The following is a 55,840-nucleotide window of genomic DNA, read 5'->3' as shown; positions in this document are numbered from 1 at the left end:
GCGTCCACCGCATCCCGCCGCGCGTTCGTGACGTGCGCACGCCCCTCTTGTCGGGCGGGACGCGACAATTCAAACCGTTGATTTGCCCGACGAGGGAAGCGGAATTTTGCCCGTCGGGTTAATTTGTCGCAGCCACTCTCGCTAAGTCGTCATTGCCTGCGACAAACGCGAAGCGTTTGCGCAAGGGAGCGACAGCGACGAAGCAATCCATGCCTCCGCAAGTGGTGCTATGGATTGCTTCGCGGAGCCTGTCATCCGGCGGCGCTACGCGCCGACCGGGCGGCTCGCAATGACGGAGCTGGATTGTCATTTGCACGTCCGATCCACTGTGTGCGCCAGCTCACATTCAAGCGATGATGCCCGCTGTACTCACGAACGGCCGAAGCAAATCCTTCCCAAGGCTTCGCGCAGGATGCAGTTGTAGCTCAGTTGGTTAGAGCGCCTGTCTGTGGAACAGGAGGTCGGTGGTTCGAACCCACCCAACTGTACCAGCCCTTCAAGGCGGTCAAATCAGCTTTCATCGCAACTCCCATTTTGCCTGGTTCTCCATCGAGCAGAACCAACTATTTGCCGAGCCCGAATTTCACTGCGGCCGACGGCGCAGGTGAGCCGCAAGGAGTTGCACCATGTCGCGGCGCTGGTTGCGATCCTCAATACGTGCTGGCGATCGTCTTTCCCTTCATCGCCGAGCGGACGCCTGAACAACTGTTCAGAAATTTTCCATGAACGATGTGAAATGACGCGCGCGTCAAACAGCCATGCACACGATTCGACACATTGACACGATCGACGACGAAACGATTTCGACGCGCGTCATTGTGGCGCACGCCGAGATGAATGTGCAGTTCGTGTCTGATTTGCCTTGCGGATTCGCTTGCCGGTCCACGCTTCAAGAAGAGGCGAGTGCTCCAGCGTGTTTCAGCTCACGTTCAGCCGACGAGGACGATCATAGGGTTCGAACTACGGAGCAGATCCCCTGCTACCACAACCCAAGGAGCTACCATGTCGTTTCGTAAGGCAATCCTCTCCGCGTTCGCTGCAACCGCCATCCTGGTTGCCGGCGTCTCCGCAAGCAGTGCGGGGCATTGGCGTCACCATCACGGCCATCATCACCACGGCCATCACCATCATGGTCATCACCATCATGGCCACCACCACCATCACGGTCACTGGCATTGGCGCTGGCACCGTCATCATGGCCATCACCATCATCATGGCCATCATCATCACCACGGTCACCACCATCACGGTCACCACCACCACCACTAACGACGAAAAGCCGGCCGACGCCGTCGGCCGGCTTAACGCCTCGGCTTGATCGCCATCGCTGGAGAATGACAATGAAGAAATTTCTACTGGTTGCGGCGCTCTTGTCTTCGTCGGCCAGCGCCTGGGCGCACGATCACCAGGGAACGAATGGCGGCAGGGTCGAGGATGCCGGCTCGTACCATGTCGAGCTGGTTTCGAAATCCGAGAAGGTCGACCTCTACATCAGCGATGCGAACCAGAAGCCGATCGCCGCAACCGGATTCAAGGCCGTTGGCATCTTCGTCGTGAATGGCAAGGCCCAACGCATTGCGATGGAACCTGCCGGAAGCGGGCGGCTTTCCGGAACCGCCAGCGATACGCTGACGGCGCAGCCGAAGGGGGTGGTGCAACTGACCTCACCCGATGGCAAGACCGTGCAAGCCAAATTCAACTGAGGTTGGGGGATGCCGACCGTAATAGTATTCAGTTTGGAGCGTGAATATACACCCGGTCTGGAAACCAGAAGCCCCGTTCATCAAAGCCTCGTGAACCGTTGCTGGCCTGAAGGCGACAGAAAGATGCAAGACGACTACAAATGGCTCGCAGCTCGCGTTAGCCATCTTTAATCTGACCTATGCAGGGCCGAGAGCCCTGTGATATTGTGAGCTTGATGAACGCGAACCCAAAGCTTTGGCAGTTTATTTGTGCGGTGATCGTCCTGATCGCCGTTCAATTCGCGCCTGCCTTGGCCCGCGCCCATGCCGACCAGGCCCACCGCCTGCAGGGACATGCCCACGTTCATCATCACGCGGTGCCTCACGCCGCCCATGTGCCGGTGGCGCATCACCTCACCAAGGCTGCGTTCACCAGGGACGTCTTTGCCGAGGCTGCCTTCACCAAAGTCACCAACGAGGCTGACCTCACCAAAGCCAACGGATCTATCCCGCACCAGCTTTTCCTGACCGCAGGTCGGGTGCCCGATGCAGCGCCGATCGACGCGGACGGATGCGTGGACGGTTGTTGCGGGGCGGGCATGGGGTGCTGCGGCGGCGCCGCTTTGGTTGCAGCCTCGCAATGTTTGCCTCCTGCAGTTCATTCGCACCGACTTGATGTCACCGGTGCCGTGCTTGCTTCGGGCATAGAACCCGCAAGCCTGCGTAAACCCCCCCGAGCGTTCACCTGAGCAAAGATATCGCGGCGGCACGATGTGCCGGCCGCGCGAGCGAGAACACGCTTCTTCTCAGGTGAGTCATTCAGATGTCTTTTTTGTTCCGTGCCGCGCGGTGCGTGGCGGCTATGTCATTCCTGCTCATGGCAGGCCCGGTGCTGGCGCACGAAGGCCACGATCATGGCGCGCCCGCTCCGGCGCCGAGCGCCAGTCTCGCGCCGCGTGCCGAGACCGACTCGGATGCGCACGAACTGGTTGCGATTGCGCGCGAAGGCGTGCTCGTCATCTATCTCGACCGGTTCGCAACCAACGAGCCGGTGGATGGCGCCGAAATCGAAATCGAAACGCCCGCCGGGCCGCAGAAGGCCGCAGCCAGGCCGGGCGAGCCCTATCGCCTCGACGCGCCCTGGTCCAGCAAGCCGGGCGCTTACGACCTGATCTTCACGGTCGCGAAAGACGGCAATGTCGATGTGTTGCCCGCCCGGCTCGTGATTCCGGATCTTCCAGGGGCGAAGGCCGGACCGACATCGTGGCTCTCGACCTCCGCCATTGCGGGAGAGGTCGGCTATCACTTCAATCACGACGGCCCGGCGCTGTTCATCGCCATCCTGGCCGGGCTTGCTGCCGGGATCGGCGTCATGGCGCTGATCCGGCGGCGTCGCAGAGCGGCGGCAATGGTTCTCGTCGTCGCCGGCGCGTTCGTCCTGTCCAACAATTCATCGCGCTCCCATGACGGCCATGATCGCGCCGCTCCGGCAGCCGCGATGCAGTCGGTTCGCGACCTCGCACAGCGCCTGCCAGATGGCGGCGTGTTCGTGCCCAAGAGCACGCAACGCATTCTCGCCCTTCGTACCGTGATGACCGAATCCCGTGCGCACCCGCGCGCCATCGAGCTGCCGGGCCGGATCATTCCCGATCCGAACGCCAGCGGCTTCGTGCAGGCTTCGGTGGGCGGCCGCCTCTCAGCCCCGCCCGGCGGTTTTCCGAGACTGGGGACGCCGGTCAAGAAAGGCGACGTGCTCGCTTATGTCGACCCGCCGCTGCAGGCCATCGACGTGTCGGATATGCGCCAGCGCCAGGGCGAACTCGACCAGCAAATTTCCATCGTGGAGCGCCGGCTCGCCCGCTATGAAACGCTGGTGCCGAGCGGCGCCATTGCCCGCTCCCAGCTCGAAGACACCAGGTCGGAGCTGCAGGGCTTGAAAGACCGCCGCGGATCGCTCGACCGGGCGCGCCGTGAGCCCGAAGCGCTGCTGGCGCCAGTCGACGGCGTCGTCGCCGAAGGCACACCGGTGGCCGGACAGATCGCCCAGTCCAATGCGGTGATTTTCCACATCGTCGATCCGACCCGTCTGTGGGTCGAAGCCCGCAGCTTCGATCCGCTGGCCGGCGTTCGCAGCGCGACTGCGAATCTCGGGACCGATCGTACCTTCACGCTGGTCTATCAGGGCTCAGGCTTTGCGGACCGCAATCAATCGATTCCGGTCCAGTTCGCCATTCAGGGCGACCATTCCGGCCTTCGCGCCGGGCAGTTCGTCACGGTGCTGGCCACCACCAATGAGGAAAAGGTCGGCCTTGCGGTGCCGCGGGCCAGTCTGGTGCGCAACGCCAACGGGCAGGAGGTGGTTTACGAACACGTCACGCCCGAGCGTTTCGAACAGCGGCCGGTACGGGTGGAGCCGCTCGACGGCGACCGCGTGCTCATCGCCACCGGCCTCGCCGGAGGCAAGCGCCTGGTCGTGCAGGGCGCCGAACTGCTCGACCAAGTGCGCTGAGGAGCCGGGCAGATGTTTCGCTTTCTCGTCACACAGTCGCTACGCAACAGCCTCTTGGTCATAGCGGCTTCACTGGTCCTGGTGTTGCTCGGCATCTTCAGCGCTACCCGGCTGCCGGTGGACGTGTTTCCCGACCTGAACAAGCCGACGGTCACGATCATGACCGAGTCGGACGGGCTCGCGCCCCCCGAGGTCGAACAGCTCGTCAGCTTTCCGATCGAAACCCAGATGAACGGTGTTCCCGGCGTGACGCGGGTCCGCTCGGTTTCCGGCATCGGCCTTTCGATCGTCTATGTCGAGTTCGACTGGGGTACCGATATCTATCGTAACCGGCAGCAGATCGGTGAGCGCCTCAATCTGATCCGGACCCAGTTGCCGCCCAATACGGTTCCGCAACTGGGACCGATCAACTCCATCATGGGGCAGGTGCTGCTGGTCGCGGTGACCAGCGACCGCGCTTCGGCGATGGAGGTTCGCGAGACAGCCGACTTCGTGGTGCGGCCGCGGCTGCTCACCATCCCCGGCGTCGCACAGGTGATTCCGATGGGGGGCGAAGTCCGGCAATACCGGATCGCGCCCAATCCGCCGGCGCTGCGCAGCCTCGGCGTCACCTACGAGCAGGTCGAACTCGCCCTCAATCAGTTCGGCGTCAATACCGGCGGCGGATTTACCGATCAGCATGCCCGCGAATATCTGATCCGCAATATCGGGCGGACCACCAATCTGGACGACCTCCGCAACGTGGTGGTGGCGCAGGTCAATGGCGGGCCGGTCTATCTGAAGCAGGTTGCCACCGTCGAGTTCGCCCCCAAGGTCAAGCGCGGCGACGCCGGCTATATGGGCAAGCCCGCCGTCGTCGTCTCGGTCGAGAAGCAGCCCAACGTCGATACCATCAGGCTCACGCGCGAGATCGAACAGGCCCTGAAGGAAATCACGGCGTCGCTGCCAACGGGCATGAAGGCCGACCAGATCATCTTCCGCCAGGCCAATTTCATCGAGACCTCGATCGGCAATGTCGAGCGTGTCCTGCTCGAGGCCGGCGCGGTCGTCGCCATCGTGCTGTTTCTGTTCCTGATGAACTGGCGGACCACGGCGATCTCGCTGGCTGCGATCCCGGTCTCGATCCTGACGACCGCGGTCGTGTTCTATTTTGCCGGCCTGTCGATCAACACGATGACCCTTGGCGGCATTGCCATCGCCATCGGCGAGCTGGTCGATGACGCCGTCGTCGACGTCGAAAACATCTTCCGGCGCTTGCGCGAAAATCGCGCCCTGGAGCATCCGCGCTCCGCGTTCGATGTGGTCGTCTCGGCGTCCCAGGAAGTGCGCTCCGGCATCGTCTATGCGACCGCCATCATCGTTCTGGTGTTCGTGCCGCTGTTTGCACTGTCGGGCATCGAAGGCCGGCTGTTTGCGCCGCTTGGTCAGGCCTACATCATCTCCATTCTCGCCAGCCTTGCGGTCTCCATCACCCTGACCCCGGTGATGGCGTATCACATGCTTCCGCATCTCAAGCGCCTCGATCATGGCGACAGCGCGCTGGTCGCGATGCTCAAGCGCGCCAATGCGGCCTTGCTCGAACGGGTTTTCCACCATCAGCGCGCCCTGATGGCTGCCGCGCTCGCGGCGGTCGTGATGGCGGCGGCTTCCGCATTCTATCTTCCCCGCGCATTCCTGCCGCCCTTCAACGAGGGCACCTTCACGATCAACATGCTGTTCAATCCGGGAATCTCGCTCGCCGAATCCCATCGCGTCGGGTTGATTGCCGAGCGCCTCATCCTTGAAGTGCCCGAGGTCAAGACCGTTGGCCGGCGAACCGGCCGGGCGGAGCTCGACGAGCATGCCGAAGGCGTCCATTCGTCGGACCTCGAGGTCAATCTCAAGCCAACGAAACGGCCAAAGACCGAAATCGTCGCGGATATAAGGGCGCGGCTCGCCGTGCTTCCCGCTGCGATCAACGTCGGCCAGCCGATTTCGCACCGGCTCGACCATCTGCTTTCGGGCGTTCGGGCCGAAATTGCGCTGAAAGTCTTTGGCGACGATCTGAACAGCCTGCGCGCGACCGCTGACATGTTGCGCGGCAAGCTTTCGGAGATTCCGGGTCTCACCGACCTGCAGGTCGAAAAGCAGGTGCTGATTCCGCAGCTGGAAATCCGCGTCGATTATGGTCGTGCCGCGCTCTATGGCGTGCAGCCGGCCGCCGTGATCCAGCAGCTCAGCCGGCTCTCGAACGGCCGCGTCATTTCACGGGTGGTGGACGGCTATCGCCGGTTCGACGTCACGATGCGGCTGCCGGACCGGCTTCGCACCACGCAAACCCTGGGCGACCTCTTGATAGAAACGCCGGCCGGATGGATCCCCGCGCGGCAGATCGCCGACGTCAAGGAGACCGAAGGCCCCAACCAGATCCTGCGCGAGAACGGCCGCCGCCGTGTGGTAGTGCTGGCGAACGCCGACGGGACGGCCGACATGACCGATATCATCGCGGCGATCCGCAAGGTGACCGCGTCGACCAGGCTTCCCGAAGGCTTTTACGTTCGGCTGGAGGGAACGTTCCAGGCCCAGGAGGAAGCAAGCCGGACCATCGGCGTGCTCTCGCTGCTGTCACTGTTGCTGGTGTTTGCCATTCTCTACAGCCGCTACCGCTCGGCCGTGCTTGCCTTCATCATCATGGGCAACGTCCCGCTGGCGCTGATCGGCTCGGTCGCGGCGCTCTGGCTGGCGGGCCAACCGCTCTCGGTTGCGTCGATGGTCGGATTTGTCACGCTGACCGGCATTGCGGTTCGCAACGGCATCCTGAAAATCAGCCACTACATCAACCTGGCGCTGAAGGAGGGAATGCCGTTCGGGCACGACCTCGTGGTTCGCGGCAGCGTCGAGCGGCTGACGCCGGTCTTGATGACGGCGATGTCGGCCGGTGTCGCGCTGGTGCCGCTGCTGATCGATGCGGCAACGCCCGGCAAGGAAATTCTGCATCCGGTGGCCGTGACGATTTTCGGCGGTCTCCTCAGCGCGACCCTGCTCGACACGCTGCTGACGCCCGTTCTGTTCCTTCGCTATGGCGAAGCGCCGCTGGAGCGGCTGCGAAGAGGCGCTGGCGGCAGTGCGGAGACGGCCGCGGCAAATTCAGCCGCCGAAGCTTTTTGACATCAACATCCGGAGAATGACGGTGAATGCGAAATTTTTGATGGTCGTGGCCGTGCTGGCCTGGTCGACTTGCGCCTCGGCGCACGACGAGAAAGGAAGGAATGGCGGGTGGGTCGCGCATGCCGGTTCGTATCACGTCGAACTGGTTTCGAAATCGGACAAGCTTGAACTCTTCGTCACCGACGAGAACCAGAAATCGATCCCGGCCACAGGGTTCAAGGCGGTTGCCATCCTCGTTGTCGACGGCAAATCCCAACGGATCCTGCTCCAGCCTGCCGGCAGCGCGCTGCTTTCCGGCACAGCCAGCGTCGCATTGCCGGTTCAGCCAAAAGGTGTCGTTCAACTGACCGGCCCTGATGGAAAGACGACGCAGGCAAAATTCGACTGAGCGGATTGCGAAGCGAGAGCCAAGTCGATCAACCAAACTCCCGCGGCGAAGCCCGCGGGGATTTTTTCATCGGTGCGGCATTTTGCGCATTGGCTGAGGCAGGACAGGAAACCGGTCTGAACCGGACGGCTCTAGCCAATGACATACTTGTTCAATAGAACGGCGCGATATCGGGGTTGAGGATTTTTCGAGAGAGGTTGCATGATTTCATTCGCGCGCATGGTGAAGCTCGCAGGCGTTGCTTCGGTGCTGCTGGTTTCCGCTCCCAATGCCGGTCATGCCCAGGCCGACAACGGCTTTCCGTTCGGGATGGAAATGACCATGGATGTCCCGCCGCAGCCCGGCTCCAAGCGAATACCGAATCTGGAAATCGGCGACCGCGGCGAAGTGGTGCTCGAACTCTGGTGCAAAGGCGGCAAGGGCCAGTTTTCGGTGGCGGGCAACACCGTGATCTTCGTCGCCGGCGCGATGGAGAACCGTAATTGTCCGCCCAATCGCGCCCAGGCCGACGACGAACTGATTGCCGCATTGACCGATGCCGCGACCTGGAAGCGGCAGGGCGATGCGATCTCGTTCATCGGCACCAGAACGCTGCGGTTCCGGCTCAACACGAACTAGGCGCGCGAGTCGAGCCGGAGGCTGCGGCCGCTACCAGCGGAATGAAAAGAAAACCTTCGGCGGCAGCGGCTGCGGATTGAGCGCGACCCAGTCCAGCCTGGAGGTAAACTGGCGCAGCAATCCGCCGACGACGATGATGCCACCGGCAACGCGGTCGAGTTCATCTGATGTCAATGCTTCGGGTTTGACGGGAGTGAAATCGGTCATGGCTGTTTTCCCTTGGTTAGGCGCCGCACGATGCTGCGACGAACGGGATTTTGCCTTTCTCCGCCCCGGCTGTTTGTGACCCAGATCACCGTCAGCCGGTGGCCCGCCTCGTCAGGCCTCCCGTGCATAGCGTTTGAGGGACGCTTTGAGGATACCAAGCATTTCGTCCCTGATGAGATCGCGCGCGCCGCGGGTCCAGGCGGCTGCGAGCGGCAAGCGGTTCGTGTCTGATCCCGCGAGCGGAACAAACCGAACGCCGCGCGCCGCCATTCGCGATGTCCATCGTGGCACGATGGCAACGCCAATTTCGGCCGCGACGAGATTCACGATGGTCTGCTTTTCATTGGCAATCTGGATGATGCGTGCCTGCAGTCCGGCCTTCGCAAACAGTTTCATGGTCAGATCGTGGCTATGCGGGCGCGAGCGACGCTCGGGGACGATCAGCGGCTGTTCGGCAAGATCGGCGACGGTCACCCGTTTTCTCGACGCGAGCGGATGACGATCCGGCACGGCGACGACCGCGGTCTCGTGCAGGAGAAACAGAAATTCCAGCCGCTTGTCGGGCTTTTCTGGCGGGCGTACCAGGGCGATGTCGAGCCGGCCGGAGATCAGCGCCGGCAACAGCCGGATCGTTTTGTCTTCCGTCAGTTTCACGGTGACGTCAGGTCTCTGTTCGCGAAAGTCGGAAAGCAGCATCGGCAGCAGTCCCGCCGCTGCGCTGTCGATCGCGCCGACGCGGATGATCGCGCCCTGCCTGCGGCCCCGCGCCTGGAATTTGACCGCCAGATTGTCCGCCTGCGCCAGCAAAATGCGGGCCTCCTTGAGCAGGACGACGCCATCATCGGTCAGCGTCACGCTGCGCGTCGTTCGCGTCATCAGCCTTGTGCCGAGATCGTCTTCGAGCAGCCGGATGTAACGGCCGAGCGCGGAGGGCAGCATTTCCAGCCGCTGCGCCGCACGCCCGAAATGCAATTCCTCGGCCGCCGCCACGAAGCAGCGAAGCTGGTGCAGTTCCATATTTCGTCCTCCCCGGCAGATTATATCAAATATTTGTATAATCGTATGCCGATTGAAGGCGCGTGACCTTTGGCCTTACCTTGTCGGCAAGCGCTGAAATCAGCCAATCAACGAATTCTTCAGGGAGCGACCCAATGCGGTTCAATCGTCGCACGATCCTTTCCGGCGCCATCGCGGCCGCGTCGCTATGGGCGTCACACACCGCCTTCGCGCAGACCGCTTTTCCGACAAAACCGATCACCATCATCGTTCCGGCGGCGGCCGGAGGGCCGACCGACACCGTGGCCCGCCTCATCGCGGAATCGATGGGCCGAAGCCTCGGCCAGACCATCCTGGTCGAAAATGTCGGCGGCGCCGGTGGCACGCTCGGCATGGCGCGCGTGTCGAAGTCGGCCGCCGACGGCTACACGCTCGCGATCTGGCACATCGCGCACGCGACCGCGCCCGCGCTCTACGACTCTCTCAAATATGATGTCGTCGACGATTTCGACCACCTCGGCCGCATCACCGACGTGCCGATGACCCTGGTGTCGAAGCCGACGCTTGCTGCCAACAATGTGACCGAGTACGTGGCGTGGATTCGCGCCAGCGGCGAAAAGGCCGTCTACGGGCATGCCGGCATCGGCTCCGCCTCGCATCTGTGCATGCTGATGCTGATGAAGGAGCTCGGCGTGCAGATGAACGGGATTCCCTATCGCGGCACCGGGCCGGCCATGAACGACCTGCTCAGCGGCCAGTTCGACGTGATGTGCGACCAGACCACCAACACCACCAACCAGATCAAGGAAGGCAAGATCAAGGGCTTTGCGGTCACGACCAAAGCCAAAGTCTCGTCATTGCCCGACCTGCCGACGCTCGACGGCGGCGCCGTCAAGGGATTTGAGGTCTCGGCCTGGCATGCGATGTGGGCCCCGAAGGGATTGCCCAAAGAGGCCACCGACAAGCTGGTCACAGCTCTTCAGGCCGCGCTGATGGACCCCAAGGTGATTGAGCGGTTTGCCAATCTCGGCACCGAGCCGGTCCAGGCCGAGCAGGCGACGCCAGCGGCGCTCAAGGCGCATCTGACGGCCGAAGTGCCGCGCTGGGGCGCCGTGATCAAGGCAGCGGGTGCCAAGGGAAACTAAATAATCATTCGCCATCCGGAGACCAATCGATGAAGACGTACGCCATAGCCGCCATCCCGGGCGACGGGATCGGCACCGAAGTCATTGCTGCAGGTGTCGAGGTGCTGCACGCGCTGGCCCAGCGCGACGGCAATTTCAAGTTCAAGGTCGATCATTTTGACTGGGGATCTGAATACTACAAGAAGCACGGCATCATGATGCCGGAGGATGGCCGCGACCAGATCAAGGATCACGACGCGATCCTGTTCGGCTCGGCCGGCGCGCCTGATGTGCCTGATCACATCACGCTGTGGGGGCTGCGGCTCGCCATCTGCCAGCCGTTCGATCAGTACGCCAACGTCCGCCCGACGCGGATCCTGCCCGGCATCACCAGCCCGCTGCGCAACGTGCACGGCAAGGAGCTCGACTGGGTGATCGTCCGCGAAAACTCGGAAGGCGAATATGCCGGCGTCGGTGGCCGCGTCCACAAGGGCTTGCCGCTCGAAGTCGCAACCGACGTCTCGATCCTGACCCGTCCCGGGGTCGAGCGCATCATGCGCTTTGCCTTCAAGCTCGCACAGTCGCGGCCGCGCAAGCTGCTCACCGTCGTGACCAAATCCAACGCGCAGCGCCATGCCATGGTGATGTGGGACGAGATCGCAGTCGAGATCGCGGCCGAGTTCAAGGACGTGACCTGGGACAAGATGCTGGTCGATGCGATGACCATGCGCATGGTCATGAAGCCGGAGACCATCGATACCGTGGTGGCGACCAATTTGCATGCCGACGTGCTGTCGGATCTCGCGGCCGCGCTCGCCGGCTCGCTCGGCATCGCGCCAACAGCGAACCTCAATCCGGAGCGGACCTATCCCTCGATGTTCGAGCCGATACACGGCTCGGCCTTCGACATCATCGGCAAGGGCATCGCCAATCCCGTCGGGACGTTCTGGTCATCGGTGATGATGCTGGAGCACCTCGGCGAGCCGGCGGCCGCGACGCGGCTGATGCAGGCGGTCGAACGTGTCACCGCCGACCCCCGCTTTCACACGCCGGACCTCGGCGGCAAGGCCAGGACGAATGAGGTCACGGCCGCGGTCGTCGCCTCCATCCACGGCGCCAACGACTGACGCGCGCGGCGGCGGAAACAAGTGCGGCGGACCGGCCAATAGGCCCGGTCCGCCGTACTCGTATTGGAACGCGGAGGATCTCCTAATCCGCTTACTTCTTGAGGCTGGCGAACATGAACTTGACTTCGAGGATCTGTTCGTACTGCTCCTTGGTGACCTGAACCCGGTCCTTGCCACCCGACACGGCATTGAGCTGTTCGTCGGAGAGGACATCGATCTGAGCGTTCTGGGTATTCATGGCAGTTCTCCTTTTGGCAGTTGGACCGCGACCACCGCGTCCGTTTCCTGTGATTAGGAGAATGCCAGAGACTGAACCGGCGCGCTGTTCCCGAGGTGACAGGCTGGGGAGGTGGCAATTAGGCGGTCGACGCGCGCCGCGCCCAACCAAGGGCTCCGAAGATGCCGCCTTCGCGTCCGCCTTGCGGAATGTTCCAAAAATCGGGAGTATTCACGCCCATTCGGGAGCCAAATCCCGGGATAAAATTTGAGGGGAGACGCCTATGACGGCTTTCACGCGCCGCGATCTGTTGTCGGCTGCCGCAGGCGCGGCAGCGGCCGCGAGCCTGCCGTTCAATCAGCCCGTCCACGCCGCGACGCCGCCGGCGGGCAAGCAGACCGCCGGCTGGTACCGCTACAAGATCGGCAGCATCGAGGTGACGGTGGCCACCGATGGCGTCAACCGGTTCAAGATGGCGGAGGATCACGTCACCAACATCAAGAAGGATGTGGTGAACGCCGCGCTCGCCGAGGTCTTCATGGAAAAGGACATGATGACCACGCCGTACAACCCGATCGCCATCAATACCGGATCGAAGTTGGCGATCATCGATACCGGCACCGGCGAGAGCAATTACAAGAAGAGCAACGGCACCGCCGGCCAGTTCGTGACCAACCTCGCCGCCGCGGGCATCGACCGCAACGCCGTCGACGTCGTGATCATCTCGCACTATCACGGCGACCACATGAACGGCCTCCTGATGGACGACAACTCACTGACCTATCCGAACGCCGAGATCGCCGTGCCGGCGAAAGAGCACCAGTTCTGGATGGATGACGGCGAGATGAGCCGCGCGCCCAAGGGCCGGATGGAAGGCAACTTCAAGAATGTGCGGCGCGTCTTCACGCCGGAGGTTTGAAGCGCGTAAAAACCTATGAATGGGGCAAGGAGCTGATTCCCAGCGTCACTGCGCAGGGCACGCCCGGGCACACGCCCGGCCACAGCTCGTTCGTGATCGCCTCGGGCTCGGACTCCGTCTACGTGCAGTCCGACGTCACCCACGTGCCGTTCCTGTTCGTTCGCCATCCCGACTGGCACGCCTTTTACGATCAGGATGGCGCCATGGCGGAAGCGACCCGCCGCAAGGTCTACGACATGCTGGTGGCCGACCGGATGCGGGTGCAGGGTTTCCATTACCCGTTCCCGTCGCTGGCGCATGTCGAGAAACACGGCAGCGGCTACCGGGAGATCCCGGTGATGTGGAATCCGAATATTTGATGTGCGGGACGGCGGTCTGGTCACCTCTCCCCGCTTGCGTCCGCTTGCGGGGAGAGGTCGAAATTCGCAATAGCGAATTTCGGGTGAGGGGGTACAGGTCTATCGATAGACTGCAATGGCGGAGAGAGCCCCTCACCCCGACCCTCTAAGAGCGAGCTCCGCTCGTCTCGACCCCGCGAAGGGCGGGGAGAGGGAGAAGAGTCCCGCCGCTATTCCACCTTCAGCCCGAGCTGATGCACGAGCTTGCTCCACTTCTTCTCTTCCTTGTCGATATCGTCTGCGTATTCGGCCGGCGTCGAGGCCAGGGGATCGCCGCCTTCGAGACGGATGCGTTTCTGCACCTCCGGATCGCTGACAAGTTTGCGCAGCTCGGCGCTGAGGAGTTCGACGATGTCAGGCGGCGTGCCTGACGGCGCCAGCAGCCCGTAATGCAGCACGGCTTCGAAGCCGGGCATCCCTGATTCGTCGAATGTCGGCACGTCAGGCAGTAGCGAGAAGCGCTGCTTGCTGGTGACGGCGATGGCGCGCAACTGGCCGGCCGCGATATTGCCGAGCGCCGGCGGCAGCACGCCGAACGCGACAGGCACATGGCCGCCGAGCAGGTCGTTCATGACAGGCGCCGTACCCTTGTAGGGAATAATAGCGGCATCGATACCGGATTCGGCCTTGAACAGTTCCGCGCACATGTACCCGCCGGTGCCGACCGGCGACGTGCCGATATTGAGTTTTCCCGGCTCCTTCCTGGCGAACGCGATCGTCTCAGCGACCGTCTTGGCTGAGAACGACGGGTGCGCGAGCAGGGCCACCGGCATCGACGCGACGAGACCGATCGGCGCAAAATCCTTGCGCGGGTCCATGCCGAGCTTGGTGTAGAGGCTGGGGTTGATGGAGAGGGTGCCGGTGTGGCCCAGCAGCAGCGTGTAGCCATCAGGCGCGGCGCGCGCCACCGCGCGGGTGCCGATGGTTCCTCCGCCGCCGCCGCGGTTGTCGACGGTCACGGTCTGGCGGAACGCGTCCGACAGTTTTTGCGCCACCACACGCGCCATGGCGTCGACGCCGCCGCCGGCCGGGTAGGGGACGACCAGCGTGATGCTGCGCGCTGGAAACTCGGCGGCATGCACGGCCGCGCTTGCCACCAGCGGGCATGCGAAGGCGATGGCTGATGCAAAGGTGATCACGGCATTCATGATGTTGCGACGATGTGAGAGCCTAAGCACCAGATTGCCTCCCTCCAGCGATGTCGATCCACGTTCTTATGGGTGGCCTCATTTCACCGCAAGCCCGGCGCGCGCAAACACTCTCCCCCGTCATTCCCCGATGCGCGATTGCGCATCTGAGGGCGCGCGAAGCGCGAGCCCGGAATCCATTCAACCGCGTGCACCGTTGCCCGATGGATTCCGGGTTCGATGCTGCGCATCGCCCTCAGATGCGCAATCGCGCATCGGGGAATGACAACGACTTGGAATCATGCACTGCAGCAGAGATAACAGCCAATCATAGCCCGAACCTTGAACTGCCTGCCAAGGCCGCATAGGCTCGGTGATTGGAAACGCCTGCCAGGCATCAAACAACAAGAGGGATACCCCCCAGTCGATGAGCTCCGCGTTGCGGCGCCCTTTTGCCCACCGCCGGGGCCTGATCATCGTCGCGACCTTGGCCACGGCCTATGTCGCCAGTCATTTTTTCCGCGCCGCCAACGTCACCATCGGCCTCGACCTGATGCGCGACCTCGCCATCGGACCGGAAGCGTTGGGCGCGCTGACCGGCGCGTTCTTCTTCGGCTTCGCCGCGATGCAGATCCCCTGTGGCCTTCTGTTCGACCATTTCGGACCGCGGCGCACCGTGGCCTGCATGCTGATCCTCGCCACGACAGGCGCTGCGATCTTCACGCTGGCGCCGACGTGGCCGGTTCTGCTCACCGGCCGCGTCCTGATGGGCGCCGGTTTCGGCGTCATGCTGATCGGCAGCATGGTGGTGATCTCGCGCTGGTTTCCGCCGGATCGTTTTTCGACGCTCACCGCCATGGTGCTGTCGATCGGACTGCTCGGCAATCTCTTCGCCACCACGCCGCTGGCATGGGCCTCGGAGGCCGTCGGCTGGCGCGCGGTGTTCGGCGCCGTCGTCGTCTTCATCGCACTTGCCACCATCGCCGTGTGGCTGGTGGTGCGCGACGCGCCGCCCGGCCATCCGTTTCTCGACCGCACCCCGGAGCCGCCACGCCAGATGCTGCAAGGCCTGATCGAGGTGCTGGGCAACCCGCGCCTGAGGCCGATCCTGGCGATGAATTTCTGCAACTATGCCTGCACCTTCACCGTTCAGGGCCTGTGGGGCGGCTCGTTCCTGCGCGAGGTGTATGGCATGAGCCCGATCGAGGCCGGCAACGTGCTGCTATCAGCCGTGATCACCTACCAGCTTGGGATCGTCGCCTTCGGCCCCCTGGACCGCGTGCTCGACACGCGCAAATGGATCGCCATCGGCGGCACCATGGTGACCATATCCATGCTTGCGACGCTGGCGCTCGCGTCCCGCCCGCCCGCCTGGGTGCCCGTCGGCGCCATCGTCGCCATCGGTTTCTTCAGCGCCTCCAGCACCATGGTGATGACGCATGGCCGCGGCATTTTCCCGGACCGGCTGATCGGCCGCGGCATTGCGACCATCAACACCGCCGTGATGCTGGGCGTCGCCTGCATGCAGACCTTGTCGGGCATCATCGTCGGCGGGTTCGAGCCCCTCGCCGATGGCGCCCGCTCCGAGACCGCCTACCGCGCCTTGTTCGGCGTGCTCACCGTGGTGCTGATCCTGGCCGTTGCGATCTACAGCCGCTCGCGGGACGTCAAGCCCAGCGAGGAGATGCGCGCCCGGGCGGCCACCGCGTGACGCCTCGGCGCGGCGTCATGGCTTGCCATGATGCGGGTAAACCTGTGAACATGCCGCCATGACGCTCGACGCCTTGAAAAGCAATATCCGGCAGCTTTACGAAGGCGCCACGTCAGCCGGCGTCCGTTTTCGCTACGCGCTGCTGGCGTTCGACATCGTCACGGTGCTGTTCATCGTCGTGACGTCGTTCCTGCCCCCAACCGAGCTCGTCGAAACGCTCGACGTCCTGTTCGGCGCGGTGATCCTGGCCGATTTCGCCGCGCGGCTGTTCATCAACCGGCGCCGCTTGCGGGCGTTTACCCGCCTTTCGACCTGGACCGACCTGATCGCGATCGCCTCGTTCCTGGCCCCGCTGGCGGGAGAGGCGGGCGGCTTCTTGCGCATCCTGCGCACCCTGCGGCTGCTCCGCGAGGTTCAGATGCTGACCCGGCTGCGCGGCGACAGCACATTTTTCCGGCGCAACGAGGAAGTGATCTTTGCCGTCACCAACCTTGCGGTCTTCATTTTCGTGATGACCGCCATCGTCTACGAGACCCAGAAATTTCGTAACGAGCAGATCACGAATTACGCCGACGCGCTGTATTTCACCGTCACGGCGCTGACGACGACCGGCTTTGGCGACATCACCCTGCGCGGAACGGCCGGCCGCATGATCACGGTCGTGATCATGATCTTTGGCGTGACGCTGTTCTTCAATCTTGCCCGCGCGCTGCTGTCCCCGAGTAAAGTGCGTTTTCCCTGTCCGTCCTGCGGCCTGCAGCGCCATGACAGCGATGCCGTGCACTGCAAGGCGTGTGGTGTGGTGCTGAATATTCCTGACGAAGGGGCGACGTAGCCGAGCCGCGCGGAACCGCGATGGTTTCGCTTTGGTGTAGCCTCTTACGCCTCACTCTTCGGTGGCGTCGGGTAGTTCGGCGAGCCGGGGAATCAGCCGAACCTCGATATTGGCTTCGTTCAGCATCTGGCCGGAGATGGAAAAATCCTCGGCCCAGTTCGAGTTCGGCCGATCGGGCGCGTAGGCGACGAGCGCCGTGATGCCGCATTGGATGATGGCCTTGGTGCACTCGACGCAGGGAAACCAGGGAACGTAGATGGTGCAGCCCTTGAGCGCGACGCCAATGCGGGCCGCATTGAAGATCGCATTCTGTTCGGCGTGGCAGCTCCAGATATATTTGGCGCCGGTGATGCGGGAATGGCGCTCCTCGAGATCATCGCGAACGCCGCGCGGCAGCCCGTTGAAGCCGGTCGAGCGGATTTCATGATCGGGCCCGACGATCACGGCGCCGACGCGCCGCCCTTTCTCGATACTCCAGCTCGCCAGATGATGCGCCAGGAGCATAAATCGCTCATCCCATTTTGGATCCAGCAATACCGTTCCCTCAAAAATCAGTGCGCTCTATGCGCCGATGTTCCACCATCAGCCATGGCGAGACAACAGCGAGAGCATCAACATCCCGTTAATGCCCGTGTGGCCGCGGTCAGCCTGACAGATTTAAGCCCGGCGGTAGCCGCTTGTCGATGACCGCTTGGATCGTAAGCTTAACGGTTAGGATACGCCTATTCCTCGTCCGCGCCCGGCGCCTGCCTCAGCATGAAATGCCCGAACGCCGAGGCGATCGGTTTGGTCCGGTCGTCCTGCCAGGCCTGCGCCTCGAAGGCGACGACGCGCCGGCCCTGCTTGACGATCGAGACGTTGGCGTAGCTGTCCAGTGCGCGGCCGGACCGCAAATAGTTGATCGTCAGCCCGATCGGCTTCGGCAGCGACACCCCGAGTTCGCGCGTCACGCCGACGTTCGCGGTGGTTTCGAGAAAGGCGCCGGTCATGCCGCCATGGATCGCGGGCAGGATCGGGTTGCCGATGATCGTTGGTGAGAACGGCATCACCAGCGTGCCGTCCTCACTGACGCGGATGCCGAGGGCGCGCGCGAACGGGCTTTGGGCGAACGGGCCTGCCGGATCTTCCGGCGCTTCAAGCGTCGGCAGCGCGAGCTCCTCCCTCGAGCGGCCCTTGAGCATGTTGGTGCGGTTGGCGCCGACCATGAAGCAGGCCGTTGCGGTGGCGACCGGATCGTCCTCGGTCTCCTGATAGGCGGTCGCGCGCACGAAGGCGATCGAGCGGGTGACGCGGTAGCAGATCGCGTGCGCCCTTATGTCGAGGCCGGGCGTTGCCGGCTTCAAATAGTCGATGCGCAGGTCGAGGGTTGCGATCGCGCGCGTGCCGTCGAGCGCGAGCTGGACCGCCATGCCGCAGCTCTCGTCGAGCATCGCGGTGACGACGCCGCCGTGAAGCACACCGGTCCCGGTGTCGCCGACGAAGACCGGGCGGTAGGGCAGGCTTGACCAGGCTTCGCCAGGGGCGGCGCGGTCGAGCTGAAGTCCACTGATGTGCCCATAGACGGAGCGGTGGCTCTTGATGGCGTCGGCCAGTTCGTCAAACGGCAGCGGCGTGTCGACTTTTGATGCTTCGGACATACGGACGTTCTAGACCATATTGATGGATGAGCCAAAGACGGCTCAGCCGTTCGTCGCGTGCACGCCGGGCTTCCGTCCCGAGTTCCATTGGCCGCTCAGCGCGCGCTCGATCTGCGCCGCCAGCTGCAGCAGCAGCCCGTCATTGGCCTGCCTGGCCTGAGCCTGAATACCCAGCGGCAGGCCATGCTCATGCTGCGCCATCGGCAGCGAAATTGCGGGAATCCCGCACAGATTGGCGAGCGGCGTGAACGCAAAATTGCGCCACAGATTGCCGAACCAGTCCAGCACCGACGGATTGTCCGAGATGGTCAGATATTCTTTGGTGCCGACCTTCGGCGTCGGCAGCGCGGTGATCGGCGTCAGGATGATGTCCCACTCCTCGAAGAATGCGCCGAAGCCGCGCGACGTCGTGTTGAAGACGGCCTGCATGCGCGCCCGCTCGGCATACGTCGTGTGCCGGCCTGCTTCCCAGATCCGGATGTTGACCGGTTCGATGAGATCCGCCGGCGGCTTTTCGAGCCCGCGGGCGGCGAGCATGTTGCTGATCACGACCGCAAAATTGCTGATGTAGCAGGTGGTCTGGGCGTCAAAGGCGGCGCGATAGTCGACCGCGGGCAACGCGTAATCGACGTGATGGCCGAGGCCTTCGAGGAATTGTCCGGCTCTTTTCAGCTCCGACGCGATCTGCGGTGTCGCCTGGTAGTCGCCCCATTGGTGCGAGAGCGCGATTTTGAGCCGTCCCGGATCGCGCTTGATCATCTCCTGATAAGGCTCCGGCGCGGTCCAGAACGGCATCAATTCGCCGGGCGCGGGACCGCGGCAGGCATCGACGAAGGCGGCGGTATCGCGCACGGTGCGCGACTGGCAGCCCTGGATCGACACCAGCCCCGACAAATCGGAAAGATGCGGCGCCAGCGAGAACACGCCGCGTGATACCTTCAGGCCAATGTTGCCGTTGACGCCGGCCGGAATGCGGATCGAACCGCCGCCGTCGGTGGCATGCGCGATCGGCACCGCGCCCGCCGCGACCATCGCGGCGCTGCCGGCCGACGATCCGCAGGTGGTGTAGTCGGTATTCCACGGGTTGCGCGTGACGTAGACGGCCGGATTGTCCGCCGAACTGCAAACGCCGAACTCCGGCGTCGTCGTCCGTCCGATCAAATTCAGTCCGGCCTGGCGCATCTTCGATGTCAGGAACGTATCTGATGTGGCGCGGTTGCCGCGCATCAGCAGCGAGCCCATTTCCTGCAGGCGCCCCTGCATGGTCGGGCCCAGATCCTTCATCAGGAACGGCAGGCCGGCAAACGGCCCCGCAAGATTGGCGCCGGCCTTGGCGGGATCGTCGATCGCGTCCTCAAACACTTCGACCACGGCCGACAGCGCCGGATCGACCTTGGCGATGGCTGCGGCCGCCTGACTTGCCAATTCCTGTGCCGTCAGTTCGCCTTTCCTGACACGCTCCGCCAGCGCCACGCCGTCGTGCTGCGCCCATTCGTTCCAGTTCATCGGCAAAGTCATGCGGTGCAATTCCTTCGGTGCGAACCAACTTTAGGTTCGCAGCGTGCCAAGTCAATCAATGGGCTTGCAACGGGAATTGCTGCCCCGGTGCATTCACTGCATCGAGGCCGCAATCTTCTCCGCCGACATCAGCACCGGAAAATTGGTGTTGGCGCAGGGCACGACGGGGAAGATCGAGGCGTCGACCACGCGCAGGCCCTGCACGCCCTTGACGCGGCCCTCGGTGTCGACGACCGACATCGGGTCCTCCGGCCGGCCCATCCGGCACGAGCAGGAGGCGTGCCACACGCCGATGGTCCCCTTGCGCACGAAGCTCTCCAGCGCCTCGTCGTCGTTGATCACGTCGTCGAACGAAAAACCTTCGACCACGAAATTGTCGATCATGTAATGGCGCAGCGCCGCCGGGCCGTCCATCAGGGTGGCGGCGATTTTGGTGAGGATCCTGTTCTTGTTGTTGACCACGCCGATCTTGCGCACACGGTCGGTATAGGAGGCCGGAAACGGCTTGTCGGTGACCGCCCTGACGGCGTCACTCATTTGCACCGCCGCCATCTTGCGGAAACCGCTCATCAGCCGATCGAGGTCGCGCCGGTCGGACAACAGGTTGAACTCGACGATCGGCTCGGCCGCCGGGTCGCGCGAGGCGAGTTTGATCTGCCCGGTCTCGGAATAGGTCTTGTTGACGAAGGTCAGCGCCGAGCCGATTTGCTCGCCGACCGCATGCCAGGCCGATTTGCTCAGCACCACGACGAACATATCGCCCTTCGGCACGCCGGGCAGTCCGGACGAATAACGCAAGCCGACCTGCATGTGACGCCTGGTATGCCCGTTCATGCGCGCGCCGCGGCGGACAAAGGAGGATAGCGAAATCGAGGGATGATCCATCAGGCGCTGGCCGACACCTTCAAGCCCCACCAGCACGGGAATGCCCATGTCCTTGAGGTGACCGACCGGGCCGATGCCGGCGCGCAGCAGATGAGCCGGCGAATGGATGGCGCCGCTGCACAGAATGATCTCGCGGCCGCGGAATTCCTGCTCCTTGCCGTCGACGACGGCCTTGACGCCGACGCACTGCGTGCCTTCGAACAGCAATTCCCTGACCTGCGTGTTGGTGGAGATCGTGAGATTGGCGCGCTTGCGCGTTTCGCGATCGAGATAGCCCATCGCGGCCGAGACGCGTTGCTCGGCCTGGTTGGAATGCGTCACGGGGAAATAGCCGTCGACGAACTCGCCGTTCTGGTCGGGCAGGAATTGATGGCCGGCCTGCTGGAAGGCGTCGGCGAAAGCCTGCGAATGCTTCGTCCAGTGCTCCCTGGGGATGCGTCGCACCGGGATACGGCCGTCCTTGCCATGGTACGGTCCATCGAAATCGAGGTCGCGCTCGACCTTTTTGAAATAGGGCAGCACGTCCTTCCAGTTCCAGCCGGTGGCGCCCCGCGCTTCCCATTCATCGTAGTCGGTCGGCGCGCCGCGGTTGGCCATCTGGCCGTTGATCGAGGAGCCACCGCCCAGAACCCGCGCCTGTTCGTATTTGCGTAACGGCGGCCGCCCCTCGTTGGGATTGTTATGGCTGACGATCTGCGTCGTGACCTTGAGTTCGGTCCAGTGGAAACGCGGATCGAAATAGGCGGTGCCGGGATAGCTGTCTCGAATTTCGGCCGGCTCGTTGCCGGGCGGGGTGTCCTGGCCGGCCTCGCACAGCAGGACCTTGTGGCCGCTTTTGGCTGACAGCCGATGCGCCATGACCGAACCAGCCGAACCGCCGCCTACGATAATCGTGTCATACACTTTGGTATTTCCCCGTGTTGTTGGTCTTGTTGCCGGGGAAGGTAGCGCAGCTCCGCGTCCGGGTCACGCCTGCCGTCGTCACCGCTTCGCTATTGCAGCATGAGGCGTCGCCCGCACACGACGCTCAAAAGCGCGATGCTCAAGATCGAAGCTGAAGTCAACCCCGCGCAAGATCATGTCGATGGCCGGTGTCGACATGACTTGTGCTACGCCGGCCTCAATTGGCGAACGTGATGTTGGCGTCTTGAATGATCCTGGCGAACTTGTCCGATTCCGAGCGGACGAAGGCGCGCAGCTCGGCATCGGTCATGTTGCGCGACACGATGCCCTGAACCGCCAGCTTCTCCGTGATGTCGGGCCGCTGCAGGATCTTCGGCATCACCTCGGCGAGACGGCGAGAATCGGCTGCGGCGTGCTGGCGGGCCGCTTGGGGCCGTTCCGGGACGGACTCTACGTGCCCTGGCCATCTTCGCCTTCAGCCAGGGCGGCGACTTCGGCATGAGAGAGAATGTGCCCAAGAAGGTCCTTGATCAGGACCTCTGGATGTCCTTCTTCAGCAAATTGCGCGGCCTTTGTGACAGCATCGCGCGCCGTTTCAACGATCACCCCGAAGGCACTGGGGCCGCTCCTCGTATAGACGTGATACGGCATGCTCATCTCCACACGTCGGCCCGTAGGGGACGAGGCTTTCGCGTGGACCGTCGCAAGACCGGAACGCCGGTTGCGGTCACGCTGTGTCGAAGCGACCGACCGTGTCTCCAGGCCCGCACCTCGTTTTCCAGATTTTGTGCCAGCGCTCTCTCGACCCGTTCGAATTCGCGCGGCAATTCGCTGCACTTTTCCATTGTTCCTCCCGCTGAATCAGGCTGCAGCTTGGCGCACGGTTGAGCGCAGGCGCATTGGCTTTCCGCCGGGCGGATGGCGCGGTCCGTTTCCGTCGAGCGCGCAGAGCGCTGCCAGGATGTCGTCGATGTGGACGGGCGCTCTCAGCCCTTCAGGCGCGCGCAATGTGGGACATGATGCCATCGCAGAGGCATCGGAAGCCCAGGATGCGAGGATGGCGCGCTTCTCGGCAAGCGTTAGACCCGGGTGACAAACCACATCCCGGGGATGTTCGAATGCCGTGCCGGGACGGAGCAGAAAGTCGAAGTCGAACACGTTATCGTGCTGTGCGGGTGTCGGCCGCATGGCTGCCTCCAAATCAATAGACGTGTTGATGAGCTGCCGCGCGGGAAGCCCCGCGCGGCGATCGATCCTGATGGTTCAGTCGGTCAGGCCGCCTTGGCCTCGATCTGGTTCACCTTGCCGGTGCCGTCGCTGATTGCGATGCGGCGCGGCTTCATGGTTTCGGGGATTTCCCGCTGAAGCTCGATGACCAGAAGGCCGTTCTCGAAGCGTGCACCCTTGATGTCGACGTGGTCGGCCAGGGTGAACTGACGCTTGAATGACCGCGTGGAGATTCCGCGATGCAAAAAGGTCTTTTCGTCCTTGTCTGCCTTGCGGCCTTCCAGGGTCAGGACATTCTGTTCCATGGTCAGCGCCACCTCGTCCGGCGTGAAGCCGGCGAGCGCCACCGAGATCTGGAAGCGGTTTTCGTCGAGACGTTCGATGTTGTAGGGGGGATAGCTCTCTTCGCTGGCCCGCTGGACCTCGTCGAGAACGTCAAACAGGCGGTCGAAGCCAATCGTCGACCTCCACAGGGGAGTCCAATCATACCTCATAGCCAAATCCTCCAAAGAGCAAGTTGGGTACGAGCTGGCACCGGACACCTTCCGGCGCCCGCCTCATGTCCGGGGCCCCGATGGGCACCCCGGCCGCTTTGTCTGCGGCGACCATAAGAATTGTCAGAGTGAAAAAAAGTTCAAGGGGAGCGCGAAATTTTTTTTAGGGTGAGGCGGCTGATTGGTTACCGATTTTTTCAGGCATCAGCCGGCTTGACAGTAAAGGCCGGCCGCCTAATTTTTCCGCGGGGCCTTTCCCCTTCCAGTCTCAAAGGAAAACACGACGACCGTCAGGAGACGATGATGTTGGATGAAAAACTTGCCCGCTTGCGTGCCCACCGCGACAATATCCATCGCTACCGCAGGCTGCTCGCGACGCAGCTATCGGACTTGGAACGTGCCTACATTATGCGCCGGATGGACGAAGAACAGTCCGCCCTGAACTCCCTTTCGGAAAATACCTTTCCATTCACTCTGCCTGTCCCGCCGAACGCAGCCGGGAGGGCCGAGCATGTCTGAGCTCGATGCTTTCCTCGTTCGCGGGCATGAAAAGGTCATCGAACATTATCGCAGGCTGCGCGATTCATCCTCTTCTGACGAAGAACGCCGAGCCTTGCAGGCACGCATAGACCGGGAACTTTCGGCGTTGAGTCGATATGCCCCCGCTGAGCAGCGGCGCGCTGCCTAGGTGGAGGTGAAGCGGAGCTGCAGCGGGTGCGCTGCCCGATCGTCGACGGAAAGAGCCAGACCGTGGGAGAGCTGCGGCCCAGCGCGTAGGACGGATCAGCAACGACGTAAATCCGCTCTCCGAACCAGGTGCGGACGTGGGTGCAGCGCGCATCCGGCATTCCCTGCTCCCTTGTTTTGGGGAGAAGCGGCAGCAACCACTCGGGCGTAGCGCGTCGCGAAAATAATTTTCGTCGTCCCGGACAAGCGAGCAGCGCGAGCGCCGATCTCAGATGCGCAATTGCGCATCGGGGGACCCATACGCCGCGGCCCATCGGTGAGAGCGCAGGCGTTAGCGACCTTCTGAAACAACAACCGCCGCGGAGTATGGGTCCCGCTCAAGGCCGGGACGACGCGTGGAGAGAGCAGAATCGCAATGACGACGCGGCGCGTGTCACCCTTCCCGCAAGATCATATCCGCGCAGAGACCGGCCGATTGCACGACGCTGGTGTAGCCGCCGAAGCCGGCATAGGCGGAGGCCAGATAAAGGCCTGATACTGTCGTGCGCGGCGAGCGGAGCGGGTTGCTCCAGATCGCCTGTGGCGGGGTCGGAGCAAATCCGTAAACCGCGCCGTCAGGCGCGTTGAGATATTGCCGCACCGACAGCGCGCTGTTGAACGAGGATGCGACGACGGCTTCGCCAAGCCCCGGATAGATCGAGGACAGATAGCGCACGATCGCCTCCTGCCAGCGCCCACGCTTCTCGCGATAGGCGTCCATGTCGGAGGCGTCCCAGTTCGACAACAAATCAGGGCCGAGGATCGAAAGCACATAGGGCGGCGCCGGCACGCCGGAATCGATCGCGGCATAGTCCACCACCGACATCGGCGGCATGCGCTCGCCGGGCTCTTCCGCCATCAGCGCTGCGCCTTGCGCATAGTCGGTCAATCGCTTCATCCAGGGCGGCAGCAATTGCGTGGAGTAGGCGGCGATACCGAATTCGCACGGCGGTTTTGACAGCCCGAGCGTCAGCGCGAACAGCGAGGTCGAGGGCGCCTGCCGGGCGTAAGTTTGCCTCAATTGTTCGGCGGCGTCCGCCTGCATCAGGGGTTCGAGTGCTGCGGGCGCGGCGTTGCCGATGATCCGCGCGCATTGCACGGTCCGGGGATCGCTGCCGTCCTTGGCGGTGTGCGTGATGGACTTGGCGTCGTCGCCGAGCGCTATGGCGCTGACGACACGGCGCAGCAGCACTTCGCCGCCGGCCACCTTGATGGCCCGCGCCAGCGCGCTGGAAAGCCGCTGCGAGCCGCCCTGCACGTAGCGGCCGCCGCTTTGCAGATAGCTGCCCTGCGCCATCGCGAAATAGATCCACCACAGCGTGGAGGGGTCGTCGTGGAAATAGGACAGGTTGGCGGCAAGCACGCATTTGACGGCTTCATGGTCGCCGAAGACGCGGTCGAGCTTTTGCGACAGCGACAGCGGCCAATCCGCGGCGTCAGGCAAAAGCTTGATCAGGGCGCCCAGACGGTCGCGCGAGGTTTCCGTTGCGTCGTCGCCTTGCGAGAACCGGTTCGCGACGCCGTTGATATGCTGCATCTCGCCGAGCAGTTGATCGATGCCGCGGCGCGCCTCCGGGAAGCGTTCGGTCAACGCACGGCGCGCGGCGTCGAAATCGTCGGGCATCAGGAACGGCTGATCGAGCGGGCCGCCGCGCGCCTGGTAAAACGCGCCGGACGGAATCCATTTGACGGCGTCGATCACGCCGGCACGCGTCAGCACGTCATGTTTGGGGTCGCGCGGGTCGTTCGGGTCGCTGGTCTCGTGCAGTGATCCCTCGACAAACAGCTCGCCGGATTTGTAGCTCGACGCCGCACCGCCGACCGAATTGCTGCGCTCGACCACCAGCACCTTGCGGCCGGCGCGCGCCAGGATCGCTCCAGCCGTGAGGCCGCCAAGGCCGGCGCCGACAATCACGACATCATAACGTGTCATTCAGCGTGGCACCCTGGAAGCCATTGCAAGATCAGGGTGTTTCATTGCCGCTCGGGTGCGGCATGTCAAATGCGCTGACCGCATGGAGCGGTGCGCGGAAAGCCGCCTTCAGCGATTTAGAAAGGATCGAGAAAGGGAACGGCTGAAAACCGCTATTTCCAGGCCGATTTGTCGATGTCCCAGCGCTGGCCCTTGAACTCCCTGGCGAGCGCCTCGACCGAACCATTATCGTCTTCCGGCTCGCCGCCTTCCTCCTCGCCGCCGGCGCCTTCGGACAGGTTCAGCTTGGGACCTGCGCCTTCGTCGATGGTCGATGTCACCGGGCTCGAGATCCACAGCATCAGCCGGTCCGACGCGCCGGGCTTGTCGGGCGAGACGAGCGCGGTGACCTCGATGCTGTCGGTGAGGCCAAGCGCCGGGTAGATCTCGCTCGGCCGCTTGAAGGTCAGCGTCAGCTTGCCGGTGTTGGCGTTCCACGCCGCACCGGCCGCCTTGGCCGCGAGCGTCTTCGACAGCACCGCGGATACTGCGGCGGCGATCTTGTCCTTGTTGATCTTGTCGCCATCGCGCCAGTCGGCGGCGGCAAAACGGATGGTGCGGTCCATCTCGACGATGCCGGTGGTCCATCCCGCGGTGACCACACCTGGTGTCGACTTCGCCTTGGCGATCAGCGCCGCCGACCGCTCCGGATCGGCGGTGAGATTGATGGTCTGTTCGCCGGCGCGCAGCGCGTCGCAGGAAATCGAGAGGCTGCTCAGGCCGAGTTCCACCTCCTGGCCCTTCAGGCTCTTGAGGAAATCCAGCGCCGCATCCAGCTTTATCCGCACGCCGATGGATTCCGGCGACACCTCGGTGAAGTCCTTCGGCGCCGGCGTGATGCCGTCATCGGTGGTCTGGTTGTCCAGAAACTCCTTCTCGCTGAGATCGGAATTGTCCGTCGAAGCCACTTCCGTCACCGCCTGTCCGATGGTGATCCGGCCGCGGAATTCGAAGCCGTCGGCGCTGGCCTTGCGCGCGAGGTTCACGGTGACCGGCAGCTTGTCACCGATGCTTTGCGTCGAGCCGGTCAGGTTCGCCCCGCTGACGGTGAGGTTGGCGACGAAGCGGTCCTTGCGCTCGGAGCCCTTTTCGACGGGGTAGCAGACGTCGAGCACGGCCGCGGTGACGGTTTTGCCCTGGCGGATCTCCTTGAGGACGACGTCGGCATTGCCGCCCATCAATCCGTCGATCGAGGTGAAGTACCGGACTTCGCTGCCGCCGGGTGCCGGTGCTGCCTTGGAGGGAAGCTTCATCTGGGCAAAAGCCAGGTTCGAGGCCGTCACCAGACCGAACAGGCAGAGCAGGAGTGCGCGCATGGGAATTCCTCAAGGGAGAGAATCAGCGTCGTCGTAAGTAGCAAACCTCCAGATCATGTCGCCAAAAAAGAAGGCCGCCCGGAGGCGGCCTTCGATGATTGCATTGGTCGGCGGGGCTTAGAAGCCCATGCCGCCCATTCCACCCATGCCGCCGCCACCGCCGGGCATCGGCGGGGCCGCTTCCTTCGGCAGCTCGGCGACCATGGCTTCGGTGGTCACCAGCAGGCCGGCGACGGAGGAAGCGTCCTGCAGGGCGGTGCGCACCACCTTGGCGGGGTCGATGATGCCCTTGTCGACCATGTCGACATACTGCTCGGTCTGGGCGTCGAAGCCGAAGGTTTCGGACTTGTTCTCGAGGATCTTGCCGACCACGATCGAGCCCTCGACACCGGCGTTCTCCGAGATCTGGCGAACCGGAGCTTCCAGCGCCTTCAGCACGATGTTGATGCCCGCCTGAACGTCGGAATTGTCGTTCTGGATGCGGCCGACCGCCTTCTTGGCGCGCAGCAGCGCCACGCCGCCGCCCGGCACGATGCCTTCCTGCACGGCCGCACGGGTTGCGTTGAGCGCGTCCTCGACGCGGTCCTTCTTCTCCTTGACCTCGATCTCGGTCGCACCGCCGACGCGGATCACCGCGACGCCGCCGGCAAGCTTGGCAAGGCGTTCCTGCAGCTTCTCGCGGTCGTAGTCCGAGGTGGTTTCCTCGATCTGCGCCTTGATCTGGCTGACGCGGGCTTCGATCGCCGGCTTCTTGCCGGCGCCGTTGACGATGGTGGTGTTCTCCTTGTCGATCACAACCTTCTTGGCGCGGCCGAGCATGTTGACGGTGACGCTTTCCAACTTCATGCCGAGCTCATCGGAGATCAGCTGACCGCCGGTCAGGATCGCGATGTCTTCCAGCATCGCCTTGCGGCGATCGCCGAAGCCCGGCGCCTTGACGGCGGCGACCTTCAGTCCACCACGGAGACGGTTCACCACCAGCGTCGCCAGCGCCTCGCCCTCGACGTCCTCGGCGATGATCAGGAGCGGGCGGCCGGACTGCACCACGGCTTCCAGCACCGGCAGCATCGCCTGCAGGCCGGAGAGCTTCTTCTCGTGCAGCAGCACGTAGACGTCCTCGAGCTCGGCGGTCATCTTTTCGGCGTTGGTGATGAAGTAGGGCGACAGATAGCCGCGGTCGAACTTCATGCCCTCGACGATGTCGACTTCGGTCTCGAGCGACTTGTTTTCCTCGACGGTGATGACGCCTTCATTGCCGACCTTCTGCATCGCTTGCGCGATCATCTTGCCGATGGCGGCATCGCCATTGGCCGAGATGGTGCCGACCTGGGCGACTTCGGCGGAGGAGGCGACCGGCTTGGCGCGCTTTTCGATGTCCTTGACCACGGCCAGCACCGCGATGTCGATGCCGCGCTTCAGATCCATCGGGTTCATGCCGGCGGCAACCGACTTGGCGCCTTCGCGCACGATCGCCTGGGCGAGCACGGTCGCGGTGGTGGTGCCGTCACCGGCGGTGTCGTTGGTCTTGGAGGCGACTTCGCGCAGCATCTGCGCGCCCATGTTCTCGAACTTGTCCTCGAGTTCGATCTCCTTGGCGACGGTAACGCCGTCCTTGGTGATGCGCGGGGCGCCGAAGCTCTTGTCGATCACGACATTGCGGCCCTTCGGGCCGAGCGTCACCTTCACGGCGTTAGCGAGGATGTCGACGCCGCGCAGCATGCGATCGCGGGCGTCTCCGGCGAATTTAACGTCTTTGGCAGCCATGTGGATTTACTCCTGATTGGATGAATACGGTCGCTTGCCGCTTGTCGTCGCCGGGACCTCTTCCCCTCTCATTGTGGGAGAGGGTGGATCAAATGAGCATCAGCTCATTCGAGACGGATGAGGGGTCTGTCTCCGCGGATGGAGACCCCTCATCCGGCGCGCTTTGCGCGCCACCTTCTCCCACAAGGGGAGAAGGGATGCGCCGACGAATGAGGGTGCGGCGGCAGTTAGGCGGTGCTTAAACCAGCACGCCCATGATGTCGGATTCCTTCATGATGAGGAGTTCCTCACCGTCGAGCTTGACCTCGGTGCCCGACCATTTGCCGAACAGCACGCGGTCGCCGACCTTGAGGTCGATCGGGATCAGCTTGCCGGCTTCGTCCCGGCCGCCCGGGCCGACGGCCGTGATTTCGCCCTGCGAGGGCTTTTCCTTGGCGCTGTCGGGAATGATGATGCCGCCCTTGGTCTTCTCTTCGGCGTCGATACGCTTGACCACGACGCGGTCATGCAGCGGGCGGAATTTGGATTTGGCCATGAGGTTTCCTCTGTGGAAGGCTTGGTTTCAGGTCTGATTGCCATCAAAATGGCTGCTAATGCCGGGTATTCGACACCGTCCCGGGCGGGACGGCCAAACTCCCCGAGCAATTCTTGCCTTAGCAATCGTCGCATTTGAGTGCTAATGTGTGGTCCGGGGAATATGGCTTGGCGCCGATCCTGTCAAGCAAGGGGGTATGGCTCAAAAAAGGTTAAGGCCTTGGTGAGGCCAATATAGGATGCTCCCTGAGAAACCAAATCGGAGCGGCGGCGTAATTTGATGGACGTCATTGCTCCGGCACGTGTTTTACGGTTGGCTGCAGGACGGGTGCGGCCAAAAAACTTGTTTGGGGGAATGCGATGATCGGGTCCGGTACTGCGCGCGTGGTTGCCAATCTGGCGATCGCCTCGGCGCTCACGATAATCCTGGGGGCGTGCAGCAGCATGAGCCTGCCGTCGCTGTCATCAAGTTCCGCGCCTCCGCCCGAGCCGGGCGTGGCGCCCGAGATGCCGGCGACGATCCGCTCCGACGAGATCGTCGGCCGCTGGGGTCTCGCCTCGTATCAGAATCCGAACGACCGGGCCCGCACCGAAAAGATGGCCCGCGATCAGTGCAGGCAGCCTTATGTGATCACCGCCGGCACCTCCGGGGGCGTGGTCATGCATCTGGCCGACCAGGCGACCCCGCAGGAACTGCGCCTCAAGGGCTCTCCGAGCGGCAAGAATTATATCGGCCCGGCGGGAGCGACCCCGGGCGAGCAGGATCGCGAGATCGTCTCGTTCGACGGCCGTGTGCTGGTGACCCGCTTCGTCGAAAAGGATGCCGGGGTTCGTTACGGCAACATGGTCTATGTCCGCTGCGCGCCGCGCGCGTGAGACCACAAAAGCCTTAACCTCATCCGCAATAAAAAACGCCGGCTCCGCGCCGGCGTTTTTTTTCTCGACGTGACGTCGCCAGGCGTTGTCGCCCGGCGCGCCGGAATTCCTAATCAAACAGCGCGTCGATGTCGTCCTGCGAGGCATGGCCGACGTCGCCGTCGAGCTTCGGACCGTTGAGCAGCTTGGCGTCGCCTTCACGGGTGTCGACGATCGGGGTCGCGTGCGCCTTCAGCGCGTCGACGCCACCCCAGATGTCCATCATGACGTTGATGTGGTTCTCGATGAACTTCATCGTGGTCATCACCTTGCTGATGCGCTGACCGGTGAGATCCTGGAAATTGCAGGCTTCGAAGATCGCGATGACGCGTTCCTGGATTTCCTCGCTGAGCAGCTTCTGCTGGTCCGGCGAAGTGTTCTTGGACAGCGCGGTCGCCGCCTGGTCGATCGCCTCGGTGGCTTCGAGAATTTGCTGCGTGGCCTGCTCGGTTCCGCCGACGACGGCGCCGAGCTCGCCATTGACCTTGGCCATTTCGCCGCCGTCAAAGCTCTTGCCGTGCAGCGTTGCGATTTCGCGCTTGGTGCGGTTGATGGCGTCGTGAATGAGGTCGAGTTCGACCTTGAGCTTTTCACACTGCTCGATCTGGGCACGATAGGTTTCCAGCAGCGCCTGGGCTTCGGCAACCTCGCGCGCCACCGACGCTTCCGCCGATTCAGTCACAACTGAGCGGCCTTGACCGCCCGCGGCCATCTGGGCGCGGATCGAGCGCAGCTCGCTCATGATCTCGCGATGCATCGGGCCGATGTCGCCGCCTTCGGCAGCCGCGGACACCGGTATTGGCACATCGCCCAAAATGGCCTGTTCGATACGAAAACGTTTGCGACTAACCGACATGATGTATTCCCACCCCTTAACTCCGTGACCTGTTTTAGACAGATGCGATTTAACGTGAGGTTCACGCGGGGAACACATCGCGGCGCAGTGTTGCGCGAAGCGCATACCAGGGATTAACCATGCGTGTGCGGCGTTCACTCAAAATAAACGCTACCGGGCAAATCAGCGCGCAACCTGTGACGTGGTGAATCCAAACGCCGTTTCTGTTTACCAAACCGATGTGGTTTTGACCCTTTATTGACCACGTGCAACGGCGCCGCTCAGGCGTCGCCAAGATCTAACAGTGACGAAACAGTACAGAGTACGTCGATGTTCAGAAAAATGTCTCTCGCGCTCCTTGCGGGCGTGTCGTGCCTTGGCTTCTCCGATTCTGCGTTGGCGATCGACGCCTCTCCGCTCGCCGAACCCACCGTGATCTACGCCAATCGGCCCGCGCAACCTGCGCCGGTACGCACCGCCTATGCCGAACGTTCGCAAATGGGCGGCGGCTTCATTGAATTCCTGTTCGGCGATGGGCCGGTGCAGGGCGGCCGCTATCAGCAGCAGCCGGTCTATCAGCAGCAGCCGGATTACCAGCAGCAGCCGGGGTACGGATATGGCGGAAGGCGCGGCACCCTGCCGCCGATGGATCCGCAACAATCGATGCGTCAGCAGCAGGAAGAGGCGCTCGAGCCGGCACAGCGCCCGGTCGATCCGAAGTACAACAAGCAGGTTGTCGACTATCACGGCAAGGAAGGTGTCGGCACCATCGTCGTCGATACGCCCAACAAGTTCCTGTTCCTGGTGCAGGGCGACGGCAAGGCGCTGCGCTACGGCATCGGCGTCGGCCGCCCCGGCTTCACCTGGTCCGGCGTCAAGACGATTTCGGCGAAGAAGGAATGGCCGGCCTGGACCCCGCCGCCGGAAATGCTGGCGCGGCGTCCCGATCTGCCGCGGCACATGGAAGGCGGTCCGCAGAATCCGCTCGGCGCCCGCGCGATGTATCTGGGATCGACGCTCTACCGCATCCACGGCTCCAACGAGCCCTGGACCATCGGCACCAACGTCTCGTCCGGCTGCATCCGGATGCGCAATGAAGACGTGATCGATCTCTACGGCCGCGTCGGCGTCGGCGCCAAGGTCGTTGTGATCTGAGCAAAACCAGGTCTCGAAAAAAACGGCCGCTCGATCGAGCGGCCGTTTTGCAATCATCGCTGTCGTCCCGGCGAAGGCCGGGACCCATAACCACAGATGTCTGTTGGTTTTGTATGTCCGTTGCCACAGCTTCGCTTACCACGAGCAGTGGTGGTTATGGGTCCCGGCTCAAGGCCGGGACGACGAGGAAGAGGAATCAAAACGGCCGCCCGATCGAGCGGCCGTTTTCTTTTTCAGACGTGACGTCGTTCAGGCTTAATCGTCGTCGCCGCCGCCGTCACCATCGAAGCCGTCATCCATGTCGTCATAATTGTCGTCGTTCGACGCGTTGTCGAAGTATCCGCTGCGTGAGCTGTCACCACTGTTGTTGTCGTCGAACAGCCCGGTGCGCGAACTTCCGGACGAGCCGATGTCATTGGCACCGGCCTCCCGCGCCAAATCGCCGCCGGATTGATCGCTGCCGCCCGGCCGCCGGTCTTCGACGCTGCCGCGATGACCACCGCTATCGCCGCCGAAGGCCGCCTGCTGGTTGCCGCCGCCGCCCATCATCGAGCGGATGCTGCCGAGCAGCATCGATCCGCCGACCACGCCGGCGGCTGCTGCCGCCGCCGTTCCGAGGAACGAGCCGCCGCCGCCACCGAACGGCGGTTGCTGCTGCTGCGGTTGACCATAGGCCGGCTGACCGTAGCCGGGCTGGCCGTATTGTCCGGGTTGTCCCTGTCCTGGACCTTGGGCCTGCTGCATCACCTCGCCGCTGTTCCATACCGGGCGGCCGCCCATGCCGGGCGAGCGGACGTTAGGCACCGAGCCGCGCGGCTGGCTCTGCCCGAAGATGGTGTCACGCATCGAATCGAGGAAACCGCCGGATTGATTCTGTTCGGCCGCGTGCCCGCCTTCCAGTTGCTGGATGCGGTCGTTGGCGCGCTTCAGCGCCTCGTCCTGCACCAGCGTTGTCTGCACCAGCGCATAGACGGCATTGGGCGCACCACGCAGGCCCTGCATGATCGCGGACATGGCTTCGGGATCGCGCGGGGCGTTCTCCAGCTTGGCAAGGCGGTCGAAAAGATCGTCAATCAGTTGGCGTTCTTGCGGTGTCATGGCGTTCTCCATCGCGCCCGGTGCCTCGAAGCGCGGGGCAGATGTAGGGCGGGGTTTGTGTCGCAAGTAGTGGGAGGGCAGATTAAATTTCGGTATGCGACAAAACGACCGGCCGGTTTATTGAGCAAACTCAAGCCAGTGTAACATTGTTCCTTGCCAGCAGCGGCGGCAATTGCGCGCCGGCGAGAAACGCGTGCTCGCTTTCGCGCTGTGTGGTCAGGGGATCGAGGCTGATGAGGGTTTCGTCGACGAAGCCCGGATGACACATCACCAGCCCGCCCTCGGGCATGCCCTGCAGGAATTGTCCCATCAGGACGCCGAAATCGGGCGTCTTCGAAAAATCATAGGCGCCGGCAAAGGCCGGATTGAACGGGATACCGGCACGGGTGGCGAGCTTGCGAAACCGCGAGCTGAGCGCATCGAGCAGCAGCGCCTTCGGCGCGCCGAGCCGTTTGGCCAGCGGCTGCAGGCGCCCGCCCTGGCGAACCCAGGCGCCGGGCGCGGCCTGCTTCACCGCGCGCAGAAACGCATCGCGCACCTGCGGGAAGAGCTGCGCATGCTGATGGCCGTCGACGAAATCCGGCGGGCGGCCGAACAGATCCTGGAACGCGGCCAGCTGATCGATCAATTCGGCATGGATCATCTCGGGATCGAGCCGCCGCAACAGGCCCGAACGCAGCATCGCCGGCAGCGGCAGAAACATGCCGCCATCGGTCGGTCTGAAGTGCATCGTCAGCGGCCGGAATGGCGCGGTCAGCGTCGCATGCAGGCCGATCGCGCAGCGCGGGCTGCCGGCAGCGGCGTCCTGCAGCGCCGTGACCTCGCCGCGGCCGATCGCCGGGCCGACCACCATCACCGATGTCGCATTGAGGCGGCGCTGGCCGATCAGCTCGCGAATGGCGCGATTGACGCCCTCGCTGATCCCGTAATCATCGGCGCACAGCCAGATACGGCGCGGCGGCGCGGCATCGTTCATTCCGCGGCGGTCCGTTCGCTGACAGTTGTGGTGGTCGTTTCGTCCGCGTGCTTCTCGGAGTGTTCGGCGACGAAATAGATCGGACGCGCTTTCAGCTCCGACAGGATCTTGCCGATATATTCGCCGACGATACCGATCATGATCAGCTGCACGCCGCCGATCGTCATCAGGCCGATCACGAGCGAGGGATAGCCGGGGACCTGCTTACCCGTGGTCAAGACTTCCCAGAGAATAGTCAGGCCGAACAGAAAGGCGCCCACGGCGAGCAGCACGCCGAGCAGGCTGGCAAAGCGCAACGGCGCTACCGAGAACGAGGTCAGCCCCTCGATCGACAGGCCCACCAGCCGGCCGGCGCTGAAGGTGGTGACGCCGTGCGCGCGCGGCGCCGGCTCATAATCGACGCGGATCTGGCGAAAGCCGATCCAGCTCGCCAGACCCTTGAAGAAGCGATTGCGCTCGGGCAGCTGCTTGAGCGCTGCCGCGGCGCGCGGCGACAGCAGGCGGAAGTCGCCGGCATCCTCGGGGATTTTCTGCCGTGCGCCGTAATTGATCAGCGCGTAGAAGCCGTGCACGGCAAGACGCCGCAGAAACGATTCATTGTCGCGATGCGCCTTCGCCGTATAGACAACGTCGTAGCCGTCATCGATCCAGTGGCTGACCAGCTTCTCGACCAAAGTCGGCGGATGCTGGCCGTCGCCGTCCATGAACAGCACCGCGCCGCGCCGCGCATGGTCGAGCCCCGCCATCAAGGCGGCTTCCTTGCCGAAATTGCGCGACAGCGACACCACCTGAACGTCGAGCGCGTCGGCCTTCAGGGTGCGCGCGATCGTGAGCGTGGTATCGGCGCTGCCGTCGTCGACATAGACCACTTCGCTGGCGAGGCCGTAGCGCTGCCGCAATGTCCTGGCGAGGCCGATCAGCCGCTCGTGCAGCAACGCGAGCCCGGCGGCCTCGTTATAGACAGGCACGACAATCGACAGCCCCCGCGCCGCGGCGCTCGCCGCGGTGGTGGACAGGCCGGAAACGTCAGAGCCAAGCGTCATCGATCAGGTTCCAAATCATCCATATGTTTTGAGCATGACCTCTTCGGAAAACCGGTGCCCACCCCGCATCAAGTGCGGGGCAGGCTTTTTCCGGATCATGCTCCCAACAGCATATGTTACTTGCCACTAGCTGTCGCTACGATGAACGAAAACAAGAGCCGCTTTGGAAACACAGCCGCCTTATTGTCGCAGAAACGCCTCGAGCCGGGCGAACAGCGGGTTTTCCCGGTCGAGCACATATTCGAGGGAAGCCACCGAAACCGTATCGGCGCCGTGCTCGCGCAGGAAGCTGCCGAGCGCGTAGAGCTTCGACGGCGGGCAGTGCAGTGTCAGCATGCCCGACGAGGTCGGTCCGCCGAACGGGGCGACGACACCGAAGCGGTTATGCGCCTCGGTCAGCAGCCTGTCGTTGCAACCGGCAAAGCGGGTACGGACTTCGCGATATTTGGCGGCGCGCGCGCGTGCGGCAATGTGATCGAGGATGACGCGCGCGGTCTCGCGCGCCCCGCTCGACCAGTCGGCATCCTTTGAGGCGACGAGATTGGCCTGGCTGCGCAGGATCACGCCGTCGTCAAGCACCTTGAGGCCGTTGGCGACGAGGGTAGCCCCTGTTGTCGTGATATCGACGATCATCTCGGCGGTGCCGACCGCGGGCGCGCCTTCGGTGGCGCCGGCGCTCTCGACGATGCGGTAGTCGACCACGCCGTGGGTGGCAAAGAAGTTCCGGGTCAGGTTGATGTATTTGGTCGCGACCCGCATGCGCCGGTTATGCTGCGCGCGGAAACCCGTCGTGACGTCGTCGAGATCGGCCATGGTGCGGACGTCGATCCAGGCCTGCGGTACCGCGACCACGACATTGGCGCTGCCGAAGCCGAGATTGTCGATCAACAGCACGCGCTTGTCGGCGTCCACGATGCTTTCGCGCAGGAGATCTTCGCCGGTCACGCCAAGATGCACCATGCCGCGGGCGAGCTGCGAGGCAATCTCGCTCGCCGAGAGATAGGCGATCTCGACATTGTCGAGCCCGGAGATCGTGCCGCGATAATCGCGCGCGCCGCGCGGCTTGGCGAGGCTGAGGCCGGCGCGCGAAAAGAACGCCTGGGCTTCTTCCTGCAGGCGGCCCTTGGAGGGAACGGCGAGAACGAAGGGCGCGGTCATGATGCGTTCCCGACCGGTTTGCGGAGTTGCGTCAGGGCTTCGATCCAGACCGAGAAGCCCACCGCCGGGATCGGCGCGGCCGAGCCCAACTGGGTCATCAGCCCGTCATAGCGCCCGCCCGCCACCAGCGGCTCGACGCCGTTGTCCTTGACGCGACCTTTGGCGTGCAGTTCGAACTCGAAGCCGGTGTAATAGTCAAGGCCGCGTCCGAACGACGTCGAAAAACGCGTCAGGCTGGTGTCGATGCCGCGCGCGGCCATGAAGCCGACGCGGCTTTCGAGCTGATCGATCGCCGCCGTCAAATTGAGCCTGGTGTCCTCGGCCAGCGCGCGCAATTGCGCCACCGCGTCATCGGGATCGCCCGCGATGGCAAGAAAGCGCTTGATGGTCGCGAGCGCGTCGCGCGGCAGCGCGCCGCTCTTGAGCGTCGATTGTTCGAGGAAGCGGTCGGCGATTTCGGCAACCGTGCGGCCGCCGACATTGGTGGTGCCGGCGATCGACATCAGGTCGGTGACCAGCGCCAGCGCGGCCTTGCGGTCGGAGCCGGCAAGGGCTGCCAGCACGCCTTCATATTCATTGCGGCCGGGGGCGGTCGCCAGTGTCAGCTGCTCGATGTCCTGGGCGAGGCTGACCTTGCGGTTGAAATCCTTGATCAGCCGCCGCTTCCAGACCGGATAAAGTTCGAGCGCATCGATCAGCGCGGTGAACAGCGCGACGTCGCCGGTGCGGATTTCGACATCGCTCAGGCCGAACGCCGAAGTCGCCTCCAGCGCCAGCGCCAGCATTTCCGCATCCGCCGCGGCGCGATCCTGCCGGCCGAAGGATTCGATGCCGGCCTGCAGGAACTGGCTCGGCTGGCCGTCGCGATAACGGAACACCGGCCCAAGATAGCTGAAGCCCGCGGGCTGGCCGGCACGCCCCGAGGCCAGATAGTCCCGCGCCACCGGAATGGTGAGATCGGGACGAAGGCAAAGCTCCTCGCCGCTGGCGTCGGTGGTCAGATAGAGGCTCTTGCGGATGTCCTCGCCGGAGAGGTCGAGGAACGGCTCGGCCGGCTGCAGAATCGCCGGTTCAGCCTGGGCGTAGCCGGCCTGCGCAAACGACAAAAGCAGCGCGTCCACCCAGGTGGCGGACCCGGCGGCACCATCGATGGCGGCGGTTACGGTCATTTCGCGTCCAAATATCCCGAAAAACGGGTTCCTAGAGGTATTGAGCGTTTGGTGGCGGAGGCCTTAGCATGGCCGGGGCAGGGTTTCGACAGAGATTGGTGTCGTCGCTTAACGCGGGGTTCAATGAGGCTTAACGGCCTCGGCTGGCTAACCCGGCCCGGCCCAGTCGCCGAGCGCGGCCTGCACCAGCGCCAGCGCCGCGACGCCGGCCGTATCGGCGCGCAAAATTCGGGGGCCAAGGGAAAGCCGCAGGGTTCGCGGCTGGCGCAGCAGCAGCGTGCGCTCTTCCTCGGCAAATCCGCCTTCGGGACCGATCAGGATGTCGATGCCGCCAGCCGCCGTTAACCCGTTTTGCAGCGCCTGCAGCGGCGAGGTGGTTTCCGCGGCCTCGTCGCAGAAAACCAGGAGGCGCTCCGGCTGGCGCTGGCTCAGAAAGCGATCGAGCGGCATCGGCTCGGCAACATCGGCGAGACTCAGGATGCCGCATTGCTCGGCGGCCTCGATGACATTGGCGCGCATCCGCTCGCCATTGACCCGCGAGACCTGGGTGAAACGCGTCAACACCGGCTGCAGCTTTGAGGCGCCCATCTCGACCGCCTTCTGCACCATGTAGTCGAGCCGGGCATGCTTTAACGGGGCAAAGACGTAGGCGATGTCGGGCAGGTGGTCCTGCGGCCGGTTCTGGATGAGGATCTCAAGGCTGTCGGCCCGCTTGCGCCCGATAATCTGCGCCTGCCATTCGCCGTCGCGGCCGTTGAACACCAGGATCGATTCGCCGGCGGAAAGCCGCAGCACATTGCCGAGATAATTGCTCTGGTTGCGCTCCAGCGTGACCCTTTCGCCCGGGCTCAAGGGGGCATCGACGAACAGGCGAGGGGCACGAAAATCGAGTTCAGGCATCTGTGATTGTTCCGTTTCGCGCCGGTTTTAGCCTAAAGGGCTAGAATCCGGGGACAATTTAATGATTCGGTGCGGCCCAGCGCCGCGCTGCCGCCTAAATCCACGGGTTGTTAAGGGCCGGCAGGAATCGTAAAAAGCCCCGTCGGAATTGTGCTTCGATCGGAAGTCGCCCGGGCCCTGCTGGACCTTTGCCGGAGAAACACCTTTGAAAATCCGCCGTCTCATTGTGCCGCTGACGATTGCCGTGACCGTTCTCGCGGGGCAGGCCTTTGCGCAGACCCCATTTCCGGCGCCGCTGCCCGGACAGGCCGCACCCGCCGCGGCCAGCAACGCATCGCCGTTTCCGCCGGTGAACGGCGCGGCGCCTGCGGCATCGGTGGGTGGTCCTTCACCGTTCCCGTCGGCCGGAGCCGCCCCTGTCGGGGGCGGTTCGGTATTCGACCGCGGAGCGGCGCCGCCGCCACAAGCCGGCGGCGCGCAAGATGCCTGCATGAAGGCGTTCGTCCCGTTGCGCGAGGAGGCCGAGAAGCGCGGCAAGATGATCAAGGCCGCGAGCGATCGCAAGGCGTCGCCGGACGAGGCCTGCAAGCTGATCGGCAGCTACAGTGTGGCCGAAGTCAAGATGATCAAATATGTCGAGACCAATTCCGCGAAATGCGGAATTCCGCCGCAGATCGCCGAGCAGCTCAAGAACAGCCACAAGAACACCGAAAAAATGCAAAAGCAGGTCTGCACGGTCGCCCAGCAGGGAGCACAGGCGCAGCGAGCGGCAGCTCCAAGCCTGAGCGAAGCGCTCGGCTCGTCGGCGGCGCTGCCCGAGGCGCAAACCGTGCGGAAGGGCGGCAGCACGTTCGATACGCTGAACGGCAACGTTCTCACCCGATGACCGCCTTCCGATGAGCGACGCTACGGCCCGCGTTGCCGACGCCACCGGCAACTGGGTCGATACGCGCGCGCCGTCCTGGTCGCGGCCCTATCTGCGGCTTTCCCGTTTCGACCGGCCGATCGGCTCCTGGCTGTTGCTGATGCCGTGCTGGTGGTCGGCGGCGCTGGCCGCCGGCATCGCGCGCGACGCCAGTCAATTGTGGCTCGTCATCGTGCTGTTCTTCATTGGCGCCTTCGTGATGCGCGGGGCGGGGTGCACCTGGAACGACATCACCGATCGCGATCTCGACGGCAAGGTCGAGCGCACGCGGTCGCGCCCGATTCCGGCCGGACAGGTGAGCGTGCCGCAGGCACTGGCGTGGCTGGTGCTGCAGGCGCTGATCGGGCTCGCCGTGTTGCTGCAGTTCAACCGCTTCGCGATCATGACCGGCATCGCGTCGCTGATCATCGTCGCGGTCTATCCCTTCATGAAGCGCATCACCTGGTGGCCGCAGGTCGTGCTCGGCCTTGCCTTCTCATGGGGCGCCTTGATGGGATTTGCGGTCACGCTCGGACGGATCGATCTGACCGCGCTCGTGCTCTATGCCGGCTCGATCGCCTGGGTGATCGGCTACGACACCATCTACGCGCATCAGGACGCCGAGGACGACGCGCTGATCGGCGTCAAATCCACCGCGCGTCTGTTCGGCGCGGCGACGCATCGGGCGCTGGTCGTGTTCTATACGCTGGCGGTGGTTCTGATCGGCGTCGCGTTGGTGCTGGGCGGGGCGCGATGGCCGGCATGGATCGGGCTGGTCGCATTTGCTGTTCATCTGGTCTGGCAAATCCGGCGGCTCGACATCAGCGATCCCGCGCTGTGCCTGCGCATCTTCAAATCCAACCGCGATGCGGGGCTGCTGCTGTTTGCGGGATTGCTGCTGGATGCGGTGATGCGCTGAAGTGTAGGGTGGGTTAGCGAAGCGTAACCCACCATCTTGATCTTCCGCACAGCGGTGGGTTACGCCTTCGGCTAACCCATCCTACAAAAAAATCTCAATCCCTTGCGATGATCTCGCGTTCGCCCTGATGGATGTTGGCCGGGTTGAGCAGGTCTCCGGCACGCCGGCGCACCAGAAATTTCGGGCGGCGGGCACGGATGGCGTTGTGGCGGCGGCGGCGCTGGGCCGGATCGCGGCGCTTGTCCTCCGGCAATAGCGGAAGCGCGAAGATATCGCTCCACATCTGCCAGGCGGAAGAAAGCTCCTCGGCATCAGAGCTGACGCCAAGCGGAATGTTCAGCGAGGGGTCGCGATGCACCAGCACCAGCATCTGCGCGTCGTCGAGACCGCGCAAAGCCACGCCAAGGAAATCGCTGACGCGAACGTTGACGGCCATCTGCATGCCCTTGACGGCACGGCGCAGCACGACGCGTTCGCGGTGAAGTTCTATCTGCCGCACGCCGCCGTCGGCGCGGGTGTCCTGCGCATCGAAGCGGAGCGGAAGGGAAAGAGGGTCGAGCCGCAATGCGCGGCCCGACCCGGCGGGATTGATCCCGCTTGTTGCTGTTTGACGCCTCACGGCTTTCGTCTCCCCGCCGGAATTATGTTCCCGGTCGATGTGTGAGACCTTAGCCGAGCGGTTTCCGTTTTGGCTTAAAAAGGCTGGTTAACCCGAGGTCACCGGCGCTGCTTCTGCCCGCATGATTGACAAGAGCTTGGCGCGCATGATTGACGAGTCCTTGCTTTGAAGCCGAAAATGATTGGCTTTTGAGGCGTCAAAATGCTTGAAATCCCCGTGAATCAGGCACATCTGATGGGTCGGCTGATTTGTGTCCCAACTCGCTTCAATGTCAGGGATTTTGTTTGTGAACTCTTCACCATCCAAGCCTTCATCTTCCGCGACCTCCGACCTGTTCGACCAGTCGGCGCTCTCGACACTGGCGCAGCAACTGGTCGAAGCCGCCAGGCGCGCCGGCGCTGACGCTGCGGATGCAGTCGCGGTGCGCGGCGTCAGCCAAGGCGTCGAAGTGCGCGATGGCCGCGTCGAGGAATCCGAGCGCTCGGAAGGCGACGATGTCGGATTGCGCGTGCTGGTCGGCCAGCGCCAGGCGGTGGTCTCGACCAACGACATCAGCGGCGATGGCATTTCGAAACTGGCCGAGCGCGCGGTCGCGATGGCGAAGGTCGCACCCGACGACAAATATGTCGGCCTCGCCGATCCTTCACTCCTGGCACGCGAGTTTGCCGATCTCGACCTGCTCGATCGCACGGTTCCCTCGACTTCCGAACTCGAACGCCGCGCCGTAGAAGCGGAGGCCGCGGCGCTTGCGGTCAAGGGCGTGACGCGATCCGGCGGCGCGTCGGCATCGAGCGGCATCGGCGGCATGGTGCTGGTGACTTCGACCGGGTTCCACGGCTCGTATTTGCGATCGAGCCAGGGCATCTCGATGACCGCGATTTCAGGCGAAGGCACCGGCATGGAGCGCGACTACGATTACACGTCGGCGCCGCATGCCTCCGATCTTGCCGCGCCCGAAAGCGTCGGCCGCAAGGCGGGCGAGCGCACGGTGGCGCGCGCCAATCCGCGCAAGGTCGAGACCTGCAAGGTGCCGGTCGTGTTCGATCCGCGGGTGTCGGGATCGCTGGTCGGCCATCTCGTCGGCGCCGTCAACGGCGCCTCGATCGCGCGCAAGACCAGTTTCCTGAAAGACCGCATGGGCGAGCAACTGTTCGCCAAAAACATCCGCATCATCGACGATCCGCTGCGGGTGCGCGGATTGCGTTCGCAGACCTTCGATGCCGAAGGCGTCACGGTGAAGAAGCTCGCGATCATCGACGAGGGCGTGCTGACCTCGTGGCTGCTGGACACCGCGACCGCGCGCGAACTTGGACTGGTCACGACCGGCCATGCGCATCGCGGCGTGTCGTCGTCGCCGTCGCCGGGATCGTACAATCTGCACATGGAGGCGGGCGAGCCGACGCCGGCCGAGTTGATCTCTGACATCAAGCAGGGCTTCTACGTCACCGATTTGATCGGCTCCGGCGTCAACGGCGTCACCGGCGATTACAGCCGCGGCGCGTCCGGCTTCTGGATCGAGAACGGCGAGATCACCTATCCCGTCAGCGAAGTCACGATCGCGGGCCATTTGCTGGCGATCTTCCAATCGCTGACTGCGGCCAACGATCTGGAATTCCGCTATGGCGTCAATGCGCCGACCGTGCGCATCGAGGGTTTGACGCTTGGCGGACGCTGATACGCTTGAAACGACAAAGGCGCGCGACGCCGCGCTGCTGACGGAGACGGTGCGTGAGGCGGGGGCGCTGGCGCTGTCGTTGTTTCGCACTGAATTGAAGAACTGGACCAAGGGCGCCTCGTCGCCGGTGTCGGAAGCCGACATCGCCGTCAACGATCTCGTCGAAAGCCGCCTTCGCGCGGCAACGCCTGATTATGGCTGGCTGTCGGAGGAAAGCGTCGACGACGACACGCGCCTCGGCAAGAAGCTGGTCTGGATCGTCGATCCCATCGATGGCACCCGCGCCTATCTGGCCGGCCGCGAAGACTGGTGCGTGAGCATCGCGCTGGTGGCCGATGCCACGCCGCTGCTGGCGGCGGTGTTCGCACCCGCGACCGACGAATTCTTCTTCGCGGTGCGCGGGCAGGGCGCCACGCGCAACGGCAAGCGCGTGCTGGCGACCGCAGGCACGGATCTGGATTTTTCCCGCATGGCCGGCCCCAAGCCGCTGGTGCAGCGGCTGAGCCCGTCATCCGATGAGATCACGCTGTTTCCGCGAATCGGTTCACTGGCGCTTCGGCTGTGTCGGGTGGCGGACGGCGGCCTGGACGCCGCTTTTGCGGGCGGGCAGAGCCGCGATTGGGACCTTGCGGCGGCGAATTTGATCGTGCACGAAGCCGATGGTAGGATGACGGCGCTCTCGGGGGACACGATTGAGTATAATCGCCGGGAGGTGACGCACGGGGTGCTGGTGGCTGCGGGACGTGATCGGCATGCACGCATTGTCGAGCATTTTCGAATCCGACCGCTGCCCTGAACACGCCGGACCTGCGTCACGGTTCGTCACGCCACTCATCATGCGATACGCCTCAACAACCTTGCTTGCCGGGCACCTCGTTAGGAAAAATCATCATGCCAGATAGTGCCCCGCCGCAACTGCTTCATCTCGTCATCGGCGGCGAGTTGACCGATCTCGAACACATCACCTTCAAGGATCTCGACCAGGTCGATATCGTCGGCGTGTACCCGAATTACGCCACCGCCCATGCGGCCTGGAAGGCGAAGGCGCAACAGACCGTGGACAACGCCCATATGCGCTATTTCGTGGTCCACCTCCACCGGCTGCTCGATCCGGGGCAAGACACCAAGCAGGATACCAAACAAGACGCGAAGCCTGCCCGTTGAAACGATTCCTTCGCGATTTGCTGCGCAGCAGCTGGCTTCAGCGTGCGCTCGGTGTGCTTGCGGCCGAATATCTGCGGCTGGTCTGGCTGACCAACAAGTTCAGCTACGAACCGGCTGACGTCTATGACAAGGTCGAGCCGGTGATGCCGGCGATCCTGGCGTTCTGGCACGGCCAGCATTTCATCACGCCGTTCATCAAGACCAAGGAGAGCCATCGCGCCAAGGTCCTGATCTCGCGGCATCGCGACGGCGAGTTCAACGCCATTGCGGCCGAGCGGCTCGGCATCGGAACCATCAGAGGTTCCGGCGACCATGGCGGCGCCTTCCACCGCAAGGGTGGCGTCGGCGCGTTCCGGGAGATGGTGCAGGCGCTGGAGCAGGGATGGAATGTCGCGACCACCGCCGACGTGCCGAAGCGGGCGCGGGTGGTCGGCCTCGGCCTCATCATGCTGGCGCGGGAGTCCGGGCGGCCGATACTCCCGTTTGCAATGGTGACCAGCCGGTTCATCCGGTTGAAAAATTGGGACTCTTCCACCATCAATTTGCCATTCGGCAGGGGTGCCGTGGTAGGCATTGATGCGGTTTTCGTGCCGCCGGACGCCGACGCAGAGACCATGGAAAAGCTGCGCCAACAGGTAGAGACTTATCTGAACGAAGCGACCCGCCGCGCCTATGCGGCTGTCGGTCGTCCGGAGGCCGCCCTTGGTTAATTCGCTGCCGCTGCCGATGACGTTGCGCGTCTACCGGAGTCTGTCGTCCGCGATGGTGCCGCTGGCGCCTGCGTTCATCAACCGGCGGCTGAAGCTCGGCAAGGAAGATCCGGCGCGCGTCAGTGAGCGCCGCGGCGTGAGCGCCGATGTTCGCCCGGTCGGGCCGCTGGTGTGGATTCACGGCGCCAGCGTCGGCGAGGTGCTGGCCTCGGTAGCGCTGGTCGAGCAGCTGCGGGCGCTGAACCTGCGCATCCTCCTCACCTCGGGCACGGTGACCTCGGCAGCGGTCGTCGCCAAGCGGTTTCCGCCCGACGTTATCCATCAATATGTCCCCTACGACTCGCCGCGCTATGTCGCGCGGTTTCTCGACCATTGGCGTCCGTCGCTGGCGCTGTTCATCGAGTCCGATCTGTGGCCGAATTTGATCCTGTCGAGCGCGGCGCGGCGCGTGCCGATGGTGCTGATCAACGGCCGCATGTCGCCTCGCTCGTTTCCGCGCTGGCGGCGTGTCTCCGGCACCATCTCGGCGCTGCTCGGCCGGTTCGAACTGTGCCTCGCGCAGTCGGAAACCGATGCCGACAGGTTTTCGACACTTGGTTGTCCCAACGTCGTGACCACAGGCAATCTGAAGCTCGACGTTCCCGCACCACCGGCGGATCAAGCCAAGCTGGAGCGGCTGATGGCGATGACGCGCGGCCGTCCGGTCGTCATCGCCGCCTCCACCCATCCCGGCGAGGACGAGATGCTGGCGGAGGCGCACAAGACCCTCGCCGGATACTTTCCGAACCTGCTCACCGTGATCGTGCCGCGGCATCCCGATCGCGGCGAGGCGATCGCGCGCATGGTCGAGGCGTCCGGCCTGCACGCGTCGCTGCGTTCGCGCGAGGAATTGCCGACCGCTGCGACCGACATCTATGTCGCCGACACCATGGGCGAGCTCGGGTTGTTCTACCGGTTGTCGCCGATCGTGTTCATGGGCGGATCGCTGGTCGAACATGGCGGACAAAATCCGATCGAGGCGGTCAAGCTCGGCGCCTCGATCGTCCATGGCCCGCACGTCTTCAATTTCGGCGACGTCTATGAGGCGCTCGATCAGGCCGGCGGCGCGCGAAAGGCTGACACCCAGGAGGCCCTGGTCAAGCAACTCGGTCAGCTGCTCGCCGATCCCAGGGCGCGCGAAGTATCGCTCAAAGCTGCCGAGCGTGTGGTCGAACGGCTCGGCGGCGCGCTGGATCGCACGATGATCGCGCTGGAGCCGTATCTGTTGCAGCTGCGGCTCGAAATGGGAGCCGCGAATGCGTGAGCCGCGCTTCTGGCACGGCCCGCCTTCTCTTCAATCCAACCTGTTGAGCCCGCTCGCTGCCCTCTACGGCGCCATCGCCGCGAGACGGATGCAGCGCGGGGGGCTAGATGCCGGCGTCCCCGTCATTTGTGTTGGCAATTATCACGTCGGCGGCGCCGGCAAGACGCCGACGGTGCTGGCACTGGCGAAGCTGCTCCGCGAGCTCGGCGAAACGCCCGTCGTGCTGAGCCGCGGCTATGGCGGAAAATTGCGCGGGCCGGTGCGGGTCGATCCGGAGCGGCATGCCGCCGCCGATGTCGGCGACGAACCGCTGATGCTGGCGGCGACGCTGCCGGTGGTGGTCGCTCGGCAACGCGCCGACGGCGTTCCGCTGGCGCGTTCGCTGGCGGCGTCCGTGATCCTGATGGATGACGGTTTTCAGAATCCCTCGGTCGCCAAGGATGCCTCGCTGATCGTGATCGACGCCGGCCGCGGCCTCGGCAACGGGCAGGTGTTTCCCGCAGGCCCGTTGCGCGCGCCGCTAAAGCCGCAACTGGCGCGCACCGATGCGCTCATCATCGTCGGCAACGGTACGGCGGCCGACCGCGTTGCGGCCGATATCGCCGCGCAGGACAAGCCGGTGCTGCGCGCGCGCCTTGTGCCGAACCAGGATTCGGTGGCTTCGCTGCGCGGCAAGCGCGTGCTGGCCTTCGCCGGCATCGGCGATCCCGCAAGATTTTTTGGCACGCTGACGGCAACCGGCTTTGAAGTGGTCCGGCAGCACGCCTTCGCCGATCACCACGCGTTCTCCAGGGCCGAGATCGACAGCCTGATCGCCGAGGCCGGCCGCGACGCGCTGACGCTGGTGACGACGGAAAAGGATCTGGCGCGGCTGAGAGTCGGCGGCGGATTGCCGGATTGGGCGAAAGCGATCGTGCCGTTCGCGGTGACGCTGGAGTTTGAGGACGGCGCGAAGCTGAAGAGGTTCGTGACCGATCAACTCTTCAAGGCGCGCGAGAAGAAATTTGCGTCGTCGTCCCGGGCTTGACCCGGGACCCATAACCACCGTCGTCAGTTGTTGAAGCGGGCTGGAGTTCCAGCCTGACATAACCACGAAGAGCTGTGGTTATGGGTCCCGGGTCAAGCCCGGGACGACAAATAATTCACCCCTGCGTCTTCAGCGCGCCGGGAAAATGCCGCTGCAGCACGGCTGATGGCACCGAATAGGCTTCCTGCAGATCGACGCTCCAGTATTTCAACTCGTCGAGCGGGATCCGCACATCCGATATCGCGCAGCGCACATAGGTTCCCGGCGAGACCACGCGGAAATCGCCATCCAGATATTGCACCTGCGCTTCGCCATGTCCCGAGGGACCGAATTTATTCAGCACCGCAAACTCTCCGACAGGTCGGCCATTTCACAGGCCGACTAAAGTGTATTTTCCAAATCCGATCTATCACAGATAGGCTGGGCTGTCCGCTCCCGAAACCCACCCGCAAGAAACCACCTGCAAGAAAACCACCTGATTGTGATGAATTTTCGCCGATCGCGCGTGATAACCTCCTGATTATGTTCGCTTTGCCCCGAGCGCCAGTTTGACCCGGCGAAATCAGATGCGCCCAGCGACACTGCTATTCCTGACGCTGTTCGCCGCGGCCTGCGCAGCCGTGCCGCGCGCCGCTTCGGGCGCGCCACTGCCGGCCCCCAAACAGGTCGATATCCCCGCGCCAAAACTCAACTTGCACGCCCAGCTCTACAGGCCTGACGGTGACGGGCCGTTTCCCACCGTGATCGCGCTGCATGGCTGCGGCGGCCTGAGTGGACATTCCGAGCCGGTGCTGCCGCGCTACCGCGACTGGGTCGAACAACTATTGAAGGCGGGACATGCGGTGGTGCTGCCGGACAGCTACGGTTCGCGCGAACTCGGCCCGCAATGCCGCGACAAGGAGCGCCGGGTGCTGGCGCGCCGCGAGCGGGTGGCCGATATCGTGGCGACGCGGCGATGGCTGGCGCAGCAGGCCTGGGTCGCGCAGGATCGCGTCAGCCTGATGGGATGGGCGAACGGGGCCAGCGCGCTGTTGTGGGCGGTGCGTCCGCAAGCCTGGCGCCACGACGGGCCGGATTTCCGCTCGGCGGTCGCCTTCTATCCGGACTGCCGGATCTCCGCCGGCCTCGGCTGGAGCGCGCGGATGCCGACGCTGCTGTTGATCGGCGCCAAGGACGATGTCAGTTCGCCATCGGCCTGCCGCCAGATGGTTGACGGTGCCCGCGGCCGCAGCGCGCTGGCGCGGATCGAAATCTATCCCGGCGCGCCGCACGATTTCGACCGCGCCAATCTGCCGCTCCGCGCGCTCAGCAGCGGCGACGCCGGCCAGCCGGAGCGCGGCCACATCGGCACCGATGCGGCGGCGCGCTCGGACTCGCAAAAGCGCGTGGCGGAATGGCTGGCAAGGTGAGCGAGAGCGACGTAGCGCGGTGTCTCTGCTCCCTCGCCCCGCTCTTGCGGGGAGAGGTAAGGAAGGCGCATCGCTCGCCTAAAACAAACTGCCCTGATCGACCGGCTTGACCACCCGCTTGGGCGCAAGCGTCTTGGTTTCCCGCCGGGCAAGGGTCGGCTGGCTGGTCGGCGCTGACGTCGCCGCCGGCCGGTCCGCATCCGCCGTCGCCGCGACGCGGCCATCGGCGAATTCGATCGACAGAGGTGCGCCCGGGCCGATGGTCGCTGCGGCATGCACGGCGTGGCCGTGTTCGTCGCGCACCAGGGCAAACCCGCGCGCCAGCACGCCACGATAGGACAGCGCCGACAGCAACTGGCCGCTATGGGCGACGCGGGCGTTGAGCCGCGTCATCGCGGTCAGCAGCGCGCGGCGCGCGCGCTCGGCGAGGCGTTGCGTGCGTTCGCGGTCGCGCGCGATCGCGTTGCGCTGCGCTTGCGCGTTGGAAAGTTTCGAGGCTTTCAGCCTGACTTCAAGCCCGGCAAAGCGATCGCGCCGGCTTCGCAGCAGCGCGCGCGCGGAAAGCGTGATGCGCTCGCCGGATACGATCAGGCGCTGCCTGGCGTGCGCGACCTGTCCGCGCAGCACCTTCAGTGTCAAGCCGGCGCTGAGCTGCGAGAAGCGGCGGTGATGCGCGTTGGTGTTGGCTTTCAAGCCGCGGGGCAGGGCGCTGCCCGCGCTGTCGAGCCGCTGCCGCGGGATCGCCAATAGTTCGCTGGCCGCAGGCAGCGCGCGGGCCGCGGCGCGCAATTCATTGCGCCGACTTTCCTGGCCGCGCAGCCAGCACACCATGGTGCGGCGCGCCAGGCCGGCGACCTCGACCAGCAATTCGCTGCGCACCGGCACGGCCATTTCGGCGGCCGCCGTCGGCGTCGGCGCGCGCTTGTCGGCGGCAAAATCGATCAGCGTGATGTCGGTCTCGTGCCCGACCGCGGAGATCAGCGGGATCATGCTCTCGGCCGCGGCGCGAACCACGATCTCCTCGTTGAACGACCACAAATCCTCCAATGAGCCGCCGCCGCGCGCGACGATCAGCAGATCCGGCCGCGGAATTTTGCCACCCTCGGGCAGCGCGTTGAAACCGCGGATCGCGGCGGCAACCTGTTCGGCGGAGCCTTCGCCCTGGACCTTCACCGGCCACACCAGCACGCGGCGCGGAAAGCGGTCTTCGAGGCGGTGCAGGATGTCGCGGATCACGGCGCCGGTCGGTGAGGTCACGATGCCGATCACTTCCGGCAGCCACGGCAGCAATTGCTTGCGCGCTTCGTCGAACAGGCCCTCGGCGCCGAGTTTCTTCTTGCGCTCTTCCACCAGCGCCATCAGCGCGCCGATGCCGGCGGGCTCGATGGCTTCGATGACGATCTGGTATTTCGACGAGCCCGGATAGGTGGTGAGCTTGCCGGTCGCGATCACCTCGAGCCCTTCCTGCGGCTTGAACCGCATTCGGGAATGCACGCCCTTCCAGATCACAGCCTCGATCTTGGCGCTCTCGTCCTTCAGCGCGAAATAGCAGTGGCCGGAGGAATGCGGCCCGCGGAAGCCCGAAATTTCGCCGCGCACCCGGACATGGCCATAGGCGTCCTCCACCGTCCGCTTCAGGGCGGAGGAGAGTTCCGAGACGGTGAATTCGGGCGCGTTGAGCAGTGGTTCGGTGGCAGGCATCTCGTCAATCGAATCAGGCTTTTGGGGCTCCTACGCAAGGTAGGGACTTTTGCTTATCCCCGCCAATCTCCGCCCAATTGTGTGATGTTTCAGGTAATATAGTAGTGATGATTTGTCCGTCGGCGGAAAACCGGATTGCGGGCGGAAAAGTCATCTTGGCTCCGGACAAGTGCCATCCTGCTGGAGGCTGCTCTTGCCGTCCGTGAAGGTTTTGTGCGACCTGCTCGACTTGTCGTTCCCACAACTGGCTCCAGTCATGAACATCCTCCTGCTCGGTTCCGGCGGCCGCGAACATGCCCTGGCATGGAAGATCGCCGCATCTCCGCTGCTGACGAAGCTCTGGTGCGCGCCGGGCAATGCCGGCATCGCCAAGGATGCCGAATGCGTCGCGCTCGACATCACCGACCATCCGGCCGTGATCGATTTCTGCAAGGCGCACAAGGTGGATTTCGTCGTGGTCGGCCCCGACGCGCCGATCGCCGCCGGGATCGTCGACGATCTCAACGCCGCCGGCTTCAAGGCGTTCGGGCCCACCCAGGCCGCGGGCCGGCTCGAGAGTTCGAAAACCTTCACCAAGAATCTCTGCCGCGCCAACAACATTCCGACCGCGGCCTATGAGCATTTCACCGAGGCCGCGAAGGCAAAAGCCTATATCCGCAAGCAGGGCGCGCCGATTGTGATCAAGGCCGATGGTCTGGCCGCCGGCAAGGGCGTCGTCGTGGCGATGAGCGAGGCCGAAGCGCTTGACGCCGTCGACATGATGTTCGGCGGCGGGTTCGGCGACGCAGGCGCCGAGGTCGTGGTCGAGGAATTCATGGTGGGCGAGGAGGCCTCGTTCTTTGCGCTGTGCGACGGCGAACACGCGCTGCCGCTGGCGACCGCGCAGGACCACAAGCGCGCCTTCGACGGCGACCAGGGCCCGAACACCGGCGGCATGGGCGCCTATTCGCCGGCGCCGGTCATGACGGACGCGATGTGCGCCCGCGTCATGGAGGAGATGATCCATCCGACGCTGCGTGCGATGAAGGCGATGGGATCGCCCTACAAGGGCGTGCTGTTTGCCGGCGTGATGGTGACCAAGGACGGCCCGAAACTCGTCGAATACAACGCCCGGTTCGGCGATCCGGAAACCCAGGTGCTGATGTTGCGGATGATGTCCGATATCTTGCCGGCGCTGATCGCCAGCGCCGACGGGCAATTGAAGAATTTCAGCCTGCGCTGGTTCGACGATGCGGCGCTGACCGTGATCATGGCGACGAAAGGTTATCCCGGCAGCTATGGCAAGGGCTCGGTGATCTCAGGTCTCGACGACGCAGCAAAAGTCGAGGGCGTCGAAATCTTCCACGCCGGGACGATCGAGAAAGACGGAAAAATTCTCGCCAGCGGCGGCCGCGTGCTGAACGTCTGCGCCATGGGCAAGACGGTGACCGAGGCGCAGCAGCGCGCCTATGCGGCCGTCGATCGCATCAACTGGCCGGAAGGTTTTTGCCGCCGCGACATCGGCTGGCAGGCGGTGGCGCGGGAGCGCTGACGCCGCCTGCAATCCGCGCAACGCATCTCCGCGCTTTGGCCCTCTGGACACGCAGATGTTGCGATGTCCAAAATCGCCTCAAAACGGAGGAGCGTCCCGATGGCGATTATCGATTCCCAGGTCCATGCCTATGAGGCCAACACGCCGAAGCGGCCCTGGGCCACGGTGCCGAACTGGCCCGATCACGTCACCGGCGACGAGATGGTGGCGGCGATGGACAAGGTCGGCGTCGACGGCGCGATCTTCATCTCCGCCTTCTCGATGTACCGCTACGACGCCAGCTATGCCGTGGAAGTGGCGCGCGCCCATCCCACCCGGCTCGCCATCGTCAAGCCGGTCGACCCCGATGATCCCAACGTCGCCGACGTCGTCGCCGACTGGAAGAAGACGCCGGGCGCGGTCGGCATCCGGATCATGCTGACCAAGGAGAACAAGCGCGAGCCCGGTCATCCCGGCATCGACCGCATCGCACGCGCGGCCGTTCAACATGATTTTCCGGTCAACCTGCTGTGCTGGGATAATCTCGACGCCGGCACGGCGCTGGTCGATCGTCATCCCGACACGCGCTTCATCCTCGACCATCTCGGCATCCTTCAGCCGCGCACGCCGCCGGCGCCCGCGCAGCCCTGGTCCCCTTGGGCCGAACTGCCCAAGGTGCTGGCGCTCGCCAAACGCAAGAACGTGGTGATCAAGGTCAGCGGCGCCTGCACGCTGTCCAAGGAGCCGTATCCGTTTCCTGACATCTGGGACCCGCTGGCCCGCGTGTTCGACGCCTGGGGTTTCGATCGTTGCCTGTGGGGCACCGACTGGACCCGCGCCTTCGCCGTCGTCAATTACGAGCAGGCCGTCACGCCCTTCCTCAAGACGGATCGCCTCAGCGAGACCGAGCGGGCGATGCTGATGGGCGGTGCCTGCGCCAAGGCCTATCGCTGGTCGCCGAAGAAGGGTTAGCGCATTTCAACAGCGGCCCTAGCCCGGGGATTGCTTCCCATTGACCATCGAAAGAACCGTACCGGCGAGATCGGCGGGAGAATTCACCAGTTGGTCTGCGCCCGCCGTCTCAAGTTCGTCCCTCGTGCCATAACCCCAGAGCACGCCAAGACCGCGCATCCCGGCCGCGTGGGCGCCGGAAACATCATGCCGGCGATCCCCGACCATCAGGCTGCGAGACGGCGCAAGACCGTGCCTGGACAGGATATGGGCGAGCAGCTCGGGCTTGTGATCCAGCTCGCCGCTCGGCACGGAGCCATGGATGCCATCGAAGTAGCTGGCAAACCCCAGATGCTCCAGAATGCGGCTCGCGAAGATCTCCCGCTTCGAGGTCGCGAGATAGACCCGCAATCCGCATCGCTTCATCTCTGCAAGGCAGTTGCCAATTCCCGGATAGGGCACGCTGCCGAGAAACCCGCTTTCACCGTAGTACTGACGATAGGCCGTGACTGCTTCACCGACCCGGTCGTCTCCGTATGACTGCAGCAGGGTTTGCATGATCTCTTCGAGTGGCGGCCCGATGATGCGTTTTATGTCGGGGGTTTCATCCGGTTCATGTCCAAGGGCGCGCAGCGCCGCCAGACAGCTTGCCGAAATGCCGGGATACGAATCGATCAAGGTGCCGTCGAGGTCCAGAAGAACGGAGCACGTCATGATACAAAGCTAGCGGCCAAAGCAAACCTGTACAAGTTCGCTTGATTTCGTTGCTGCGTCGGCTCATTCGCGGCAAGGCAATGCAGCGGCAAGTCCGGCCATGTCGCGGTGAGGTCTCATCCGGCGCAGCCACCGTCCCCCCGTTTCCCGTTACTAGCCTAAGCCGATCCGATGGCTTATTCTGAAGCCCGGGGCAGGCAATGACACCACGTTCTGCAGCAGGCGGCGGATCGAAAAAGCCGCAAAGCCGTACGGCGAAGCCGCGAAAGCGGATCATTGCGCCAAAGGTGGCGCGCGCTTCCAGGTCAGCGAAAACGGACGCCGAAAATCCAGCGCAAACCGAAGTCGAACGACTCGCCCTCGAACTTCTGCAAGCCAGAGAGCGCCAGGCCGCGACATCCGAGGTCCTGAGCCTCATCGCCGACGCGCCGACCGATCTTGCGCCGGTATTCGACCGGATCGTCAGGAACGCAGCGCGGCTCTGCCAGAGCGTGCTGAGCGCCGTCTACCGCCGGGACGGGGACCACGTCCACCTGGTCGCGCACGATCAGTTCTCTCCGGCATCGGTGGCGGCGGTGCGCAAAGCCTACCCGGCTCCGCTCACCAGCAAGAACCTGATCTCGGTCGCGATCCGCGAGCGCCGCGTCGTGCATGAGCCGGATGTGCTGGTCTCCGGCGGCTACAGCGAACTGCAGAAGACATCGGGCTATCGCAGCATCCTGATCGTGCCGATGCTGCGCGACGAGGTCGCGATCGGCGCCATCGCGGTGATGCGCCTGGAGCCGCAATTATTCCCCAAGGCGCAGGTCGAGCTCCTGAAGACCTTTGCCGGCCAGGCGGTCATCGCCATCGAGAACACGCGGCTGTTCACGGAAGTGCAGGAACGCACCAGGCAGCTGTCGCAATCGCTTGACGATTTGCGCGCCGCGCAGGGCAGTCTGGTACAGACCGAGAAACTGGCCGCGCTGGGACGGCTGGTGGCGGGCGTTGCGCACGAGATCAACACCCCCGTCGGCACCAGCCTCACCGTGGCCTCGGCATTGATCAACAAGACCAAGCGGTTTGAAGCCGATGTCGCCAAGGGTGACGTGCGCCGCTCGACGCTCTCGGAGTTCATTGCGGCCAGCCGCGAGGCGGCGTCGCAGATCATGTTCAATCTTGGCAACGCGGTCGAACTGATCCAGTCGTTCAAGCAGGTTGCAGCCGATCGCAACGTTTCGGACCGCAGGCGCTTCGATCTCGGCGAGGTGACCGAGCAGGTCGTCGGGGGATTGCGGTTCGGGCTGCGAGGTCAAAACCTGACGGTCGCCGTCGAATGCGAACCCGATCTTGTCATGAATAGCTATCCCGGACCTTACGGCCAGGTGCTCACCAATCTGGTTCTCAACTCCGCGGCGCATGCCTTTCCGGACGGCGGCGGGGGATCGGTCCATATTGCGGCGCAGGCTTCGGGCAAGGGCAATGTCGAGGTGCTGTTTTCAGACGACGGCTGCGGCATGAGCCCGGAGGTCAAGCGCCAGGTGTTCGACCCGTTTTTCACCACCCGGCGCGACCAGGGCAACACCGGCCTCGGATTGCACATCGTGCATAACATCGTGACCAATCGTCTGGGCGGCCGGATCCATCTGGAAACCAGACCCGGCATGGGCACGAAAATCCAGATCATCATGCCGCGCGAAGCGCCGCGGGAGTCGGTGACGGAATAGTGTGCGTCGACGCGGCGAGATCGCGAAGCGGTGTTTGCAATGACCCATCCACGTCGTCCCGGACAAGCGAAGCGCGATCCGGGACCCATACGCCGCGGCCCATCGGTGAGAGCGCAGGTCTTGGACACCTTCTGCAAACAATGAGGGCCGCGGCGTATGGGTCCCGGCTCAAGGCCGGGACGACGTCGCTGCGCTCGCGACGACGATTGACTGCGACAAAGTAACCCGACGGGCAAAATTCCACTTCCCTCGTCGGGCAAATCAGCGGTTTGAATCGTCGCGTCCCGCCCGACAAGAG

General features: G+C 63.9%; 56 protein-coding genes and 1 tRNA gene. 30 read left to right on the top strand and 27 right to left on the bottom strand.

Translation table 11 applies throughout. The annotated features are described in order from the left end of the window. Positions 1-414 precede the first annotated feature (414 nt). The 8 genes from JQ574_RS31400 to JQ574_RS31365 all read left to right on the top strand — a co-directional run bounded on the left by JQ574_RS31400 (position 415) and on the right by JQ574_RS31365 (position 8,344). Positions 415-491, top strand: a tRNA-His gene (locus JQ574_RS31400). A gap of 584 nt (positions 492-1,075) precedes the next feature. After that, positions 1,076-1,318, top strand: coding sequence for a hypothetical protein (locus JQ574_RS31395; RefSeq protein ID WP_212209612.1), 243 nt, complete (start codon positions 1,076-1,078; stop codon positions 1,316-1,318). 22 nt (positions 1,319-1,340) lie between these two features. Then, complete coding sequence (locus JQ574_RS31390; protein ID WP_312014765.1) at positions 1,341-1,703, top strand: hypothetical protein; 363 nt, start codon at positions 1,341-1,343, stop codon at positions 1,701-1,703. Between the two features lie 215 nt (positions 1,704-1,918). After that, the gene (locus JQ574_RS31385; protein WP_212384153.1) at positions 1,919-2,431 is read left to right on the top strand and encodes a hypothetical protein; all 513 of its coding nucleotides are present in this window, start codon (positions 1,919-1,921) and stop codon (positions 2,429-2,431) included. A 74-nt stretch (positions 2,432-2,505) separates the two neighbouring features. After that, positions 2,506-4,191, top strand: a complete 1,686-nt coding sequence (locus tag JQ574_RS31380) for an efflux RND transporter periplasmic adaptor subunit (RefSeq protein ID WP_212209615.1) — start codon at positions 2,506-2,508, stop codon at positions 4,189-4,191. A gap of 12 nt (positions 4,192-4,203) precedes the next feature. Then, positions 4,204-7,338, top strand: a complete 3,135-nt coding sequence (locus tag JQ574_RS31375) for an efflux RND transporter permease subunit (protein ID WP_212209616.1) — start codon at positions 4,204-4,206, stop codon at positions 7,336-7,338. Continuing rightward, entirely contained in the window at positions 7,250-7,726 is a 477-nt protein-coding gene (locus tag JQ574_RS31370; protein WP_249119718.1) for a hypothetical protein, read from the top strand. Before JQ574_RS31375 ends, JQ574_RS31370 begins: the two co-directional genes overlap by 89 nt. Positions 7,727-7,927: 201 nt before the next feature. Then, positions 7,928-8,344 (top strand): META domain-containing protein, encoded by a 417-nt coding sequence (locus tag JQ574_RS31365; protein ID WP_212209617.1) that lies wholly within the window; start codon positions 7,928-7,930, stop codon positions 8,342-8,344. 30 nt (positions 8,345-8,374) lie between these two features. Here JQ574_RS31365 and JQ574_RS31360 read toward each other — a convergent pair whose 3' ends face one another. Further along, the gene (locus JQ574_RS31360) at positions 8,375-8,551 is read right to left on the bottom strand and encodes a hypothetical protein (protein ID WP_212209618.1); all 177 of its coding nucleotides are present in this window, start codon (positions 8,549-8,551) and stop codon (positions 8,375-8,377) included. Between the two features lie 111 nt (positions 8,552-8,662). Then, positions 8,663-9,568, bottom strand: coding sequence for a LysR family transcriptional regulator (locus JQ574_RS31355; protein WP_212209619.1), 906 nt, complete (start codon positions 9,566-9,568; stop codon positions 8,663-8,665). A 134-nt stretch (positions 9,569-9,702) separates the two neighbouring features. Here JQ574_RS31355 and JQ574_RS31350 point away from each other — a divergent pair, with 134 nt between their 5' ends. Continuing rightward, a complete protein-coding gene (locus tag JQ574_RS31350) occupies positions 9,703-10,692 on the top strand; it encodes a tripartite tricarboxylate transporter substrate-binding protein (RefSeq protein WP_212209620.1) in 990 nt (329 codons plus the stop codon). Between the two features lie 29 nt (positions 10,693-10,721). Beyond that, complete coding sequence (locus tag JQ574_RS31345) at positions 10,722-11,798, top strand: tartrate dehydrogenase (RefSeq protein WP_212209621.1); 1,077 nt, start codon at positions 10,722-10,724, stop codon at positions 11,796-11,798. A 91-nt stretch (positions 11,799-11,889) separates the two neighbouring features. On the opposite strand, the gene JQ574_RS31340 is transcribed toward JQ574_RS31345, so the two are convergent. Continuing rightward, complete coding sequence (locus JQ574_RS31340) at positions 11,890-12,036, bottom strand: hypothetical protein (protein WP_212209622.1); 147 nt, start codon at positions 12,034-12,036, stop codon at positions 11,890-11,892. A 262-nt stretch (positions 12,037-12,298) separates the two neighbouring features. Between JQ574_RS31340 and JQ574_RS35775 the strand changes: the two genes are divergently transcribed. Further along, positions 12,299-12,934, top strand: a complete 636-nt coding sequence (locus JQ574_RS35775; RefSeq protein ID WP_312018280.1) for an MBL fold metallo-hydrolase — start codon at positions 12,299-12,301, stop codon at positions 12,932-12,934. Continuing rightward, complete coding sequence (locus JQ574_RS35770) at positions 12,931-13,293, top strand: hypothetical protein (protein ID WP_312018279.1); 363 nt, start codon at positions 12,931-12,933, stop codon at positions 13,291-13,293. Before JQ574_RS35775 ends, JQ574_RS35770 begins: the two co-directional genes overlap by 4 nt. Positions 13,294-13,502: 209 nt before the next feature. Here the strand turns inward: JQ574_RS35770 and JQ574_RS31330 are convergent, their stop codons facing one another. Then, positions 13,503-14,510, bottom strand: coding sequence for a tripartite tricarboxylate transporter substrate binding protein (locus JQ574_RS31330; RefSeq protein WP_212209624.1), 1,008 nt, complete (start codon positions 14,508-14,510; stop codon positions 13,503-13,505). A 376-nt stretch (positions 14,511-14,886) separates the two neighbouring features. On the opposite strand from JQ574_RS31330, the gene JQ574_RS31325 reads away from it, so the two are divergent. Together JQ574_RS31325 and JQ574_RS31320 are read left to right on the top strand one after the other, a co-directional pair. Then, on the top strand, positions 14,887-16,170 hold the full coding sequence (locus JQ574_RS31325; protein WP_212209625.1) for an MFS transporter: 1,284 nt from the start codon (positions 14,887-14,889) through the stop codon (positions 16,168-16,170). 58 nt (positions 16,171-16,228) lie between these two features. Beyond that, positions 16,229-17,005: a potassium channel family protein gene (locus tag JQ574_RS31320; protein WP_212209626.1), complete on the top strand. Its 777-nt coding sequence runs from the start codon at positions 16,229-16,231 to the stop codon at positions 17,003-17,005. 51 nt (positions 17,006-17,056) lie between these two features. Here JQ574_RS31320 and JQ574_RS31315 read toward each other — a convergent pair whose 3' ends face one another. The 8 genes from JQ574_RS31315 to JQ574_RS31280 form a co-directional block, all read right to left on the bottom strand. Next, a complete protein-coding gene (locus tag JQ574_RS31315) occupies positions 17,057-17,539 on the bottom strand; it encodes a dCMP deaminase family protein (protein ID WP_283813793.1) in 483 nt (160 codons plus the stop codon). Between the two features lie 188 nt (positions 17,540-17,727). Continuing rightward, complete coding sequence (locus tag JQ574_RS31310; RefSeq protein ID WP_212209627.1) at positions 17,728-18,642, bottom strand: PaaI family thioesterase; 915 nt, start codon at positions 18,640-18,642, stop codon at positions 17,728-17,730. A gap of 42 nt (positions 18,643-18,684) precedes the next feature. Further along, positions 18,685-20,160 carry an amidase gene (locus JQ574_RS31305; protein WP_212209628.1) on the bottom strand — a complete coding sequence of 492 codons (1,476 nt, stop codon included), beginning with the start codon at positions 20,158-20,160 and terminating at the stop codon, positions 18,685-18,687. A gap of 93 nt (positions 20,161-20,253) precedes the next feature. After that, entirely contained in the window at positions 20,254-21,948 is a 1,695-nt protein-coding gene (locus JQ574_RS31300; protein WP_212209629.1) for a GMC family oxidoreductase N-terminal domain-containing protein, read from the bottom strand. Positions 21,949-22,165: 217 nt separating this feature from the next. Further along, positions 22,166-22,327 carry a hypothetical protein gene (locus JQ574_RS31295; protein ID WP_212209630.1) on the bottom strand — a complete coding sequence of 54 codons (162 nt, stop codon included), beginning with the start codon at positions 22,325-22,327 and terminating at the stop codon, positions 22,166-22,168. Between the two features lie 71 nt (positions 22,328-22,398). Beyond that, a complete protein-coding gene (locus tag JQ574_RS31290; RefSeq protein WP_212209631.1) occupies positions 22,399-22,599 on the bottom strand; it encodes a hypothetical protein in 201 nt (66 codons plus the stop codon). Between the two features lie 210 nt (positions 22,600-22,809). Then, positions 22,810-23,136 (bottom strand): hypothetical protein, encoded by a 327-nt coding sequence (locus tag JQ574_RS31285; RefSeq protein WP_212209632.1) that lies wholly within the window; start codon positions 23,134-23,136, stop codon positions 22,810-22,812. A gap of 83 nt (positions 23,137-23,219) precedes the next feature. Next, the gene (locus JQ574_RS31280) at positions 23,220-23,669 is read right to left on the bottom strand and encodes an Hsp20 family protein (protein ID WP_212209633.1); all 450 of its coding nucleotides are present in this window, start codon (positions 23,667-23,669) and stop codon (positions 23,220-23,222) included. Between the two features lie 213 nt (positions 23,670-23,882). Here JQ574_RS31280 and JQ574_RS31275 point away from each other — a divergent pair, with 213 nt between their 5' ends. Both JQ574_RS31275 and JQ574_RS31270 read left to right on the top strand, forming a co-directional pair. Then, on the top strand, positions 23,883-24,188 hold the full coding sequence (locus JQ574_RS31275) for a hypothetical protein (RefSeq protein WP_249119717.1): 306 nt from the start codon (positions 23,883-23,885) through the stop codon (positions 24,186-24,188). After that, positions 24,181-24,357, top strand: coding sequence for a hypothetical protein (locus JQ574_RS31270; RefSeq protein ID WP_212209634.1), 177 nt, complete (start codon positions 24,181-24,183; stop codon positions 24,355-24,357). The genes JQ574_RS31275 and JQ574_RS31270 overlap by 8 nt, the downstream gene beginning before the upstream one ends. Positions 24,358-24,789: 432 nt before the next feature. On the opposite strand, the gene JQ574_RS31265 is transcribed toward JQ574_RS31270, so the two are convergent. The 4 genes from JQ574_RS31265 to groES all read right to left on the bottom strand — a co-directional run bounded on the left by JQ574_RS31265 (position 24,790) and on the right by groES (position 29,982). Next, complete coding sequence (locus JQ574_RS31265; protein ID WP_212384152.1) at positions 24,790-26,328, bottom strand: NAD(P)/FAD-dependent oxidoreductase; 1,539 nt, start codon at positions 26,326-26,328, stop codon at positions 24,790-24,792. A gap of 152 nt (positions 26,329-26,480) precedes the next feature. Further along, entirely contained in the window at positions 26,481-27,683 is a 1,203-nt protein-coding gene (locus JQ574_RS31260; protein WP_212209636.1) for a hypothetical protein, read from the bottom strand. Positions 27,684-27,800: 117 nt separating this feature from the next. Next, positions 27,801-29,447: a chaperonin GroEL gene (groL, locus tag JQ574_RS31255; RefSeq protein ID WP_212209637.1), complete on the bottom strand. Its 1,647-nt coding sequence runs from the start codon at positions 29,445-29,447 to the stop codon at positions 27,801-27,803. 238 nt (positions 29,448-29,685) lie between these two features. Continuing rightward, positions 29,686-29,982, bottom strand: a complete 297-nt coding sequence (gene groES / locus JQ574_RS31250) for a co-chaperone GroES (RefSeq protein WP_192738881.1) — start codon at positions 29,980-29,982, stop codon at positions 29,686-29,688. 359 nt (positions 29,983-30,341) lie between these two features. Here groES and JQ574_RS31245 point away from each other — a divergent pair, with 359 nt between their 5' ends. Continuing rightward, positions 30,342-30,857, top strand: a complete 516-nt coding sequence (locus JQ574_RS31245; protein ID WP_212209638.1) for a hypothetical protein — start codon at positions 30,342-30,344, stop codon at positions 30,855-30,857. A gap of 109 nt (positions 30,858-30,966) precedes the next feature. Here JQ574_RS31245 and JQ574_RS31240 read toward each other — a convergent pair whose 3' ends face one another. Then, entirely contained in the window at positions 30,967-31,752 is a 786-nt protein-coding gene (locus tag JQ574_RS31240) for a protein phosphatase CheZ (RefSeq protein ID WP_212209639.1), read from the bottom strand. A gap of 309 nt (positions 31,753-32,061) precedes the next feature. On the opposite strand from JQ574_RS31240, the gene JQ574_RS31235 reads away from it, so the two are divergent. After that, positions 32,062-32,886: a L,D-transpeptidase gene (locus JQ574_RS31235; RefSeq protein WP_212209640.1), complete on the top strand. Its 825-nt coding sequence runs from the start codon at positions 32,062-32,064 to the stop codon at positions 32,884-32,886. 255 nt (positions 32,887-33,141) lie between these two features. Here the strand turns inward: JQ574_RS31235 and JQ574_RS31230 are convergent, their stop codons facing one another. From JQ574_RS31230 to JQ574_RS31205, 6 genes are all read right to left on the bottom strand, one after another. Beyond that, complete coding sequence (locus JQ574_RS31230) at positions 33,142-33,984, bottom strand: DUF2076 domain-containing protein (protein ID WP_212209641.1); 843 nt, start codon at positions 33,982-33,984, stop codon at positions 33,142-33,144. A 130-nt stretch (positions 33,985-34,114) separates the two neighbouring features. Beyond that, complete coding sequence (locus tag JQ574_RS31225) at positions 34,115-34,960, bottom strand: ChbG/HpnK family deacetylase (protein WP_212209642.1); 846 nt, start codon at positions 34,958-34,960, stop codon at positions 34,115-34,117. Further along, entirely contained in the window at positions 34,957-36,003 is a 1,047-nt protein-coding gene (locus JQ574_RS31220) for a glycosyltransferase family 2 protein (RefSeq protein WP_212209643.1), read from the bottom strand. Before JQ574_RS31220 ends, JQ574_RS31225 begins: the two co-directional genes overlap by 4 nt. A 180-nt stretch (positions 36,004-36,183) precedes the next feature. Further along, on the bottom strand, positions 36,184-37,161 hold the full coding sequence (gene hisG / locus JQ574_RS31215) for an ATP phosphoribosyltransferase (RefSeq protein WP_212209644.1): 978 nt from the start codon (positions 37,159-37,161) through the stop codon (positions 36,184-36,186). Next, complete coding sequence (locus JQ574_RS31210) at positions 37,158-38,330, bottom strand: ATP phosphoribosyltransferase regulatory subunit (protein ID WP_212209645.1); 1,173 nt, start codon at positions 38,328-38,330, stop codon at positions 37,158-37,160. The genes hisG and JQ574_RS31210 overlap by 4 nt, the downstream gene beginning before the upstream one ends. Positions 38,331-38,477: 147 nt before the next feature. Next, positions 38,478-39,230 (bottom strand): 16S rRNA (uracil(1498)-N(3))-methyltransferase, encoded by a 753-nt coding sequence (locus JQ574_RS31205; protein ID WP_212209646.1) that lies wholly within the window; start codon positions 39,228-39,230, stop codon positions 38,478-38,480. A 205-nt stretch (positions 39,231-39,435) separates the two neighbouring features. On the opposite strand from JQ574_RS31205, the gene JQ574_RS31200 reads away from it, so the two are divergent. Continuing rightward, a complete protein-coding gene (locus JQ574_RS31200) occupies positions 39,436-40,116 on the top strand; it encodes a hypothetical protein (protein ID WP_212209647.1) in 681 nt (226 codons plus the stop codon). Positions 40,117-40,126: 10 nt separating this feature from the next. Beyond that, positions 40,127-41,053: a 4-hydroxybenzoate octaprenyltransferase gene (ubiA, locus tag JQ574_RS31195; RefSeq protein ID WP_212209648.1), complete on the top strand. Its 927-nt coding sequence runs from the start codon at positions 40,127-40,129 to the stop codon at positions 41,051-41,053. Between the two features lie 94 nt (positions 41,054-41,147). Here ubiA and JQ574_RS31190 read toward each other — a convergent pair whose 3' ends face one another. Next, positions 41,148-41,672: a DUF6101 family protein gene (locus JQ574_RS31190; protein WP_212209649.1), complete on the bottom strand. Its 525-nt coding sequence runs from the start codon at positions 41,670-41,672 to the stop codon at positions 41,148-41,150. Between the two features lie 268 nt (positions 41,673-41,940). Here JQ574_RS31190 and JQ574_RS31185 point away from each other — a divergent pair, with 268 nt between their 5' ends. The 6 genes from JQ574_RS31185 to lpxK all read left to right on the top strand — a co-directional run bounded on the left by JQ574_RS31185 (position 41,941) and on the right by lpxK (position 47,551). Then, positions 41,941-43,347, top strand: coding sequence for a TldD/PmbA family protein (locus JQ574_RS31185; protein ID WP_212209650.1), 1,407 nt, complete (start codon positions 41,941-41,943; stop codon positions 43,345-43,347). After that, complete coding sequence (locus JQ574_RS31180; RefSeq protein WP_212209651.1) at positions 43,334-44,143, top strand: 3'(2'),5'-bisphosphate nucleotidase CysQ; 810 nt, start codon at positions 43,334-43,336, stop codon at positions 44,141-44,143. The genes JQ574_RS31185 and JQ574_RS31180 overlap by 14 nt, the downstream gene beginning before the upstream one ends. 95 nt (positions 44,144-44,238) lie before the next feature. Further along, positions 44,239-44,511 carry a DUF4170 domain-containing protein gene (locus JQ574_RS31175; RefSeq protein WP_211993617.1) on the top strand — a complete coding sequence of 91 codons (273 nt, stop codon included), beginning with the start codon at positions 44,239-44,241 and terminating at the stop codon, positions 44,509-44,511. Continuing rightward, positions 44,508-45,221 carry a lysophospholipid acyltransferase family protein gene (locus JQ574_RS31170; protein WP_212209652.1) on the top strand — a complete coding sequence of 238 codons (714 nt, stop codon included), beginning with the start codon at positions 44,508-44,510 and terminating at the stop codon, positions 45,219-45,221. Before JQ574_RS31175 ends, JQ574_RS31170 begins: the two co-directional genes overlap by 4 nt. Then, the gene (locus JQ574_RS31165; RefSeq protein ID WP_212209653.1) at positions 45,184-46,524 is read left to right on the top strand and encodes a 3-deoxy-D-manno-octulosonic acid transferase; all 1,341 of its coding nucleotides are present in this window, start codon (positions 45,184-45,186) and stop codon (positions 46,522-46,524) included. Before JQ574_RS31170 ends, JQ574_RS31165 begins: the two co-directional genes overlap by 38 nt. Further along, the gene (gene lpxK, locus JQ574_RS31160; RefSeq protein ID WP_212209654.1) at positions 46,517-47,551 is read left to right on the top strand and encodes a tetraacyldisaccharide 4'-kinase; all 1,035 of its coding nucleotides are present in this window, start codon (positions 46,517-46,519) and stop codon (positions 47,549-47,551) included. Before JQ574_RS31165 ends, lpxK begins: the two co-directional genes overlap by 8 nt. A 115-nt stretch (positions 47,552-47,666) precedes the next feature. Here lpxK and JQ574_RS31155 read toward each other — a convergent pair whose 3' ends face one another. Then, on the bottom strand, positions 47,667-47,894 hold the full coding sequence (locus JQ574_RS31155; protein ID WP_212209655.1) for a DUF2093 domain-containing protein: 228 nt from the start codon (positions 47,892-47,894) through the stop codon (positions 47,667-47,669). A 223-nt stretch (positions 47,895-48,117) separates the two neighbouring features. On the opposite strand from JQ574_RS31155, the gene JQ574_RS31150 reads away from it, so the two are divergent. Next, positions 48,118-48,960: a dienelactone hydrolase family protein gene (locus tag JQ574_RS31150; RefSeq protein WP_212209656.1), complete on the top strand. Its 843-nt coding sequence runs from the start codon at positions 48,118-48,120 to the stop codon at positions 48,958-48,960. Positions 48,961-49,038: 78 nt separating this feature from the next. Here JQ574_RS31150 and xseA read toward each other — a convergent pair whose 3' ends face one another. After that, positions 49,039-50,661 carry an exodeoxyribonuclease VII large subunit gene (gene xseA / locus JQ574_RS31145; RefSeq protein ID WP_212209657.1) on the bottom strand — a complete coding sequence of 541 codons (1,623 nt, stop codon included), beginning with the start codon at positions 50,659-50,661 and terminating at the stop codon, positions 49,039-49,041. Between the two features lie 256 nt (positions 50,662-50,917). Here xseA and purD point away from each other — a divergent pair, with 256 nt between their 5' ends. Next, positions 50,918-52,192, top strand: coding sequence for a phosphoribosylamine--glycine ligase (purD, locus tag JQ574_RS31140; RefSeq protein ID WP_212209658.1), 1,275 nt, complete (start codon positions 50,918-50,920; stop codon positions 52,190-52,192). 99 nt (positions 52,193-52,291) lie between these two features. Beyond that, positions 52,292-53,143, top strand: coding sequence for an amidohydrolase (locus JQ574_RS31135; protein ID WP_212209659.1), 852 nt, complete (start codon positions 52,292-52,294; stop codon positions 53,141-53,143). 18 nt (positions 53,144-53,161) lie between these two features. On the opposite strand, the gene JQ574_RS31130 is transcribed toward JQ574_RS31135, so the two are convergent. Then, positions 53,162-53,836 carry an HAD hydrolase-like protein gene (locus JQ574_RS31130; RefSeq protein WP_212384151.1) on the bottom strand — a complete coding sequence of 225 codons (675 nt, stop codon included), beginning with the start codon at positions 53,834-53,836 and terminating at the stop codon, positions 53,162-53,164. A 200-nt stretch (positions 53,837-54,036) separates the two neighbouring features. On the opposite strand from JQ574_RS31130, the gene JQ574_RS31125 reads away from it, so the two are divergent. Then, complete coding sequence (locus JQ574_RS31125) at positions 54,037-55,542, top strand: HAMP domain-containing sensor histidine kinase (RefSeq protein WP_212209660.1); 1,506 nt, start codon at positions 54,037-54,039, stop codon at positions 55,540-55,542. Positions 55,543-55,840: the final 298 nt, after the last annotated feature.

It is taken from the genome of Bradyrhizobium sp. AUGA SZCCT0158 (assembly GCF_018130065.1).
Lineage (GTDB): Bacteria > Pseudomonadota > Alphaproteobacteria > Rhizobiales > Xanthobacteraceae > Bradyrhizobium.
The sequence above is the reverse complement of the archived record's forward strand: the minus strand, read 5'-3'. Positions and strand labels throughout refer to the sequence as shown.

Excerpts from the sequence above, each read along its gene's own strand:
- JQ574_RS31270 (WP_212209634.1), top strand. The coding sequence starts at position 24,181 with ATGTCTGAGCTCGATGCTTTCCTCGTTCGCGGGCATGAAAAGGTCATC.
- JQ574_RS31265 (WP_212384152.1), bottom strand. The coding sequence starts at position 26,328 with ATGACACGTTATGATGTCGTGATTGTCGGCGCCGGCCTTGGCGGCCTC.
- JQ574_RS31150 (WP_212209656.1), top strand. The coding sequence starts at position 48,118 with ATGCGCCCAGCGACACTGCTATTCCTGACGCTGTTCGCCGCGGCCTGC.
- JQ574_RS31295 (WP_212209630.1), bottom strand. The coding sequence starts at position 22,327 with ATGCCGAAGATCCTGCAGCGGCCCGACATCACGGAGAAGCTGGCGGTT.
- hisG (WP_212209644.1), bottom strand. The coding sequence starts at position 37,161 with ATGACCGCGCCCTTCGTTCTCGCCGTTCCCTCCAAGGGCCGCCTGCAG.
- JQ574_RS31210 (WP_212209645.1), bottom strand. The coding sequence starts at position 38,330 with ATGACCGTAACCGCCGCCATCGATGGTGCCGCCGGGTCCGCCACCTGG.
- JQ574_RS31185 (WP_212209650.1), top strand. The coding sequence starts at position 41,941 with ATGTCAGGGATTTTGTTTGTGAACTCTTCACCATCCAAGCCTTCATCT.
- JQ574_RS31165 (WP_212209653.1), top strand. The coding sequence starts at position 45,184 with ATGCGGCTGTCGGTCGTCCGGAGGCCGCCCTTGGTTAATTCGCTGCCG.
- JQ574_RS31385 (WP_212384153.1), top strand. The coding sequence starts at position 1,919 with ATGAACGCGAACCCAAAGCTTTGGCAGTTTATTTGTGCGGTGATCGTC.
- JQ574_RS31240 (WP_212209639.1), bottom strand. The coding sequence starts at position 31,752 with ATGTCGGTTAGTCGCAAACGTTTTCGTATCGAACAGGCCATTTTGGGC.
- JQ574_RS31205 (WP_212209646.1), bottom strand. The coding sequence starts at position 39,230 with ATGCCTGAACTCGATTTTCGTGCCCCTCGCCTGTTCGTCGATGCCCCC.
- JQ574_RS31345 (WP_212209621.1), top strand. The coding sequence starts at position 10,722 with ATGAAGACGTACGCCATAGCCGCCATCCCGGGCGACGGGATCGGCACC.
- JQ574_RS31380 (WP_212209615.1), top strand. The coding sequence starts at position 2,506 with ATGTCTTTTTTGTTCCGTGCCGCGCGGTGCGTGGCGGCTATGTCATTC.
- JQ574_RS31290 (WP_212209631.1), bottom strand. The coding sequence starts at position 22,599 with ATGCCGTATCACGTCTATACGAGGAGCGGCCCCAGTGCCTTCGGGGTG.
- JQ574_RS31305 (WP_212209628.1), bottom strand. The coding sequence starts at position 20,160 with ATGACTTTGCCGATGAACTGGAACGAATGGGCGCAGCACGACGGCGTG.
- JQ574_RS31260 (WP_212209636.1), bottom strand. The coding sequence starts at position 27,683 with ATGCGCGCACTCCTGCTCTGCCTGTTCGGTCTGGTGACGGCCTCGAAC.
- groL (WP_212209637.1), bottom strand. The coding sequence starts at position 29,447 with ATGGCTGCCAAAGACGTTAAATTCGCCGGAGACGCCCGCGATCGCATG.
- groES (WP_192738881.1), bottom strand. The coding sequence starts at position 29,982 with ATGGCCAAATCCAAATTCCGCCCGCTGCATGACCGCGTCGTGGTCAAG.
- JQ574_RS31220 (WP_212209643.1), bottom strand. The coding sequence starts at position 36,003 with ATGACGCTTGGCTCTGACGTTTCCGGCCTGTCCACCACCGCGGCGAGC.
- JQ574_RS31310 (WP_212209627.1), bottom strand. The coding sequence starts at position 18,642 with ATGTCCGAAGCATCAAAAGTCGACACGCCGCTGCCGTTTGACGAACTG.
- JQ574_RS31375 (WP_212209616.1), top strand. The coding sequence starts at position 4,204 with ATGTTTCGCTTTCTCGTCACACAGTCGCTACGCAACAGCCTCTTGGTC.
- JQ574_RS31340 (WP_212209622.1), bottom strand. The coding sequence starts at position 12,036 with ATGAATACCCAGAACGCTCAGATCGATGTCCTCTCCGACGAACAGCTC.
- purD (WP_212209658.1), top strand. The coding sequence starts at position 50,918 with ATGAACATCCTCCTGCTCGGTTCCGGCGGCCGCGAACATGCCCTGGCA.
- JQ574_RS31130 (WP_212384151.1), bottom strand. The coding sequence starts at position 53,836 with ATGACGTGCTCCGTTCTTCTGGACCTCGACGGCACCTTGATCGATTCG.
- xseA (WP_212209657.1), bottom strand. The coding sequence starts at position 50,661 with ATGCCTGCCACCGAACCACTGCTCAACGCGCCCGAATTCACCGTCTCG.
- JQ574_RS31350 (WP_212209620.1), top strand. The coding sequence starts at position 9,703 with ATGCGGTTCAATCGTCGCACGATCCTTTCCGGCGCCATCGCGGCCGCG.
- JQ574_RS31285 (WP_212209632.1), bottom strand. The coding sequence starts at position 23,136 with ATGCGGCCGACACCCGCACAGCACGATAACGTGTTCGACTTCGACTTT.
- JQ574_RS31370 (WP_249119718.1), top strand. The coding sequence starts at position 7,250 with ATGGCGAAGCGCCGCTGGAGCGGCTGCGAAGAGGCGCTGGCGGCAGTG.
- JQ574_RS31360 (WP_212209618.1), bottom strand. The coding sequence starts at position 8,551 with ATGACCGATTTCACTCCCGTCAAACCCGAAGCATTGACATCAGATGAA.
- JQ574_RS31235 (WP_212209640.1), top strand. The coding sequence starts at position 32,062 with ATGTTCAGAAAAATGTCTCTCGCGCTCCTTGCGGGCGTGTCGTGCCTT.
- JQ574_RS31280 (WP_212209633.1), bottom strand. The coding sequence starts at position 23,669 with ATGAGGTATGATTGGACTCCCCTGTGGAGGTCGACGATTGGCTTCGAC.
- JQ574_RS35775 (WP_312018280.1), top strand. The coding sequence starts at position 12,299 with ATGACGGCTTTCACGCGCCGCGATCTGTTGTCGGCTGCCGCAGGCGCG.
- JQ574_RS31365 (WP_212209617.1), top strand. The coding sequence starts at position 7,928 with ATGATTTCATTCGCGCGCATGGTGAAGCTCGCAGGCGTTGCTTCGGTG.
- JQ574_RS31175 (WP_211993617.1), top strand. The coding sequence starts at position 44,239 with ATGCCAGATAGTGCCCCGCCGCAACTGCTTCATCTCGTCATCGGCGGC.
- lpxK (WP_212209654.1), top strand. The coding sequence starts at position 46,517 with ATGCGTGAGCCGCGCTTCTGGCACGGCCCGCCTTCTCTTCAATCCAAC.
- JQ574_RS31230 (WP_212209641.1), bottom strand. The coding sequence starts at position 33,984 with ATGACACCGCAAGAACGCCAACTGATTGACGATCTTTTCGACCGCCTT.
- JQ574_RS31125 (WP_212209660.1), top strand. The coding sequence starts at position 54,037 with ATGACACCACGTTCTGCAGCAGGCGGCGGATCGAAAAAGCCGCAAAGC.
- JQ574_RS31355 (WP_212209619.1), bottom strand. The coding sequence starts at position 9,568 with ATGGAACTGCACCAGCTTCGCTGCTTCGTGGCGGCGGCCGAGGAATTG.
- JQ574_RS31320 (WP_212209626.1), top strand. The coding sequence starts at position 16,229 with ATGACGCTCGACGCCTTGAAAAGCAATATCCGGCAGCTTTACGAAGGC.
- JQ574_RS31135 (WP_212209659.1), top strand. The coding sequence starts at position 52,292 with ATGGCGATTATCGATTCCCAGGTCCATGCCTATGAGGCCAACACGCCG.
- JQ574_RS31245 (WP_212209638.1), top strand. The coding sequence starts at position 30,342 with ATGATCGGGTCCGGTACTGCGCGCGTGGTTGCCAATCTGGCGATCGCC.
- JQ574_RS31225 (WP_212209642.1), bottom strand. The coding sequence starts at position 34,960 with ATGAACGATGCCGCGCCGCCGCGCCGTATCTGGCTGTGCGCCGATGAT.
- JQ574_RS31325 (WP_212209625.1), top strand. The coding sequence starts at position 14,887 with ATGAGCTCCGCGTTGCGGCGCCCTTTTGCCCACCGCCGGGGCCTGATC.
- ubiA (WP_212209648.1), top strand. The coding sequence starts at position 40,127 with ATGAGCGACGCTACGGCCCGCGTTGCCGACGCCACCGGCAACTGGGTC.
- JQ574_RS31390 (WP_312014765.1), top strand. The coding sequence starts at position 1,341 with ATGAAGAAATTTCTACTGGTTGCGGCGCTCTTGTCTTCGTCGGCCAGC.